This is a genomic window from Sphingomonas sp. PP-CE-1G-424 (assembly GCF_004341085.1).
Taxonomy (GTDB): domain Bacteria; phylum Pseudomonadota; class Alphaproteobacteria; order Sphingomonadales; family Sphingomonadaceae; genus Sphingomonas.
The window spans coordinates 911468-969138 of sequence record NZ_SLXW01000002.1 but is presented as its reverse complement, the minus strand read 5'-3'; the positions used below and the strand labels follow the sequence as shown (position 1 = coordinate 969138).

At 65.7% G+C, this 57671-nt stretch carries 51 protein-coding genes and 1 tRNA gene (2 of these 52 running past the window's edge); 29 read left to right on the top strand and 23 right to left on the bottom strand.

What is annotated here, in order from left to right:
- Positions 1–545: the 5' portion of a sulfur carrier protein ThiS gene (thiS, locus tag C8J43_RS09585; RefSeq protein ID WP_133030648.1), read on the bottom strand. Its footprint begins 463 nt before the window's first position; only the first 545 of its 1008 coding nucleotides appear in the window; its start codon is at positions 543–545; the stop codon falls past the left edge of the window.
- Between the two features lie 164 nt (positions 546–709).
- Here thiS and aroQ point away from each other — a divergent pair, with 164 nt between their 5' ends.
- The 10 genes from aroQ to C8J43_RS09535 all read left to right on the top strand — a co-directional run bounded on the left by aroQ (position 710) and on the right by C8J43_RS09535 (position 12017).
- Positions 710–1162 (top strand): type II 3-dehydroquinate dehydratase, encoded by a 453-nt coding sequence (aroQ, locus tag C8J43_RS09580; RefSeq protein WP_207893365.1) that lies wholly within the window; start codon positions 710–712, stop codon positions 1160–1162.
- 14 nt (positions 1163–1176) lie between these two features.
- Positions 1177–1665, top strand: coding sequence for an acetyl-CoA carboxylase biotin carboxyl carrier protein (gene accB, locus C8J43_RS09575; protein WP_133030647.1), 489 nt, complete (start codon positions 1177–1179; stop codon positions 1663–1665).
- Positions 1665–3017, top strand: a complete 1353-nt coding sequence (gene accC, locus C8J43_RS09570) for an acetyl-CoA carboxylase biotin carboxylase subunit (protein ID WP_133030646.1) — start codon at positions 1665–1667, stop codon at positions 3015–3017. Before accB ends, accC begins: the two co-directional genes overlap by 1 nt.
- Positions 3018–3034: 17 nt before the next feature.
- The gene (locus C8J43_RS09565; protein WP_133030645.1) at positions 3035–3538 is read left to right on the top strand and encodes a hypothetical protein; all 504 of its coding nucleotides are present in this window, start codon (positions 3035–3037) and stop codon (positions 3536–3538) included.
- Positions 3535–3870, top strand: coding sequence for an arsenate reductase family protein (locus C8J43_RS09560; protein WP_133030835.1), 336 nt, complete (start codon positions 3535–3537; stop codon positions 3868–3870). Before C8J43_RS09565 ends, C8J43_RS09560 begins: the two co-directional genes overlap by 4 nt.
- Before the next feature lie 181 nt (positions 3871–4051).
- On the top strand, positions 4052–4390 hold the full coding sequence (locus C8J43_RS09555; protein ID WP_055875939.1) for a P-II family nitrogen regulator: 339 nt from the start codon (positions 4052–4054) through the stop codon (positions 4388–4390).
- 144 nt (positions 4391–4534) lie between these two features.
- Positions 4535–5947 carry a type I glutamate--ammonia ligase gene (gene glnA / locus C8J43_RS09550; protein ID WP_056490605.1) on the top strand — a complete coding sequence of 471 codons (1413 nt, stop codon included), beginning with the start codon at positions 4535–4537 and terminating at the stop codon, positions 5945–5947.
- Positions 5948–6473: 526 nt separating this feature from the next.
- Complete coding sequence (locus C8J43_RS09545; RefSeq protein WP_133030644.1) at positions 6474–7811, top strand: AarF/ABC1/UbiB kinase family protein; 1338 nt, start codon at positions 6474–6476, stop codon at positions 7809–7811.
- A 30-nt stretch (positions 7812–7841) separates the two neighbouring features.
- Positions 7842–9332 (top strand): tryptophan halogenase family protein, encoded by a 1491-nt coding sequence (locus tag C8J43_RS09540; protein WP_133030643.1) that lies wholly within the window; start codon positions 7842–7844, stop codon positions 9330–9332.
- Positions 9333–9476: 144 nt separating this feature from the next.
- Positions 9477–12017 (top strand): TonB-dependent receptor, encoded by a 2541-nt coding sequence (locus tag C8J43_RS09535; RefSeq protein WP_133030642.1) that lies wholly within the window; start codon positions 9477–9479, stop codon positions 12015–12017.
- Between the two features lie 69 nt (positions 12018–12086).
- Here the strand turns inward: C8J43_RS09535 and C8J43_RS09530 are convergent, their stop codons facing one another.
- The 3 genes from C8J43_RS09530 to C8J43_RS09520 form a co-directional block, all read right to left on the bottom strand.
- Positions 12087–13421: an ATP-binding protein gene (locus C8J43_RS09530; protein WP_347812503.1), complete on the bottom strand. Its 1335-nt coding sequence runs from the start codon at positions 13419–13421 to the stop codon at positions 12087–12089.
- The gene (locus tag C8J43_RS09525) at positions 13418–14098 is read right to left on the bottom strand and encodes a response regulator transcription factor (RefSeq protein ID WP_200912577.1); all 681 of its coding nucleotides are present in this window, start codon (positions 14096–14098) and stop codon (positions 13418–13420) included. The genes C8J43_RS09530 and C8J43_RS09525 overlap by 4 nt, the downstream gene beginning before the upstream one ends.
- A gap of 63 nt (positions 14099–14161) precedes the next feature.
- The gene (locus C8J43_RS09520) at positions 14162–15139 is read right to left on the bottom strand and encodes a quinone oxidoreductase (protein ID WP_133030641.1); all 978 of its coding nucleotides are present in this window, start codon (positions 15137–15139) and stop codon (positions 14162–14164) included.
- Between the two features lie 106 nt (positions 15140–15245).
- On the opposite strand from C8J43_RS09520, the gene C8J43_RS09515 reads away from it, so the two are divergent.
- Complete coding sequence (locus C8J43_RS09515) at positions 15246–16706, top strand: aldehyde dehydrogenase family protein (protein WP_133030640.1); 1461 nt, start codon at positions 15246–15248, stop codon at positions 16704–16706.
- 152 nt (positions 16707–16858) lie between these two features.
- Here the strand turns inward: C8J43_RS09515 and metH are convergent, their stop codons facing one another.
- The 4 genes from metH to C8J43_RS09495 form a co-directional block, all read right to left on the bottom strand.
- The gene (gene metH / locus C8J43_RS09510; RefSeq protein WP_133030639.1) at positions 16859–19576 is read right to left on the bottom strand and encodes a methionine synthase; all 2718 of its coding nucleotides are present in this window, start codon (positions 19574–19576) and stop codon (positions 16859–16861) included.
- A gap of 143 nt (positions 19577–19719) precedes the next feature.
- A complete protein-coding gene (locus C8J43_RS09505) occupies positions 19720–20778 on the bottom strand; it encodes a homocysteine S-methyltransferase family protein (protein WP_133030638.1) in 1059 nt (352 codons plus the stop codon).
- A gap of 115 nt (positions 20779–20893) precedes the next feature.
- Positions 20894–21838 carry a methylenetetrahydrofolate reductase gene (metF, locus tag C8J43_RS09500; protein WP_056050763.1) on the bottom strand — a complete coding sequence of 315 codons (945 nt, stop codon included), beginning with the start codon at positions 21836–21838 and terminating at the stop codon, positions 20894–20896.
- Positions 21835–22788: a metalloregulator ArsR/SmtB family transcription factor gene (locus C8J43_RS09495; RefSeq protein ID WP_133030637.1), complete on the bottom strand. Its 954-nt coding sequence runs from the start codon at positions 22786–22788 to the stop codon at positions 21835–21837. The genes metF and C8J43_RS09495 overlap by 4 nt, the downstream gene beginning before the upstream one ends.
- Positions 22789–22981: 193 nt before the next feature.
- On the opposite strand from C8J43_RS09495, the gene C8J43_RS09490 reads away from it, so the two are divergent.
- From C8J43_RS09490 to C8J43_RS09480, 3 genes are all read left to right on the top strand, one after another.
- Positions 22982–23353: a hypothetical protein gene (locus tag C8J43_RS09490; RefSeq protein ID WP_107955214.1), complete on the top strand. Its 372-nt coding sequence runs from the start codon at positions 22982–22984 to the stop codon at positions 23351–23353.
- A 121-nt stretch (positions 23354–23474) separates the two neighbouring features.
- Complete coding sequence (locus C8J43_RS09485) at positions 23475–23672, top strand: hypothetical protein (RefSeq protein WP_133030636.1); 198 nt, start codon at positions 23475–23477, stop codon at positions 23670–23672.
- Entirely contained in the window at positions 23669–24616 is a 948-nt protein-coding gene (locus C8J43_RS09480; RefSeq protein WP_133030635.1) for an aldo/keto reductase, read from the top strand. The genes C8J43_RS09485 and C8J43_RS09480 overlap by 4 nt, the downstream gene beginning before the upstream one ends.
- Positions 24617–24765: 149 nt before the next feature.
- Here the strand turns inward: C8J43_RS09480 and C8J43_RS09475 are convergent, their stop codons facing one another.
- Positions 24766–26148 (bottom strand): short-chain fatty acyl-CoA regulator family protein, encoded by a 1383-nt coding sequence (locus C8J43_RS09475; protein WP_107963643.1) that lies wholly within the window; start codon positions 26146–26148, stop codon positions 24766–24768.
- A 191-nt stretch (positions 26149–26339) separates the two neighbouring features.
- On the opposite strand from C8J43_RS09475, the gene C8J43_RS21890 reads away from it, so the two are divergent.
- Together C8J43_RS21890 and C8J43_RS09470 are read left to right on the top strand one after the other, a co-directional pair.
- Positions 26340–26504 (top strand): hypothetical protein, encoded by a 165-nt coding sequence (locus C8J43_RS21890; RefSeq protein ID WP_164913371.1) that lies wholly within the window; start codon positions 26340–26342, stop codon positions 26502–26504.
- A gap of 296 nt (positions 26505–26800) precedes the next feature.
- Positions 26801–27769, top strand: coding sequence for a cation diffusion facilitator family transporter (locus C8J43_RS09470; RefSeq protein ID WP_133030634.1), 969 nt, complete (start codon positions 26801–26803; stop codon positions 27767–27769).
- Positions 27770–27825: 56 nt separating this feature from the next.
- Here C8J43_RS09470 and C8J43_RS09465 read toward each other — a convergent pair whose 3' ends face one another.
- Positions 27826–28482, bottom strand: a complete 657-nt coding sequence (locus C8J43_RS09465) for a DUF4893 domain-containing protein (protein WP_133030633.1) — start codon at positions 28480–28482, stop codon at positions 27826–27828.
- 86 nt (positions 28483–28568) lie between these two features.
- Positions 28569–29354, bottom strand: a complete 786-nt coding sequence (locus tag C8J43_RS09460) for a 3-hydroxybutyrate dehydrogenase (protein WP_133030833.1) — start codon at positions 29352–29354, stop codon at positions 28569–28571.
- A 102-nt stretch (positions 29355–29456) separates the two neighbouring features.
- Between C8J43_RS09460 and C8J43_RS09455 the strand changes: the two genes are divergently transcribed.
- Positions 29457–30371 carry a neutral zinc metallopeptidase gene (locus tag C8J43_RS09455; protein ID WP_133030632.1) on the top strand — a complete coding sequence of 305 codons (915 nt, stop codon included), beginning with the start codon at positions 29457–29459 and terminating at the stop codon, positions 30369–30371.
- Between the two features lie 128 nt (positions 30372–30499).
- Here C8J43_RS09455 and C8J43_RS09450 read toward each other — a convergent pair whose 3' ends face one another.
- The 5 genes from C8J43_RS09450 to C8J43_RS09430 form a co-directional block, all read right to left on the bottom strand.
- The gene (locus C8J43_RS09450) at positions 30500–30781 is read right to left on the bottom strand and encodes a DUF427 domain-containing protein (RefSeq protein ID WP_133030631.1); all 282 of its coding nucleotides are present in this window, start codon (positions 30779–30781) and stop codon (positions 30500–30502) included.
- Between the two features lie 11 nt (positions 30782–30792).
- Positions 30793–31149 carry an ArsC family reductase gene (locus tag C8J43_RS09445; protein WP_133030630.1) on the bottom strand — a complete coding sequence of 119 codons (357 nt, stop codon included), beginning with the start codon at positions 31147–31149 and terminating at the stop codon, positions 30793–30795.
- Positions 31150–31178: 29 nt separating this feature from the next.
- Positions 31179–32684 (bottom strand): peptidase S10, encoded by a 1506-nt coding sequence (locus C8J43_RS09440; protein ID WP_165899583.1) that lies wholly within the window; start codon positions 32682–32684, stop codon positions 31179–31181.
- Complete coding sequence (locus C8J43_RS09435) at positions 32681–34507, bottom strand: DUF885 domain-containing protein (protein WP_243645487.1); 1827 nt, start codon at positions 34505–34507, stop codon at positions 32681–32683. The genes C8J43_RS09440 and C8J43_RS09435 overlap by 4 nt, the downstream gene beginning before the upstream one ends.
- Before the next feature lie 110 nt (positions 34508–34617).
- Positions 34618–35640: an alpha/beta hydrolase gene (locus C8J43_RS09430; RefSeq protein ID WP_243645486.1), complete on the bottom strand. Its 1023-nt coding sequence runs from the start codon at positions 35638–35640 to the stop codon at positions 34618–34620.
- A gap of 74 nt (positions 35641–35714) precedes the next feature.
- Here C8J43_RS09430 and C8J43_RS09425 point away from each other — a divergent pair, with 74 nt between their 5' ends.
- From C8J43_RS09425 to C8J43_RS09410, 4 genes are read left to right on the top strand one after another with little or no spacing between them, the layout of a single operon-like run.
- Positions 35715–37760, top strand: coding sequence for an NAD(+) synthase (locus C8J43_RS09425; RefSeq protein WP_133030628.1), 2046 nt, complete (start codon positions 35715–35717; stop codon positions 37758–37760).
- Between the two features lie 54 nt (positions 37761–37814).
- On the top strand, positions 37815–38675 hold the full coding sequence (locus tag C8J43_RS09420; protein WP_133030627.1) for a CDP-alcohol phosphatidyltransferase family protein: 861 nt from the start codon (positions 37815–37817) through the stop codon (positions 38673–38675).
- Between the two features lie 15 nt (positions 38676–38690).
- Positions 38691–39782 (top strand): inositol-3-phosphate synthase, encoded by a 1092-nt coding sequence (locus C8J43_RS09415; protein ID WP_056050788.1) that lies wholly within the window; start codon positions 38691–38693, stop codon positions 39780–39782.
- 1 nt (position 39783) lies between these two features.
- On the top strand, positions 39784–40500 hold the full coding sequence (locus tag C8J43_RS09410; protein WP_133030626.1) for an NTP transferase domain-containing protein: 717 nt from the start codon (positions 39784–39786) through the stop codon (positions 40498–40500).
- 182 nt (positions 40501–40682) lie between these two features.
- Here the strand turns inward: C8J43_RS09410 and C8J43_RS09405 are convergent, their stop codons facing one another.
- Positions 40683–41882 carry a histidine kinase dimerization/phosphoacceptor domain -containing protein gene (locus C8J43_RS09405; protein WP_243645485.1) on the bottom strand — a complete coding sequence of 400 codons (1200 nt, stop codon included), beginning with the start codon at positions 41880–41882 and terminating at the stop codon, positions 40683–40685.
- 62 nt (positions 41883–41944) lie between these two features.
- Here C8J43_RS09405 and C8J43_RS09400 point away from each other — a divergent pair, with 62 nt between their 5' ends.
- Positions 41945–42517 (top strand): Uma2 family endonuclease, encoded by a 573-nt coding sequence (locus tag C8J43_RS09400; protein ID WP_133030625.1) that lies wholly within the window; start codon positions 41945–41947, stop codon positions 42515–42517.
- On the opposite strand, the gene C8J43_RS09395 is transcribed toward C8J43_RS09400, so the two are convergent.
- Both C8J43_RS09395 and ettA read right to left on the bottom strand, forming a co-directional pair.
- Positions 42518–42904, bottom strand: coding sequence for a hypothetical protein (locus C8J43_RS09395; protein WP_243645484.1), 387 nt, complete (start codon positions 42902–42904; stop codon positions 42518–42520).
- Between the two features lie 172 nt (positions 42905–43076).
- The gene (gene ettA, locus C8J43_RS09390) at positions 43077–44756 is read right to left on the bottom strand and encodes an energy-dependent translational throttle protein EttA (protein WP_056050793.1); all 1680 of its coding nucleotides are present in this window, start codon (positions 44754–44756) and stop codon (positions 43077–43079) included.
- Positions 44757–44877: 121 nt separating this feature from the next.
- On the opposite strand from ettA, the gene C8J43_RS09385 reads away from it, so the two are divergent.
- The 3 genes from C8J43_RS09385 to C8J43_RS09375 all read left to right on the top strand — a co-directional run bounded on the left by C8J43_RS09385 (position 44878) and on the right by C8J43_RS09375 (position 46914).
- The gene (locus C8J43_RS09385; protein WP_133030623.1) at positions 44878–46281 is read left to right on the top strand and encodes a M20/M25/M40 family metallo-hydrolase; all 1404 of its coding nucleotides are present in this window, start codon (positions 44878–44880) and stop codon (positions 46279–46281) included.
- 154 nt (positions 46282–46435) lie between these two features.
- A complete protein-coding gene (locus C8J43_RS09380) occupies positions 46436–46702 on the top strand; it encodes a hypothetical protein (protein ID WP_056050797.1) in 267 nt (88 codons plus the stop codon).
- A gap of 136 nt (positions 46703–46838) precedes the next feature.
- Positions 46839–46914, top strand: a tRNA-Ile gene (locus tag C8J43_RS09375).
- Between the two features lie 540 nt (positions 46915–47454).
- On the opposite strand, the gene C8J43_RS09370 is transcribed toward C8J43_RS09375, so the two are convergent.
- From C8J43_RS09370 to C8J43_RS09360, 3 genes are all read right to left on the bottom strand, one after another.
- Entirely contained in the window at positions 47455–48519 is a 1065-nt protein-coding gene (locus C8J43_RS09370; RefSeq protein WP_207893350.1) for a class I SAM-dependent methyltransferase, read from the bottom strand.
- 427 nt (positions 48520–48946) lie between these two features.
- Complete coding sequence (gene araD1 / locus C8J43_RS09365; protein ID WP_133030622.1) at positions 48947–49939, bottom strand: AraD1 family protein; 993 nt, start codon at positions 49937–49939, stop codon at positions 48947–48949.
- A gap of 191 nt (positions 49940–50130) precedes the next feature.
- Positions 50131–51474 carry a sugar MFS transporter gene (locus C8J43_RS09360; protein ID WP_133030621.1) on the bottom strand — a complete coding sequence of 448 codons (1344 nt, stop codon included), beginning with the start codon at positions 51472–51474 and terminating at the stop codon, positions 50131–50133.
- A gap of 137 nt (positions 51475–51611) precedes the next feature.
- On the opposite strand from C8J43_RS09360, the gene C8J43_RS09355 reads away from it, so the two are divergent.
- From C8J43_RS09355 to C8J43_RS09340, 4 genes are all read left to right on the top strand, one after another.
- Positions 51612–52757: an aldose epimerase family protein gene (locus C8J43_RS09355; protein ID WP_133030828.1), complete on the top strand. Its 1146-nt coding sequence runs from the start codon at positions 51612–51614 to the stop codon at positions 52755–52757.
- Between the two features lie 24 nt (positions 52758–52781).
- Positions 52782–54584 (top strand): IlvD/Edd family dehydratase, encoded by a 1803-nt coding sequence (locus C8J43_RS09350; RefSeq protein WP_133030620.1) that lies wholly within the window; start codon positions 52782–52784, stop codon positions 54582–54584.
- Between the two features lie 298 nt (positions 54585–54882).
- Positions 54883–55872 carry a LacI family DNA-binding transcriptional regulator gene (locus C8J43_RS09345; protein WP_133030619.1) on the top strand — a complete coding sequence of 330 codons (990 nt, stop codon included), beginning with the start codon at positions 54883–54885 and terminating at the stop codon, positions 55870–55872.
- Positions 55873–56015: 143 nt separating this feature from the next.
- Positions 56016–57248 carry an MFS transporter gene (locus C8J43_RS09340; protein ID WP_133030618.1) on the top strand — a complete coding sequence of 411 codons (1233 nt, stop codon included), beginning with the start codon at positions 56016–56018 and terminating at the stop codon, positions 57246–57248.
- Between the two features lie 15 nt (positions 57249–57263).
- On the opposite strand, the gene C8J43_RS09335 is transcribed toward C8J43_RS09340, so the two are convergent.
- Positions 57264–57671, bottom strand: partial view of a TonB-dependent receptor gene (locus C8J43_RS09335; protein ID WP_133030617.1) — the final stretch only. It continues 2007 nt past the right edge of the window; only the last 408 of its 2415 coding nucleotides appear in the window; its start codon lies off the right edge, out of view — the gene reads right to left on this strand; the stop codon is at positions 57264–57266.

The following is a 57671-nucleotide window of genomic DNA, read 5'->3' as shown; positions in this document are numbered from 1 at the left end:
AGCACTTCGAGCTTCACCAGCTCCCAGCCGCCCGCCTCGCGTGCCAGTCGCAGCGTGCGAATCGCCGATTCGGCGTCGAAGCAGCCGGCGGTGTTAGGGAGGTAGGTGATCTTCTTGGGGTCGATGAAGTCGGTCAGCATCGGCGCGTTGCGATCCGACACGTTGACGCGGCGGACGGCGACCGTGACGATCTCCGCGCCCGATGCCTCGACCGCGGCGGCGTTCTGCGCGAAGTCCTTGTACTTGCCGGTGCCGACGATCAGCCGCGACTTGAAGGTCTGGCCCGCGACGGTCCAGCTATCCTCATGCCCGCTATCCTCATGGTCGCCACCGCCGACGAAATGCACGATCTCGAGGTCGTCGCCGTCCTCGACCATCACGTCCGCCAAGGTCGAGCGCGGCACGACCTCCATGTTCCGCTCGACCGCGATCTTCTCCGGCACGAGGCCGAGTTCGGTCGCGAGTCCCGCGAGGCTCAACCCGGCAGTGACGCGCTTGTGTTCGCCGTTGACGGTAATGGAGACGGTACCATCGGAGTGGGGCATGCAAAACTTTCCGTTCGTTTCGAGCCCCTCGACATGGCTCGGGACAGGCTGATCGAGAAACCACCCGTCCGCTGCCGGTCTCATGTCTCGACTTCGCTCGACACGAACGGGTAAGGGTGGAACGACGCATATAGGGGGTCGTTCGCAGCCCCCGCAACCAGGAGCTGCCCTTGCCCGATACCGTCACTGCGACAGTGTTCGTCCTGAACGGCCCCAACCTCAACCTGCTGGGAACGCGCGAGCCGGAAATCTATGGCGACGAGACGCTCGACGATATCGCCGGGATGCTGGAGGACCGCGCTCGCGAGCTCGACCTGGAGATCGACATGCGCCAGTCGAATCACGAGGGCCACCTCGTCGACTGGATCCAGGAGGCACAGGCGCGCGGCGCGAAGGCCGTGATCCTCAACGCCGGTGCGTTCACGCATACCTCGGTCGCGGTGCACGACGCGATCAAGGGCGTGAAGACGCCAGTGATCGAAGTGCATCTTTCCAATCCCCATACGCGTGAATCGTTCAGGCATGTGAGCCTGGTCGGTCAGGCGGCGAAGGGTACGATAGCGGGTTTCGGCGCGCTTTCGTATCTGCTCGCGCTTGAAGCCGTCGCACGGTTCTGACAGGAGGCCCCGCCATGAACGATACAACCGAAAACACCAGTGCGATGCAGGTCGACGTGACCCTGGTGCGCCAGCTCGCCGAACTGCTCGACACCACGCAGCTGACCGAGATCGAGGTCGAGGACGGCTCGCGCCGCATCCGCGTCGCGCGCAAGGCCGCCCAAGCAGCACCCGTCGCGCATTACGCGCCGGCGCCCGCTCCGGCCCCCGTCTCGGCGCCGCTGTCGATGCCGCAGGCCGAGGTCGGCGCGTCCGCCCCCGCGATCAGCGCGAGCGCGGTCAAGTCGCCGATGGTCGGCACCGTCTATCTCGCCGCCAACCCCGAGGCGAAGCCGTTCTCGACGGTCGGTCAGAAGGTCAATGCGGGCGACACGCTGCTTATCATCGAGGCGATGAAGGTCATGAACACGATCGTCGCGCCGTCGGCCGGCACGGTGACCGCGATCCTGGTCGAGAACGGCCAGCCGGTCGAGTTCGACCAGCCGCTGGTCGTGGTGGAATAATGCCGCAAATCAAGAAGCTGCTCATTGCGAATCGCGGCGAGATCGCGCTGCGGATTCACCGTGCCTGCCACGAGATGGGCATCAAGACGGTGGCGGTGCACTCGACTGCCGACGCCGACGCGATGCACGTCCGGCTCGCGGACGAGGCGATCTGCATCGGACCGCCGTCCGCCGCGGACAGCTATCTGAACATCCCGAACATCATCTCGGCCGCCGAAATCTCGGGCGCGGATGCGATCCATCCCGGCTACGGCTTCCTCAGCGAGAACGCGCAGTTCGCCGAGATCGTCGAACTCCACAACATCCTGTTCGTCGGGCCCAAGCCCGAGCACATCCGCACGATGGGCGACAAGGTCCAGGCAAAGCGCACCGCGGGCGCGCTCGGGCTGCCGCTCGTCCCCGGGTCTGACGGCGCGATCAGCGACATCGCCGAAGCGAAGCGGATCGCCGACTCGATCGGCTATCCGGTGATCATCAAGGCGGCGTCGGGCGGCGGTGGTCGCGGGATGAAGGTCGTCAACGATCCCGACGATCTCGAAACGCAGATGCAGCAGGCCGGCAGCGAGGCGAAGGCCGCGTTCGGCGACGCCACCGTCTACATGGAAAAATACCTCGGCAATCCGCGGCATATCGAATTCCAGATCTTCGGTGACGGCAACGGCAACGCGATCCACCTGGGCGAGCGCGACTGCTCGTTGCAGCGCCGCCACCAGAAGGTGCTCGAGGAAGCGCCCTCGCCGATCATCACCGCCGAAGAGCGCGAGCGGATGGGCGGGATCGTCGCCAAGGCGATGGCCGACATGGGCTATCGCGGCGCGGGGACGATCGAGTTCCTGTGGGAAGCGGGCGAATTCTACTTCATCGAGATGAACACCCGGCTCCAGGTCGAGCATCCGGTGACCGAGATGATCACCGGGCTGGACCTGGTGCGCGAGCAGATCCGTGTGGCCGAGGGTCATCCGCTGACGCTCCGTCAGGAAGACGTCCAGTTCCGCGGTCACGCGATCGAATGCCGCATCAACGCCGAGGATCCGCGCACGTTCGCGCCGTCGCCGGGGCTGGTGAAGGTGTATCACGCGCCGGGCGGGATGCATGTCCGCGTCGATAGCGGGCTGTATGCGGGCTATCGCGTGCCGCCTTACTACGACTCGATGATCGCCAAGCTGATCGTCTACGGGACGACCCGGCAGGGTGCGCTGCGCCGGTTGCGGCGTGCGCTCGAGGAAATGGTGATCGAGGGTGTGACGACGACGATCCCGCTGCACCGCGCGCTGCTCGACGATCCCGAGTTCCAGGAAGGCGCGTACACGATCAAGTGGCTGGAAGAGTGGTTGGCCAAGCAGGGGGCGTAGGTTCGATGTCGCGGTGGATGTTGCTTGCCGTTCCGGTCCTGCTGGCTGCGGGACCGGCATCCCCCGATCCGGTCGAGGGATTGGCCGGGCGCTATTACGCTCAGTTTGCCAACGGCACGGTGACCGGCGAAAAATACACCGGCGAGAATGTCGTCGAGATCGTGCCCGTAGCTGCGAACGCAGCCTATGTCCGCGCGCATCTCGATTTCTTCAACGGTCATCAGTGCGACATCGCTGGCATCGCGACTTCCCGCGGGGCGACACTCGTCTATCGCGACCTCGACACGCCGTTACCCGGAGAACCGGCGTGCGTGCTTACCGTCTCGCAAGCTGGGTCTTCGCTCAAGCTCGACGACGGCAATCGGGGATGCAGTACCTATTGCGGCGCACGGGGCAGCCTGACGAACATGAGCGTGCCGTTCGCGAGCCGCCGCCCGATCCGGTACATGCCGCGTCTCAAGGCATCCGAGCAATATCGGCGTGCTATGACGGAATGGCGGACGGGGAAGCCGACATCGTGAAGGCGACGATCTACCACAACCCGCGTTGCTCCAAGTCCCGCGAGGCGCTCGCGCTACTGCAAGAAGCCGGAGCGGACGTCACGATCGTCGAATATCTTAAGAACCCGCCCTCCCGCGCGGAGCTCGTCCGCCTCTACGACCGCGCCAGCATGACGCCGCGCCAGGGCCTGCGCATGGCCGAGGATGGCGCCAAGGCGGTCAAGCATGGCGACGCCGAGGCGATCCTCGACGCGATGATGATCGATCCGCTACTGATCGAGCGCCCGCTGGTCGAGACCGACAAGGGCGTCCGGCTCGGCCGCCCGATCGCGCGGCTGCACGAGATCCTGTGATTGGCTCCCCTGCCCTTGGATTGCGCACGCACCGCCCAGGTGCCGCAATTTCGGGCAGTGAAATCAACGATATTCCGCGGTTGCCCGAGGGCGCTGCGGCTGGCACGCTTGGTGCAATGCGCCCTTCAGGGCGTACAGCTCGCTCGCAAGGGCGAGGGTTTCAACAATCGGGGGCGTACCTGTGAAAAAGATCGAAGCCATCATCAAGCCGTTCAAGCTGGATGAGGTGAAGGAAGCGCTGCACGAGATCGGCGTGAGCGGCATCACCGTGACCGAGGCCAAGGGCTTCGGCCGCCAGAAGGGCCACACCGAGCTGTATCGCGGCGCGGAATATGTCGTCGACTTCCTGCCCAAGGTGAAGCTCGAGGTCGTCGTCGAGGACGGGCTCGCGCAACGAGTCGTCGAGGCGATCGCGGCAGCCGCGCAGACCGGCCGGATCGGCGACGGCAAGATCTTCGTCATCCCGGTCGAGAGCGCGCTTCGCATCCGCACCGGCGAGCGCGACGACGACGCAATCTAGTTTCGAACCACGCATATTGCGTTGACGACGAGTGACGACATCGTCATTTGACGCGACGCAACATTGTGTGGAAATTCTGTTCCATACCGCAATTAGATTCCCCGCATGATGCGGCGGAAATCTCAAAAACGAAGGGCAAGCATCATGGCGAATTCGGCCTCCGACGTTCTCAATATGATCAAGGACCAGGAGATCGAGTGGGTCGATCTGCGGTTCACCGATCCCAAGGGCAAGTGGCAGCATCTGACGATGGTCGCCAGCCTGATCGGCGAAGACGAGCTGACCGACGGCCTGATGTTCGACGGCTCGTCGATCGAGGGCTGGAAGGCGATCAACGAGAGCGACATGACGCTCAAGCCCGATCTCGACGCGGTCTATGTCGATCCGTTCTCGGCGACGCCGATGATGATCCTGATCTGCGACATTGCCGATCCGTCGACCGGGGAACTGTATTCGCGCGATCCGCGCTCGACCGCCAAGCGCGCCGAGGCGTATCTGCTGACCACCGGCGTCGGCGACACCGTCTATGTCGGCCCCGAAGCCGAATTCTTCATGTTCGACGACGTCCGCTTCGAGAACAGCTATTCGACCAGCTACTACAAGATCGACGACATCGAGCTGCCGGGCAATTCGGGTCGCGAATATGAGGGCGGCAATCTCGGCCACCGTCCCCGCGCCAAGGGGGGGTACTTCCCGGTCGCACCGGTCGACAGCGCCGTCGACATCCGCGGCGAGATGGTCTCGACGATGATCGAGATGGGCCTGCCCTGCGACAAGCATCACCACGAAGTCGCGGCCGCACAGCATGAGCTGGGCCTGACCTTCGGTACGCTGACGCAGACCGCGGATCGCATGCAGATCTATAAGTACGTCGTCCATCAGGTCGCGCATGCGTACGGCAAGACCGCGACGTTCATGCCGAAGCCGATCAAGGAGGACAACGGTTCGGGGATGCACACGCATTTCTCGATCTGGGAAGGCAAGACCCCGCTGTTCGCCGGCAACGGCTATGCGGGCCTCAGCGACATGTGCCTGTATTTCATCGGCGGCATCATCAAGCACGCCAAGGCGGTCAACGCGTTCACCAACCCGTCGACCAACAGCTACAAGCGCCTCGTCCCCGGCTACGAAGCGCCGGTGCTGCTCGCCTATTCGGCACGCAACCGCTCGGCATCGTGCCGCATTCCGTACGGCACCGGCCCCAAGGCGAAGCGCGTCGAAGTGCGCTTCCCGGACGCGCTGGCCAACCCGTACCTTGCGTATGCGGCGCTGATGATGGCCGGCATGGACGGCATCCTCAACAAGATCCATCCGGGCGAAGCGATGGACAAGAACCTGTACGACCTGCCGCCGGCAGAGCTCGCGCAGGTCCCGACCGTCGCGGGTTCGCTCCGCGAGGCGCTCGAATGCCTGCTCGCGGATCACGACTTCCTGCTAAAGGGCGACGTGTTCTCGAAGGATCAGATCGAGAGCTATGTCGAGATCAAGTACGCCGAGGTCGCGCGCTGGGAGATGACGCCTAGCCCGGTTGAATATGATATGTACTACAGCGGATAAGGCGCACGGCGCACGCGGCCAGCGCAAGCTGACCGAGAGACGCCGAAGCCCGGCCGGCGTCGCGAACCGCGACGACCGACGGCGTGGCTTTGCCACGTCGCTGAATTGGAAGAGGGCGTCCGGAGCAATCCGGGCGCCCTTTTTCTGTCAGGCCAAACGAGATCCCTTCTCTTCGTCCTGGCAAGTTCAGACGGGAGGGAGATCAGAACAATGCCCCCTTCGTCATTCCCGCGGAGGCGGGAACCCATACTGGCTGACGGCGCGATCGAAGCGCGAGTGGTCGAGTTTATGGATCCCCGCCTGCGCGGGGATGACGATGCGGTGTAGGCCGAAGTGCGGCCGCGCGGAGCTCGTTTCCCCGCGAAGGCGGGGACCCAGTCTGGGCTCCCGCCTTCGCGGGAGAACAAACTTTGCGGGAGCAACATGGGTAGCCTTGGTTAACTTCGAGGGTGGGCTCGGATTGATCGACCGTGACCGCCACCCATATCTTTCCCGAGAGCTCTCCCGAAGAAACCAAGGAACATCTGTGACCGAAGACAGCGGCAACAGCGCCGGACGCGCGATCCCCAGCGGCCGCCTCGCCCGCCTCGGCGTCTTCGGCAAACTCGCAGGCGGTGTCGCCGGGGGAGTCGTCGCGGAAGGCGCACGCCGCCTCGCAAACGGCGAACGCCCCAAGATCGGCGACCTACTCCTGACCCCCGCCAACGCCACCCGCGTCGCCGACCAACTCTCGCACCTCCGCGGCGCCGCGATGAAGCTGGGGCAGATGATCTCGATGGACGCGGGCGACATGCTCCCGCCCGAACTCGCGACCATCCTCGCCCGCCTGCGCAACAACGCGAACCACATGCCGCCGCAGCAGCTCGATCGCGTGCTTGCCGCCGAATGGGGCAAGGATTGGCGTCGCAAATTTGCACATTTCCAGGCGCACCCGGTCGCCGCCGCCTCGATCGGTCAGGTCCACCGTGCGCGCCTGCCAGACGGAACCGAACTGGCGATCAAGGTCCAGTATCCCGGCGTGATGGAGAGCATCGACGCCGACGTCGACAACGTCGCGACGCTGCTGCGCGTGTCGGGCATGCTCCCCAAGTCGCTCGACATCGCGCCGTTGCTCGACGAGGCGAAGAAGCAGCTCCACGAGGAGGCCGATTACCTTCGCGAGGCGCAAATGCTGGCGCGTTACGGCGATCTGCTCGCCGACCAGTCGCAGTTCGTCGTGCCCGCGCTCTATTCCGAGCTCACCACGCCACGCGTCCTCGCGATGAGCTTCGTCACCGGCGTCCCCGTCGAGACGCTGGAGACCGCGTCGCAGGATGTCCGCGACCGCGTGATGCACGACCTGATCTCGCTCGTGCTGCGCGAGTTGTTCGACTGGCGGCTGATGCAGACCGATCCAAACTTCGCCAACTATCGCTGGCAGTCCGAGACGGAAAAGCTGGTCCTGCTCGATTTCGGCGCCGCCCGCCCCCTTCCCGCCGAGACCGGTGAAGGGTATCGCCGCCTGCTTACCGCAGCACTGGCGGGCGACCGCGACGCGGTACGCGAGGCCGCTATCGCCGCCGGTTTCCTCGGCGAAGCCGCCGTGCTCCAGCACCGCGCACTCGTCGACCGGATGATCGACGTGATCCTCGTCGAACTCGCCAAGCCCGGCCCGTTCGACTTCGGCGACCGTGCGTTCGTCGGCGTGCTCCGCGAACAGGGCACCGAGATCGCGCGCGACCGCGATACCTGGCACCTGCCGCCGATCGACACGCTGTTCGTCCAGCGCAAGATCAGCGGCACCGCGCTGCTCGCCGCCCGCCTCAAGGCCCGAGTCGACGTCCGCGCGTTGATCCAGCATTCCTTCGGCGAAGCAACGCTCTAGGCCGCCACCGATCCTCCCGTATAAGGCGGCATGACCAGTCCGACCGCGCCCGTGTCACTCAAGACCATCGTCATAGTCGGCGGCGGCACCGCGGGCTGGATCGCCGCCGCAATGCTCGCGCGGTTCGTGCCCCGCACGACGAAGATCCGGCTGATCGAATCCGACGCGATCGGCACGGTCGGCGTCGGCGAGGCGACGATCCCGCAGATCCGCCTGCTCACCGCCGCACTCGGCATCGACGAGAATGCGATGCTCGCCGCCACGCAGGGCACGTTCAAGCTCGGCATCGAGTTCGTCGACTGGACCGGTCCCGGCAGCCGCTACATGCACGCGTTCGGCGCGGTCGGGCGCGGCCTGGGCGTCGTACCGTTCCACCACCACTGGTTGCGCGCGCGGGCATCCGGGACTGCAGCACCGCTCGGCGAGTATATCGCGAGTGCGCAGGCGGCGGCGGATGCGCGGTTCGATCGCCATCCCGATCTCGCCTACGCCTATCACTTCGACGCCACGATGCTGGCCCGCTGGCTGCGCGGCCTAGCCGAAGCCAGCGGCGTCGAACGAATCGAAGGGCGGATCGTCACCGCACAGCGCGATGGCGAGACCGGGGACCTGACCGGCGTCACGCTGGACGACGGCCGCGCAGTCGAAGGCGACTTCTTCCTCGACTGCTCGGGGTTCCGCTCGCTCCTGCTCGGCGAGGCGCAGGGCGTCGCGTTCGAGGACTGGTCGCACTGGCTACCCTGCGACCGCGCGATGGCGGTGGCCTGCGAGACGACCGCGCCGCTGCTCCCCTACACGCGAGCGACCGCACGGCCGGTCGGCTGGCAGTGGCGGATCCCGCTCCAGCATCGCACCGGCAACGGCCTGGTCTACGCCGCCGCACACCTGTCCGACGACGAAGCGACGGCGCGCCTGCTGGCCAACCTCGACGGCGCGGCGATCGGCGATCCCCGCCCGTTGCGCTTTGCCACCGGCAAACGCGCGACCTTCTGGAAGCGAAACGTCGTCGCGCTGGGCCTCGCCTCCGGGTTCATGGAGCCGCTCGAATCGACCAGCATCCACATGGTGCAATCAGCGGTGGCGCGGCTGTTGTCGCTGTTCCCGTCGGCCGGCGACAATGCCGCCGCGCGGACCGCGTACAACCATCAGACGCATGTCGAATATGACACCGTCCGCGACTTCCTGATCCTCCACTATCACGCCAATCGCCGCCCGGAGCCGTTCTGGCAGCGGTGCCGCGACATGCCGCTGCCCGATCGGCTGGCCGAAAAGATCGCGCAGTTCCGCGCCGCCGCGATCCTGACGCAGGACGTCGCGGATTTGTTTACCGAACCGGCCTGGCTCCAGGTTATGATCGGTCAGGGCATAAATCCCGTCACGTGGTCGCCACTTGCCGAGGCGCTGTCGCCGGATCAGCTCGCCGGGTTCCTCGCCGACATCCGTGACCGGCATGCCGCTACGGCCCGCGCGCTTCCAGCGCATGCCGACACCGTCGCGCGTCACTGCATGGCGAGACGCTAGCACGCGACTTCCTGCTCGCCGCATCGCAACATTAAGCCAGCATTAAAAGCGCCCTACACGCGATTCTTAAATCCGTAACCGGCGCGCCACGACTGCCCCTTATCGCGCCCATCAAGGCAAAGGTGTCTGAAAAGGGAAATCTCGATGTTGAATGCAGCAAGCCTGCGCGTGCGGTTGCTGGCCGGCGCCGCGCTGACCGCCGGGCTGACGATGGCGATCGCCTCGCCAGCTCTCGCGCATGCCGACCCGGCAATCGCCAAGGACGCCGCCGCGACCGCGCCTGCCGCCACGCCGACCGATCCAGCCGATCCGGCAGCTGCGCCCGCCGCCGATCCCGCCGACCAGACCGGTCTGGGCGAGATCGTCGTCACCGCGACCAAGCGCGAGACGAACCTGCAGAAGACGCCGATCGCGATCAACGTGCTCAACAGCCAGGCGCTGACCGACCGTCACGTCCAGAGCCTGTACGACCTCGCCGACGGCGCGGTGCCGTCGTTGCGCGTCGCGACGTTCGAGGCGCGCCAGTCCGCGCTGACGATCGGCATCCGCGGCATCGTACCGCTCGACGCCAACCAGCCCGCGCGCGAGCAGGGCGTCGGTATCTATATCGACGGCGTATATCTGGGTCGCCAGCACGGCCTGAACGCCGCGCTGTTCGACGTCGACCGGATCGAAGTCCTCAAGGGCCCGCAGGGAACGCTGTTCGGTCGCAACACCGAAGGCGGCGCGCTAAGCATCGTCACCAAGGGCCCGAGCGGCAAATGGGGCGGCAGCGCAACCGCGGGCATCGCCAACTATGGCGGCTATAACGGCGCATTGCGACTCGACCTTCCCGAAGTCTACGGCGTGTCGCTGAAGCTCGACGGCGTCGTCCAGTATCAGGGTGCGACCACCAAGAACCCGCTCGTCGGCCAGACCGGCTTCAATTATTATGATCGCCGCGGCTTCAAGGCGACCGCGCGAGTCCATCCGATCTCGGGCATGACCGCCGATTTCAGCTATGACAACGGCTACGACTCGAACAGCCCGTTCTACAGCCAGCTGCTGAACTTCAACCCGAATGCGTGCAAAGCCGGCGCGCAGGCGGCGTCTCCCGCTTGTGCCCTGCCCGGCACCAACTACGCGACGCTCACCGGCAGCGTGAAGCCGTTGCCAAGCCAGGTCGTCATCAACGGCAACAGCCGCGCGAAGGTCGCCGACATCGGCGTCCCGCAGCAGCCGAGCATCGACAAGACGCACGGCTTCACGTCGAACATCCGCTGGGATGTCGCGCCCGAGATCGAACTCCGGTCGATCACCGCATGGCGCGGCGTGAACGCGACGCAGTACGATAACAGCGGCGGCTATCACCGCGTCCCCGTCGTCGCCGCGGGCTGCACCGGCACCGCGTGCAACTTCAGCCGCTACAGCCTCGCCGATCTCCACCAGAACCAGTTCAGCCAGGAATTCCAGGCTGTCGGCACGGTCGGCCAGTTCGACTACGTCGCCGGGCTGTACTATTTCAACGAACACATCAGCGACGACGCCGCCACGCCGAATTCGCTGGCGTTCAATTCGACGCTGTCGACGATTTCGGTTCTCGATCCCTGCACCGGTTCGGGCGGTTTCGGATCGCAGCCGGGCTGCCGCTCGATCGATCGTGCGTCGGAAGTCTTCTCCAAGAGCTATGCAGGCTATGGCCAGGTGACGTGGAACGCGACCGACGCGATCCATCTGACCGCCGGCGGCCGCTACACGCGCGACGAAAAACAGGGTGTGCTGCATTATTCGCGCAACCTGAACTATGACACGGCGACCGCGGCCCAGCTGACCGCGGCGGGCTACAAGCCGCTCGACGCCAGCTGGAACCGGTTCAATCCGATGGCGACGCTCGCCTATGACGCCAGCGACTCGGTGCACCTCTACGCCAAATACGCGACCGGCTACCGTGCCGGCGGTGCCAGCTCGCGCACGTCGAACTACCAGACGTTCAACCCGGAGGACGTGAAGTCGTACGAGATCGGCGCGAAGACCGATTTCTGGAACCACCGCGCGCGCCTGAACCTTGCCGGCTACATCATGGACCGCAAGAACAGCCAGGTCGACATCAGCTCGATCCAGACGACCGCGTCGGGCAGCTTCAACAACCTCGTGACGATCAATGCGCCCGGCATCACCAAGATCCGCGGGATCGAGGCGGACCTCACCGTGCAGCCGGTCACCGGGCTGACGCTGACCGCGGGGTATGCGTACACCTACACCAAGATCCCGCCCGTGCTGATCGCGTCGACCGGCGTGTACCAGAACTTCTACATCGTGTTCACGCCGCGCAACGCCGCCAACGGCTCGATCGACTACACGATGCCGGTTGGCGACATGGACCTGAAGTTCCACCTCGACGGCAACTATTCGCAGGCGACGCAGACCTTCGATCAGTTCGCGACCAAGAACGATCCGGCGTTCATCGCCAACGCCCGCCTCGCCCTGGCGAACATCCAGGTCGGCGGCAGCAACGCGGTGACCATCTCGGCCTGGGTCCGCAACCTGTTCGACAAGCAGTATGTTTTCCGCCGCGATCCGTCGAACAGCCTGCCGGGTGCCCCGACGACGAGCACCGCCTCGGGCAGCATCAGCAACGTCCTCGGCGACTACGGCAACTTCAACGCGCCGCGCACCTACGGCATGGAGGCTTCGGTCAAGTTCTGATCGGGCTTACCGCGTAGAAATGGAAACTCGGGCAGGCGCTCAGCCTGTCCGGGTTTCGTCGTTTCAGCCCTAGGGCAGCGCAATGACGACGCGCAGTCCGGGGGCCGCATCTTCGAGTACGATCGTGCCACGATGAAGCCGGACGATCGCCTGGATCAGCGGCAGGCCGAGGCCGTGACCTTCGTCGTGGCGGCTGGCGTCGAGCCGTCCGAACCGCCGCAACGCCAGCTTGCGCTGATCCACCGGGATACCGGGGCCGGTATCGGTCACCGTAAGCATGGCGGTCCTGCCGGTGGTCGTGACGCCGATCTCGATGCGCGTCCCGGGCGGCGTATGGCGAAGCGCGTTCTCGATGAGGTTCACGAGCATCTGGCCGAGCAGGTGCCGATCCCCGAGGATTTCTGCCGGCGCCGCGGCATCGAGAACCAGCGTTCGATCGCCATCGGCGACCACCGGCTGCATCATCGTCGCGACCTCGTCGGCCAGCGCCGCCAGATCGAGCGCTGCGAACGCCGCACGACGATCGCCACCCTCGACCTCCGCGATCCGCAGCATCGCCGCGAACATCTCGAGCAGTTCGTCGCTCATCGCGATCGCCGCTTCGAGATCGTCGCGCTGCGCGTCCGTCTCGGCGCGATGCAACGCCAGCGCCAACTGGCTCTTCAGCCGGGCGAGCGGCGTGCGCAGGTCGTGCGCGATGTCGTTGGAGACGTTGCTGATGCTCGCCATCAGCTCGGATATCCGGTCGAGCATCCGGTTGAACGCCATTGCCTGCTGCGCGAACTCGCCGCCCGACGGGTGGATCGGCACGCGGCGTGCCATGTCGCCGTCGATGATCGCCTCCACCGTCCGCCGCATCTCGCCGATGCGTCGCCGGATCGTGACGACGAAGACCAGCATGCCGGCGATCACGATCAGCACGATCGAGCCGAACCCGAGGAGGTAGATTCGCACGCGCGCCGCATTATAGTCGTCGAACGGCTCGGTTTCGGCGATCGTCGTAAGCGTCATGCCGCGGCCGACATCACGGACCAACGCGCGCCCCGCCGAGAGACCCGCGATCCGATCCTTCACCGCGACCGTCGAGAAACCGAGCGGAAGGCGGCGCAGCTTGGCGATGTTGCCACCCAGCCGCCGGCCGTCCATGTCGAGCAGCAGGAAGCCGATATCGCCGGTATCGCGTTCCTGCGTCGCCGCGTTGATCCGGCGGACGAGTTCCTCGGGGCTGCGATCGCCGAACGTGCCGGCGACCTCGTCGCTCACGGCTTCGATCCGACGATCGACCAGCCGTTCGATCGTTTGCTGCGTTACCGTGTGGATCGCGAACCCGGTACCGATCGTCGCAACGAGGAACGCCAGCACGAACGCCAGCGTCAGTGCGCGCAGCGACCGGAACCGCATCATCCGCGCAGCATATATCCGACGCCGCGTACCGTGAGGATCGGGTCGCGGCCCCCCGCCGCGGTCAGCTTGACGCGCAGGTGACGAACATAGACGTCGACGATGTTGGTGGTCGGCGCGAAGTCGTATCCCCAGACCCGCTCGACCAGCATCGCCCGGGTCAATACCGCATCGGCATTGGCGACGAACTCGCTGAGCAGCTTGAACTCGAGCTTGCCTAGATCGAGCGCGATCCCGTCGCGCCATGCACGGAACTTGGTCGGGCTGACGACGATATCGCCCGCTCTGATCGTATCGGCACTGCCCCCGGTCCAGCCGCGCCCTCGGACGACCGCGGCAAGACGTGCGCTGAGTTCGGCCGCGGCGACCGGCTTCACCACGTAATCGTCGGCGCCCGCCTCGAGACCCTCGACCTTCTCCACCGAGCGGCCGAGTGCGGTGAGCATGATCACCGGCAGCGTCATGTTGCCGCCACGCAACCGCTCGAGCACCGCCATGCCGTCGACCTTGGGCAGCATCCGATCGAGCACCACCGCATCGAACGGCGCGCTGTCGACCGCCGCCAGCGCCTCGCGGCCATCGACCGCGACCGTCACGCAGTGATCGAGCCCACGCAATTCCTCCGCCAAGGTCTGCGCGAACACCGCATCGTCCTCGACCAGCAACAGATTCAAGCTCATCGTCATCTCGCCGAAAGGGGGCGTTCGCCGTACCGCGATTCGCCCCCGAGGCAAACCACCGGCTTATTCGGGGAGCAGGAGCGTGCTGCCCCAAGTCTTGCCGCTCTCGACCGCGCGGTGCGCGTCGGCGGCGTCTTCGAGCGCGAAGGTCTGGCCGATCTCCGGGGTGACCGCGCCGCTGTCGAGCATCGCGAACAGGCGCGCGATGCCGGCCTGCTTCTCCTCGGGCGTGGCGTAGTAATCGAACAGCGTCGGGCGGGTGACGAACAGCGATCCCTTCCGTGCGAGCACACCGATGTTGACGCCGTCGACCACGCCGCCGGCATTGCCGTAGCTGACGATCAGCCCGCGCCTGGCCGCGCTGTCGAGCGAGGCGTTCCACGTCGCACCGCCGACGCCGTCGAGCACGACGGGCACGCCCTCACCGTCGGTGATCTCGCGAACGCGCGCGGCGATGTCCTCGGACTTGTGGAGGATGACGTGATCGGCGCCGGCTTTCCGCGTCCGCGCCGCCTTGTCCTCGCTGCCGACGCTGGCGATGACGGTCGCGCCGATCGCCTTCAGCCAGCCGACCAGGATATGGCCAACACCGCCCGCCGCCGCATGGACGAGCACGGTCTGGCCCGCCTGCACCTTGGCGCAACGCTCGACCAGGAACTCGGCGGTGGTGCCCTTGAGCAGGATCGCCGCGGCGGTCCGGTCGTCGAGCGTGTCGGGGAGCTTGAACAGCTGGTTCGCAGGTACGTTGCGCTCCGTCGCATAGGCGCCGCGCGAGGGGCCGAACGTCCCGACCCGGTCGCCGGGCGCGAACTCGGTCACGCCCTCGCCGACCGCCATCACTACGCCCACCGCCTCGCTGCCAAGCCCTGACGGCAGGTCGACCGGGTACACGCCACTGCGGTGATACGTGTCGATATAGTTCAGCCCGACCGCGGTGTTGCGCATCCAGACCTCACCCCTGGCCGGTGGCGGCAGTTGGATATCGTGCCACTGGATGACCTCGGGGCCGCCGGTCTTCTCGATGAATGCCACTCTCGCCATGCCGGCCTCCTGATACGTCTGGCGGTCACCCTAGCCGACGCGTTTCGGGTTGCAACCGATCTCCGCAGAGCCCATTCCTTGGCGAGACAAGATGCGGAGAGGCACGATGAAAAGCTATTTGAAGCAGTATATTGACGGCGCATGGGTCGAGAGCGAGGGCGGCATTGTCTATCAGGTGATCGATCCGTCGACCGAGCAAGCCTGCACCGAGATTACGCTGGGCACCGCCGCCGACGTCGACAAGGCCGTAGCCGCAGCGCGCAACGCGTTCGAAAGCTGGAGCCAGACGAGCGTACAGGAGCGGCTCGACGTGCTCGGCCGGATCATGACCGAATACAAGGCGCGGATGCCCGATCTCGCCAAGGCGATGTCGCAGGAGATGGGCGCCCCGATGGCGCTCGCCTCGATGGCGCAGGCGCCGACCGGCCTCGCGCATTTCTCGGCGACCGCGAAGGCGCTGGCGGCGTTCGAGTTCTCCGAGACGATCGGCAAGGCGACCGTCGTGCACGAGCCGCTCGGCGTCGTCGCGATGATCACGCCGTGGAACTGGCCGCTGAACCAGATCTGCGCGAAGGTCGCGCCTGCGCTGGCCGCCGGTGACACGATGATCCTGAAGCCGTCCGAGGAAGCGCCCTCGTGCGCGGTGATCCTGGCCGAAATCATGGATGCGGCGGGCGTGCCGGCGGGCGTGTTTAATCTCGTCAACGGTGACGGTCCAGGCGTTGGCGCGGCGCTGTGCACGCACCGCGACATCGACATGGTCAGCTTTACCGGCTCGACGCGGGCCGGCGTCGCGGTCGCCTTGGCGGCCGCGCCGACCGTGAAGCGCGTGCATCAGGAGCTTGGCGGCAAGGCGGCCAACCTCGTGCTGGAGGGCTCCGATCTCGCGGCCGTCCTGCCGCCGACGGTCGCGGGGGTGCTCGCCAATTCGGGCCAGAGCTGCATCGCGCCGACCCGTTTGCTGGTGCATGCGAGCCAGGTCGCGGAGGCGACCGCGATCGTGAAGTCGATGATGGAGCAGACCAAGGTCGGCGATCCCGCCGAGATGGGCCAGCACATCGGCCCGGTCGTCAACAAGGCGCAGTTCAACAAGATCCAGGGGCTGATCCAGTCGGCGATCGACGAAGGTGCGACGCTGGTCACCGGCGGCGTGGGTCGGCCGGACGGGCGCAATGCGGGGTATTACATCCAGCCGACACTGTTTACCGACGTGCGGCCGGACATGCGGATCGCGCAGGAGGAGACGTTCGGTCCGGTCGCGACGATCACGTCGTACGCCGATCAGGACGAGGGCATCCGCATCGCCAACGCGACCGAATACGGCCTGTCGGCGACGATCTCGGGTGACCCAGCGGCGGCGGCGAAGGTCGCACCGAAGTTACGTGCGGGGCTGGTGACGATCAACTCGTGGAGCCCGGACATCGGCGCGCCGTTCGGCGGGTACAAGCAGTCGGGCAATGGTCGTGAGAACGGGCGCTATGGGCTGACCGACTTCATGGAGGTGAAGACGATCACCGGCCTGCCCGGTGACGTGCGTCAGGGCAAACCAGCCGAAGCGGGCGCTTAAGGGTTACGCTCGCTTCTTGTGGGGAGCTCGTCAGGCACGAGCCCCCCCGTCATCCTGACGAAAGTCAGGATCCAGAGCCATGAAAGCTGCCTGTCGTAACCCTGGATCCTGACTTTCGTCAGGATGACGGACGGGGTGACGAACGTTTCAGCCTAGTCGAGGTTTGGACGAAGCCAGCGTTCCGCAGTTTTCAGGTCGGCGCCACGGCGTTTGGCATAGTCCTCGAGCTGGTCGCGGCCGACGCGGGCTACCCCGAAATACTCCGCCTGCGGGTGGCCAAAATAGAAGCCCGAGACGGCGGCGGTCGGGAACATCGCGAAGCTCTCGGTCAGTTCCAGCCCGGTCGCGGTCTCCGCGTCGAGCAGGTCGAACAGGATCGGCTTGAGGCTGTGGTCGGGGCACGCAGGGTAGCCCGGCGCCGGGCGAATGCCGCGATATTGTTCCTTGATCATCGCTTCGTTGGTGAGCTGTTCGTCCGGCGCATAGCCCCACAGGTCGGTGCGGACGTGCTTGTGGAGGCGTTCGGCGAAGGCTTCGGCGAAGCGGTCGGCGAGCGCCTTCAGCAGGATGTCGTTATAGTCGTCGTTGTCCGCCTTGAAGCGGGCGATGTGGTCGTCGATGCCGTGGATGCCGACCGCGAAACCGCCGAACCAGTCGTCCTGGGTGTCGACGAAATCGGCGAGACACATGTTGGCGCGGCCTTCGCGCTTGGCGATCTGCTGGCGAAGCATGGGCAATCTATATTCCTCCCTGGCACGGGGAGGGGGACCATCCGCAGGATGGTGGAGGGGAGCCTCCGCGAGCGGGACGCTGTGTGGCACGCCCCCTCCACCGCTGCGCGGTCCCCCTCCCCGTGCCGGGGAGGATACAAGTATGTCATCCCCTTCACGCCGTGCCGGCCACAGCCCCGCGACTCCACGCGGGGTCAGCCACTTCTCCGCAACGATCGTATCGAGCATCGCCTGCGCATCCGCATACAGCGAAGTCGCGCTCTCGCCGACCACTTCATCAGTCAGGATCGCCGGGAAATTCCCCGCCAGTTCCCACGCGCGGAAGAACGGCGTCCAGTCGATATAGTCGCGCAGGTCCGACAGATCCCAGTCCGCGAACACATGCACGCCCGGCTTCACCGGCGCAGGCGGCTTCATCGCAAAGTCCGCCACGAACCCGCGCGCGCGAGCCGTCTCCAACGGCAAAAGCTCGCTCTGCCCCTTGTTAACGCGCGAGATCCGTACCGCCTCATACTCGTCCGCGGTCTTCGTCACGAACTCGTCGCGGATCGTGTCCGACACCAACGTCGACGCGACACCCACCGCCCGGCTGGCATCGAGCACATGCACCACCGGGCCATCATAGGCCGGCGCGATCCGCAGCGCGGTGTGCACCTTCGAGGTCGTCGCGCCGCCGATCAGCAGCGGCATCGTCATGCCGGCGCGCTTCATCTCCTCGGCGACCGTCACCATCTCGTCGAGCGACGGCGTGATCAGCCCCGAGAGCCCGATCATGTCCGCATCGTTCTCGTTCGCCGACTCCAGGATCTTCGACCAAGGCACCATTACGCCGAGATCGACCACGTCGAAGCCGTTGCACTGCAGCACCACGCCGACGATGTTCTTGCCGATATCGTGCACGTCGCCCTTGACGGTCGCCATGATGATCTTGCCCTTGCCGCGCGCGCCGGGCTCCTTGGCCGCCTCGATATATGGCAGCAGATGCGCGACCGCCTTCTTCATCACGCGCGCCGACTTCACGACCTGCGGCAGGAACATCTTGCCCGATCCGAACAGGTCGCCGACGACGTTCATGCCGTCCATCAGCGGGCCTTCGATGACCTCGATCGGCCGTCCGCCATTGCCGGCGATGATCAACCGTGCCTCTTCCGTATCCTCGACGACGTGGAGGTCGATACCCTTGACCAGCGCATATTCGAGCCGCTTGTTGACGCCGAGCGAGCGCCATTCCGCCGCCGCCTTCTCCGCGACCACGTCGGTGCCGCGATAGCGTTCGGCGAGCGCGACGAGCCGGTCGCCAGCCTCGGGATCGGTGTTGAGCACGACGTCCTCGACCGCCTGGCGCAGCTCGGGATCGATGTCATCATAGATGTCGAGCTGGCCGGCGTTGACGATCGCCATGTCCATGCCCGCCGGGATCGCGTAATACAGGAAGACGCTGTGCATCGCGCGGCGCACCGGCTCGTTGCCGCGGAACGAGAAGCTGAAGTTCGAGAGCCCGCCCGAGATGTGGCAATGCGGGCAGCGCGCCTTGATCTCCCTGCACGCCTCGATGAAGTCGACGCCGTAGTTGTTGTGCTCCTCGATTCCCGTGGCGACCGCGAACACGTTGGGATCGAAGATGATGTCCTCGGGCGGGAAGCCGATCCCGACGAGCAGCTTGTACGCGCGCTCGCAGATCTCGACCTTGCGCTCCTTGGTGTCCGCCTGACCGACCTCGTCGAACGCCATCACGACGACGGCCGCGCCGTACGCCATGCATTTCCGCGCCTGGGCGAGGAACTGCTCCTCGCCTTCCTTCATGCTGATCGAATTGACGATCGGCTTGCCGCTGACGCACTTCAGCCCGGCCTCGATCACGCTCCATTTCGAGCTGTCGACCATGAACGGGATCCGCGCGATGTCGGGCTCGGCGGCGATCAGCTTCAGGAACGTCGTCATCGCGTGATGCGCGTCGAGCAGCCCCTCGTCCATGTTGACGTCGAGCACCTGCGCGCCGCTCTCGACCTGCTGGCGCGCGACCTCGACCGCTGCCGGGTAATCGCCCGCCATGATCAGCTTCTTGAAGCGCGCCGAGCCGGTGACGTTGGTACGCTCGCCGATGTTGACGAAGGAGGTGGAGGAGGTTGTCGTGGTCATCGGTTTTCCAATTCCTCCCCGGTACGGGGAGGGGGACCGCTCGCAGAGCGGTGGAGGGGGCTCTCCACGAACGTTACGCCTGGTGGAGAGCCCCCTCCACCACGCCTTTCAGGCGCGGTCCCCCTCCCCGTGCCGGGGAGGATTTACGCCGCCATCGTGAACGGTTCGAGGCCGGCGAGCTTGGTCCGCACCTCGGGCCGAGCCACAGCCCGTGGCTCGAGCCCGCGGACGACATCCGCCATCGCCTTGATATGCGCCGGCGTCGAGCCGCAGCAGCCGCCGAGCACGTTGACCTGCTTGGCCATCGCCCACTCGCCGACCAGCCCCGCCGTTGTCTCGGGCTGCTCGTCATACTCGCCGAGTTCGTTCGGAAGCCCCGCGTTCGGATAGACCATGATCAGCGTATCGGCGATCGCCGACAGCGTCTTCACGTGCGGCCGCAACTGCTCCGCGCCGAACGAGCAGTTCAGCCCGATCGTGATCGGCTTGGCGTGCCGCACCGCGTGCCAGAACGCCTCGACCGTATGCCCCGAGAGGTTGCGCCCGCTAAGATCGGTCAGCGTCATCGACATCATGATCGGCACGTCGCGTCCGAGCGCGTCGCCCGCCTCGATCGCCGCCATGATCCCGGCCTTGGCATTGAGCGTATCGAACACCGTCTCGATCAGGATGAAGTCGACGCCGACCCCCTCGCCGCCTTCGAGCAGCGCGTCGATCTGCTCACGGTACACGCCCTTCAGATAATCGAAGTCGATCTCGCGGAAGCCGGGATCGTTGACGTCGGGCGACAGCGACAGCGTCTTGTTGGTCGGCCCGATCGCGCCAGCGACGAAGCGCGGACGGCCGTCCTTCGCCTCGTATTCGTTCGCAAGCCGGCGGGCGATCCGCGCGGACTCGACGTTGATCTCGCGCACCAGATGTTCGGCGCCGTAGTCCGCCTGCGAGATGACGTTCGCGCTGAACGTGTTGGTCGAGACGATGTCCGAGCCGGCTTCGAGATATTCGCGCGTGATCGTCTCGGGGACGTCCGGCTTGGTGATCGCCAGGATGTCGTTGTTGCCCTTCTGGTCGTGCGACAAGCCGAGAGTGCCCGCATAGGCCGCCTCGTCGAGCTTCCAGTTCTGGATCTCGGTACCGAACGCGCCGTCGGTGATCAGGATGCGCTTGGCGGCTTCCGCGTTGAAACGTTCACGTGGTGTCATCGTCGATCTCCTCCCCTCCCGCTGGCGGGAGGGGTCGGGGGAGGGAAGTGCCGCAAGCGAGACGGTCGGGTTGGGCCAGCCCCTCCCCTAACCCCTCCCGCAGGCGGGAGGGGAATTATGCCGCGGCGACCTTGTCGACCGGCTTCGCGCGCACGCCGAGCATGTGGCAGATCGCATAGGCCAGCTCCGCGCGGTTGAGCGTGTAGAAGTGGAAATCCTTCACGCCGCCCGCGTAGAGCCGCCGGCACATCTCGGCCGCGATCGTCGCCGCGACGAGTTGCCGAGCCGAGGGATGATCGTCGAGCCCCTCGAACAGCCGGTCCATCCACGCCGGGATCTCAGCGCCACACAGCCCCGCGAATTTCCGCGTCTGCGCGACGTTCGAGACCGGCAGGATTCCCGGCAAGATCTGCGCGGTGATCCCCGCCGCCGCAACCCGGTCGCGAAACCGGAAATACGCTTCGGGCGAGAAGAAGAACTGTGTGATCGCGCGGGTCGCACCGGCATCGATCTTGCGCTTCAGATTGTCGATGTCGGCGTCGTGACCGCCCGATTCCGGATGGCATTCAGGATACGCTGCGACCGAGATCTCGAACGGGTGCAGCTTCCGCAGACCGGCGACCAAAGCCGCGGCGTTTTCATACCCGCCCGGATGCGCCTGATACGGCTGGCCCAAAGTGGGCATGTCGCCGCGCAGCGCGACGATATGGCGCACGCCCGCTGCCCAATATTCCTCGGCCACCTGGTCGATCTCGGCCTTGGTCGCCTCGACGCAGGTCAGATGCGCGGCGGCGTTCATCGACGTCTCGCGCTGGATCCGCGCCACCGTCGCATGCGTCCGCTCGCGCGTGGACCCGCCCGCGCCATACGTCACCGACACGAAATCCGGGCCGAGCGGCTCTAGCGTGCGGATTGCCTCCCAGAGCTGCGTCTCCATTTTCTCGCTCTTCGGAGGGAAGAACTCGAAGCTTAAGCCGACATCACCCGCAAGATCCGCGAACAGCGGTTCTTCGAGCGCGCGGCGCGCTTCGGCCAGTTGGGGGATCGAAATGTTCGTCATGCCGCCTTCACCTCACGCAAGCTCGCGCCGATCTTCCGACCGAGCCATAATTTCACCGTCAACTCACCGCCCTCGAGCGTCTCGACGCGCGCCGTCTGCAGGCCCGCCGCCTCGAACCACGCCGCCATCTGCTCGTCCGCGAACCCGAGACGCGTATGCGCATCGCGCAACCGCAGTTCCTCGCGGTCGTGGCTGGCAAAGTCGGCGATCAGCAACCGTCCGCCAGGAGCCAGCACTCGCGCCGCTTCACTCACCGCCGCACCCGGCTGCTGCGCGAAGTGCAACACGTGATGCAGGATCGCGACGTCCGCTGCGGCATCCGCCATCGGCAGCGCGTACAGGTCCGCCTGGCGCAGTTCGGCATGCGTCATGTCGTGCAGCTTGGCGCGCGCGAGCCGCAGCATCTCCGAACTGCGATCGATCCCGAGCGCGACCGCCGCCCGTCCGCCGAACAGTTCGAGCATCCGCCCCGTGCCCGTGCCGATATCGATCAATGTCCCGACCGGCGCATCGCCAAGCACGGCGGCCATAGCCGCCTCGACCTCGCTGTCGGCAACATGCAGCGACCGGATCGCGTCCCACTCGTCGGCGTGCCCCTCGAACCACGCCGCTGCCGACGCCGCCCGATCCGCGCGCACCGCCGCAAGCCGCGCTGCGTCAGCCACCGCCCAGTGATCCGGCTCGGCCTTCGCCCAGACGTCGAGTGCTCCCGCGACCGGCTCGACCACGTCCGCAGACCCCAGCGCGACGAACACCCAGCTGCCTTCCTTGCGGCGTTCCGCAAGCCCGGCATCGCACAGGATCTTCACATGGCGCGACACGCGTGGCTGGCTCTGACCGAGCACCTGCGCCAGCTCGCCGACCGACAGCTCCATCCGCCGCAACAGCGCGAGAATCCGCAACCGGGTCGCGTCCGCCAAAGCACGGAAGATTTCGAGCGCCATCGTCATGCACAGACATATAAAGAATTCTTTATATGAGGTCAACGCAGGCGTGCGCGTCTTCGACATTGGCCATATCCGCCCGCGACTTATCGCATCGCGGCCGATCGTGACGGATCGGAAACGCTTTATCCGCGTTCGATTGCGCTATGGGCTGGGCATTACCCGGTCCACAAGACGACATCCACGGGAGTAGATACCTATGAAGAAGTTCCTGATCCCCGCCCTGGCGCTCACCGCCGGCCTCGCAGCCTGCAGCAACAACGCGCAGGACCAGACCGCACAGGCGGCCAACGCGATCGCCGCCGATGCCAGCGCAACCACCGCCAATGCCGTCGACGACGTCAGCGCCGCCAGCGATCGCGCGCTGGGTTCGGCCGAGCGTTCGCTCGACAACGCCGGTGCCAAGATCGACAACTCCACCGATCATCTCGACGCCAAGGCCGACCGCGCCGGTGACCGGATCGAGGCCGGTGCAGACCGTGCGGGTGCTGCGATCAGCAACGGTGCAGACCGCGCCGCCGACGCCACCGGCAACGCGCTGACCCGCGCCGGCAACGCGATCAAGGACTGATCTCTGCATGGACCGCCGCCCACCCACTCCCGTCATCCCAGCGAAAGCTGGGATCTCCTTGTTCGGGTCCCAGCGACCCAAACGGAAAGATGCCAGCGTTCGCTGGCATGACGGGCTAGGTTTGGCGGCGGCCCTTTTCCCCGCTTTGCTCGCGGCCTGCTCGCCTGCGAGCGAACCCGGCGCGGTCACCGCCGACGAAGCACACCAGTTGAACGAAGCCGCCGCGATGCTCGATGCGAACAGCGTCGATCTGAACGCGGTCGCCGCCGCTCCTGAAGATACTGAACTCCCCTCGAATCAAAGCGATCAGACCCGATGACTCTCCGCCGCCTCGGCTCGACCGATCTGAAGATCGCCCCGCTTGTCCTCGGCGGCAACGTGTTCGGCTGGACTGCCGACCGCGCCGCCAGCTTCGCCGTGCTCGATGCGTTCGTCGCGGGCGGCGGCACGATGATCGATACCGCCGACGTTTATTCTGCCTGGGTCGACGGCCACACGGGCGGCGAGTCCGAGAGCATGATCGGCGAATGGCTGAAGGCGAGCGGCAAGCGCGACGACGTCCTGATCGCGACCAAGGTCGGCATGCTCCCCGGCGACGGCGGCGAGAAGCTTGCCCCTGCGCGCATCGCCGCAGCTGCCGAAGCCTCGCTGAAGCGCCTCGGTACCGATCGCATCGACCTGTATTATGCGCACCAGGACGACGATTCACAGACGCAGGAGGCTGTCCTCGAAGCGTTCGGCAAGCTCGTCGATGCGGGGAAAGTCCGCGTGATCGGTGCGTCGAACTTCCACGCCGCGCGCCTGAAGTCCGCGGTCGAGGCTGCCAAGACGTCGGACCTGCCGCGCTATCACGTGCTCCAGCCCGAATATAACCTCGTCAGCCGCACCAAGTTCGAGGGCGAATTGCAGGATTACTGCGTCACCGAGAACATCGGCGTGCTGCCCTATTACGGGCTCGCCTCGGGCTTCCTCACCGGCAAGTACCGGACGAAGGACGATCTGGGCCAGAGCGTTCGCGGCGGTCGGATGGGCGAGTTGCTCGAAGGTACCGGCAAGGCTGTACTCGATGCGATGGACTCGGTCGTCGAAGCTACTGGCGCGACCCACGCGCAGGTAGCGCTGGCGTGGCTGATCGCGCAGCCGGGCGTCACCGCGCCGATTGCGAGCGCCACCAGCGTGAAGCAGGTCGAGGACCTGCTGCCAGCGATGACGCTGGAATTGTCAAAGGACCAGTTGGACGCGCTGATGGTCGCTGGCGCCTGACCCTTAATCCTCCCCCGCCAGGGGGAGGTGGCTGGCACTTGCCAGACGGAGGGGGCGGCATGCGCAAACTTCTGTGCTGTGTCCTCCCCCTCCGTCACCTTCGGCGACACCTCCCCCTGGCGGGGGAGGATCGAGAGGGCGCCCCCCCCTCAGTCCCCCGCAAACGTCAGCGCGGACGTCCGCCGCTCTCGTTCGTTGATCAGCAGCGCACGGCCGGCCGGCGCGACCGAACGCTGCGGGCAATCGTTGCGGAAACAGGCGCGGCAACCGAGCCCGATCGGCATCGCCCTCCCCGCCAGATCGAAGCCGCTCGCCGCCGCTAGCACACCCGCCTGCGCCGCCGCGACGCCGAGACCGATGGCGAACTCGGCGTGCACTGCGCCAAATCGGCTGCCCTGCGGCGTCACGGTGCGCGCCATCGTCAGCCAGCGCGCGCCGTCCTCCAGTTCGACTAGCTGGACCATCAGGCTGCCCGGTCGGTCGAACGCATGATGCAGCCGCCACAACGGACAGCGCCCGTCGGCCTCGACGAGTGCCGCGCCGCTGGCGCCGGGATAGCGCTTCGATGCCTGCCCCGCGCGGTCGATCCGGATCATGAAGAAGGGCAAGCCGCGTGCGCCGACCCGTTGCAACGTCGTCAGCCGGTGCGCCACCTGTTCGAAGCCAGCGCCGAACCGGCGCTGCAGCAGTTCGATGTCATACCCCGTCGTCTCGCATCCACGGAGGAACCGGGCGTAGGGCATCATCAGCGCGGCGGCGAAATAGCCGAGAAGGTGGCGGCGATAGAGCCGTTCCGCGGCACGATCGGTGAACCCGGCGCCTTTCGCCAGCGCATCGATCTCCGCCTTCGCCTCGATCTGGCCGAGCTGGAACGCGACTGCGAACGTGCGCGAGGCGGGGTCGAGCATCTCGCTTAACTGCAACTGGCGCGCGTGCAGGTCGAGGCGGCGGAGCGTGTCCGGCAGCACGTCGGCGGGCAGAACGCGGATCGTCAGGCCGTGCTTGGCGCGCAACCGCTCGGCGATCGCGCCGTAGAGATCGCCTGCGCCGAGCCGCAATTCGTCGGCCAGCGCTTCGGCCGCGGCGTCGAGGTCGGCGAAGTGATTGCGCCAACGCTCGATCTCGCGGCGGACGAGCGTGACCGGATCGTCGCCCGCTTCGACCACTGCGCCGCCGCCGATCCGGTCGAACACGCGGGCGAATGCCGCCGCACCGCCGGGGGCGCTAGCAAGCCATTCCTCGACTTCGTTGCGGTCGATCTCGAGGTCGGCGAACATCGGGTCGGCCAGCCGTCGCCGGATCGCATCCGCACCGCCTCCCGGTTCGCCCGCCGCGAGCGATCGCGGATCGAAGTCGAAGCTCTCGGCGAGCTTGATCAGCAGCGTCGCGGAGATCGGTCGCTGGTTGCGCTCGACGAGGTTGAGATAGCTCGGGCTGATCGCGAGCATGTCGGCCATCGCCGCCTGTGTGAGCCCCGCCCCGCGCCGCAAGCGACGGATCGCATGCCCCGCCAGCAATTTCCGTTCCGCCATCGCAAACCCTCCTGTCACGATGTTTACAGAACGACACGTGTCCCACAAGCTGGGCGGACACCGCGACGTTGCGGCGGCGCGGGACCGTCTTCCAACGTACCGACCTCGAACGCTATTGCCTGTGCATCGCCTCTCTCGGCACACGATCGGTGTAAAGAGAGAGACAAGACGATCATCGAAGGAGGCAAGCCATGCAGACGACTACCGAACAACCCCGCGCCCGCGCCGTCTTCTCGACCAACGATTTCGCGCTGATGAAGGAAGTGCTCGGCGAGATGATCAGTAAGACCTCGATCGACGACGAACGGCTGACGCGGATGAGTGCGCTGTACCACCGCCTCGGCCGGCTCGGCTAAACCGGCTTCACACAGTTTCCTGGGGAGGAAAGGATCCCGCCGATGGCTCGTCCATCGGCGGGTATTCCTGTTTAGAAGGACGGTGCGCTCCCGAAGCCCGTCATCCTGACGAAAGTCAGGATCCAGGGTAACGGGCGCTGGAGCTTGAGGCTCTGGATCCTGACCTTCGTCAGGATGACGGAGTGGGGATGCCGGGTACGTCCGCCTACCAGAGCACTGTCGATCTCACGCTCGACTACGCATCCCGTTGCGAAGGCCGCCCTTTCCAACCCCGCCCCCTCGTGTAGGACGGCGGGATGGCCAAGACACTGACCGCTCGCATCAAGGACGACATCGTCCTCTACGGCGCCCTCGCCGCCAATCTCGGGATCGGCGTGGCGAAATTCGTCGCCGCCGGGATGACCGGATCGTCGTCGATGTTGACCGAGGGCTTCCACTCGGTGGTCGACAGCGGCAACCAGGTCTTGCTGCTCTACGGTCAGAAAAAAGCCAAGCGCCCCGCCGACGAAGCGCACCCGTTCGGCTATGGCCGCGAGCTGTATTTCTGGGCGTTCGTCGTCGCGATCCTGATCTTTGCGATCGGCGCGGGCGTGTCGATCTTCGAGGGCTGGCGGCATATCCGGCAGCCCGAACCGCTTACCAGCCCGACCATCAACTACGTCGTCCTCGCGATCTCGTTCGCGCTCGAGGGCAGTAGCTGGACGATTGCGGTGCGCGAATTCTCCAAGTCGAAGGGCGACATGGGCTGGTGGCAGACGATCCACCGCTCGAAGGACCCGGCCGGCTTCATCGTGCTGTTCGAGGATTCCGCGGCACTGGCGGGACTCGTCATCGCCGGGATCGGTATCTGGGCGAGCCATGCATTCAACGATCCGCGGATCGACGGCGCCGCCTCGATCGCGATCGGGGTGATCCTCGCGCTGGTCGCGGTACTGCTCGCGCGCGAATCGAAGGGCTTGCTGATCGGCGAGCGTGCCGACCCGGCGGTGATCGCGACGATCCGCAAGATCGTGTCCGCGCATCCGGCGATCGTCTCGGTCAACCACGTTCGCACGATCCACACCGCGCCCGAGAGCATCTTCGCGGCGATCAGCGCCGACTTCGACGATTCGGTGACGATGGGCGACGGCGAGACGCTGATCGAGGCGATCGAAACCGAATTACGTGCGGCGGTGCCGACGCTCTCCTCGATCTATATCCGGCCGGAAAAGCGCGAGAACGCGACACTCGCGCCGGTATCGACCGCTACCCCAAACTCTGCCTGAACTGCGACGCGTCGCTAGCGGACGTCAGACCGAACCACGGGGCCGGCGGCCCCGCGCTAGCTGGCGGGCACCAGTTCGACGACGTCGAGCACCGATTCAAACCGGGGATAGGGCAGCACCACGCGCCAGCGCTCCGTGCCGATCCGTTCGATCAGCCCAGCCATGTCGCGGTTGGCGTCGCGACCATAGCGCATCGGGCGCTTTTCATCGCCAAGTTCCATAGTCCCGAGAAAGACGGCGCGAAAATCGGTGTCGGCGAAGACCGTGCCGACCGGGCGCTGCGATCCGTCGAGCTTGACGAGGCTGACCACGCTCTCGCCATCGTCGTCGGAGTCGTCGCCATCATCATCGCTGGCGCCGAACCGGCAGGCGAACCAGCCTGACCGCGTAAAGGTCGGACCAATCCCCGCGCGCGCGCCGAGCTTGTAGGTCCGGCACCGATACGCGCCCGAGGGTGGCAACGGGTCGACCAACGAACGATCGGGATCGAACAGGACGGGATCGCCCGTCACTTCGCGGGGATCGACCTGCGCGAGCGCGTTGACCCATGCTTCGCGCCAGCTCCGCAGCCGCGCGCGGTCCGCGGTGGTGGCGACCCGGCGCCAGTCGAGGCTCGGGCGGGACGGAGAGGCCCCCGCCGTTCCCACGCCGATACCGGTCGACCCGCAGACCGCGATCATCACGCACGAGGCAGTTCCGAACCAAGTCCGCATCGTCTGGTGTCCCCATGGCTTAACCGAGGCTACCCGCGCATCCCCTTGAACGGCAATGGTTTTTCGAACGCCCCCGCGACTAACGTTCACGCCGCGGTCCAGCCGCCATCCATCGACAGGTTCGCGCCGGTGATCGCCTTCGCCTCGTCGCGACACAGGAACAGTGCGAATGCCGCGACCTGTTCGGGCGTGACGAACTCCTTGGTCGGTTGCGCCGCCAACAGCACGTCGTTCATCACCTGATCGCGCGTCAGCCCGCGTGCCGCCATCGTGTCGGGGATCTGGTTCTCGACCAGCGGCGTCCAGACATAGCCCGGCGAGATGCAGTTGACGGTGATGCCATCGGTCGCGGTCTCCAGCGCGATCGTCTTGGTGAGCCCGGCGATCGCGTGCTTGGCCATGACGTAGGCCGACTTGTTCGGGCTCGCGACCAGGGAATGCGCGGACGCGGTCGAGATGATCCGCCCCCAGCCCTTCGCGCGCATCAACGGGACCGCGGCGCGCATCATGTGCCACGCCGAGGACAGGTTGATCGCGATGATTGCGTCGAACTTGTCGACCGGGAAGTCGGCAATCCCCGCGACATGCTGGATACCGGCGTTGTTGACGACGATATCGACGCTGCCCGTTTCCGCCGCAGCACGCGCGACCATCGCTGCGATCTCGTCGGGTCTGGTCATGTCCGCCGCATCGTACAGCGCCGGGGCACCGCTGGTCTGCGCCAACGCCGCGCGCTCGCGCTCGATCGCATCCGCATCGCCGAAGCCGTTGAGAACGATCGCGGCGCCCTCGGCTGCAAACGCCTTGGCGTAGGCGAGCCCGATACCCGAGGTCGATCCGGTGATGACCGCGGTCTTGCCCTTCAGGAACATACGCACTCCTCGCTTCTCGCATTCGGCCGATACGATGGCCGTGCAACCCTAGCGCCACCTTGCGCATTTCGGTCCCAAGCAGAAACGAAAAGGGGCATATTCATGCGGCTCGACGATTACGATCCGAACATCAACGTCGAGGACCAGCGCGGCTCGGGCGGCGGCGGTGGCGGTTTTGGCGGCGGTGGCGGCGGCCTGCTGATGGGGCTGTTGCCGATGATCGGCAGCCGTTTCGGCTGCGGCGGGATCGTCGTCGTGCTGATCCTGATGGCGGTGTTCGGCGGCATGGGCGGGCTTGGCGGCCTGCTCGGCGGCGGGCAGTCGTCGGCGCCGACCACCCAGAGCGGACCACGCGCGGGGACCAGCACGGCGTCAAGCTGCAACCTGACCCCCGAGAGCAAGGCGGCATGCAACGCGTTCAGTTCGGCCGACAACACCTGGGAGGCGATCTTCCAGAAGAACGGCCAGAAATTCGAAGCGCCCAAGCTCGTCTTCTATTCGGGTAACGGTCGCTCGGGTTGCGGCGCGGCGCAGTCGGCGATGGGGCCGTTCTATTGCCCGACCGACCAAGGCATCTATCTGGACACGAGCTTCTTTTCCGAACTCGCCAACCGCTTCCACGCGCAGGGCGACTTCGCGCAGGATTACGTGATCGCGCATGAGTTCGGTCACCACATCCAGAAGCTGCTCGGCACCAACGCGCAGGTCCAGCAGGCGCAGCGTCAGGCGAGCGAGACCGAAGGCAATGCGCTGTCGGTGCGGCTCGAGCTTCAGGCGGACTGCTATGCAGGGGTATGGGCAGCGGCGAACAAGTCGCGGCTCGAAGCGGGCGATATCCAGGAGGGCATGACCGCGGCGCAGGCGATCGGCGACGATACGCTGCAGAAGGAGACGCAGGGTCGCGTGGTACCCGACAGCTTCACGCACGGCACGTCGGCACAGCGCCAGTCGTGGCTGAAGCGCGGGCTCGATAGCGGCGATCCGCAGCAGTGCGATACGTTCTCGGGCGCGATCTGACGCCGGATCGGTCCGACCCACTCCCGTTCCCCCGCGAAAGCGGGGGTCCAGGAGCCGCCAACGCCGTCCTGCTTGACCCTGGACTCCCGCCTTCGCGGGAGAACAAAGCGCGGGGCGGCAGCTGCGAATCAGCCGACCGTCACGCCCTTCCAGAACGCATACCGGTCCTTGATTTCCGCCGCCGCCGACTTCGGTTCGGGATAATACCAGACCGCATCGACGTTGCGTTTCCCGTCGATGACAAGCGTCTTGTAGCTCGCCACGCCCTTCCACGGGCAGTTCGAGTGCGTCGTGCTGTCCTCCAGCAAGGCCGGATCGACGCTGTCCGCGGGGAAGTAATGATTGCCCTCGACGACGACGGTATCGTCCGATCGTGCGATCTCGTGGCCGTTCCATGTAGCGACAGGCATTCTCGTCTCCTTCAAGCGCGCCCCAGCCCCGCCCCCTCATACGCCTCGGGCTTGAACCCGACCAGCAGCGTCTCGCCGGTATCCAACACGGGTCGCTTGATCATCGACGGTTGCGCCAGCATCAGCCCAGTGGCCTTCGCCGCATCAAGACCCGTCCGGTCGGCTTCGGAAAGCTTCCGAAACGTCGTCCCCGCACGGTTGAGCAACACTTCCCAACCGACCCGGTCGATCCAGTCGTGCAGATGCGCAGCGTCGATTCCCGCCGTCTTATAGTCGTGAAACGCGTAGGGAACTTGGTGCTCGTCGAGCCAGGTCCGCGCCTTCTTGATCGTGTCGCAGTTCTTGATCCCGAACATCGTGATCGTCAAAATCGTATCCTCCGTGATCGCGACCGATTCTACTCGGCCTTGCCCGCGTAGATCGCGCGCGCGTCGCGCTTGAATGCGGCGCCGCTGTCCTCGCGGCTGTAGAACATGTGCCCGCCCGGATAGACGTTGAGCTTCACGCGCTCGGTCGCGCCGAAGCTCGGCATCTGGTCGACGATCAGCCGCGAGGCGAAGAACGGGCAGGACAGGTCGTCCCAGCCATGCACGATCATCACCGCCATCTTGGGATCGTTGGCGATCGCTTTCCGCAAATCGGTGACCGGCGTGTCGTCGGGCTTGCCGCGATCCCACGCCGAATTCACCGCGTAGGACAGCGCGTGGTAGCGCGCGTCGGTCTTCCAGCCGACGACGCGGGTGACGAAGTCGACCATCGCGCTGGTCGTCGGCGCGATCAGCGCGTCGAGGATCGGGTCGTTCGACTGGCGCTGCGCGGACCACGGAAACGGATCGAACGCGGTGACGTTCGAATCGTACACGCTGCCGATCGTCCCGTCGGCGCGGTGAATCTCTCGGAGGAACGTCGCGGAATCGACACGGCCGCCCATCTTCTGCACCAGCGCCGGATCGAGCCCCGTCAGCCGGCTGACGTTGGTGACGAGCCGCGAGACCGCCTGCGGATCGGTCCGTCCGCGCAGCAGATCGGTCGCGAAGGCCCCTCGCGTGTACGCTTCGACGTCGACCATCGCCGCGGGGGTGAGTTGATGCTGTTGCTCGAGATGCGCCGCCGCCATCGACGGCAGGTCGATCATCCACGGCAGCGGCGACAACGCCGTCGCGCCGTCGCCCGAGGCGGGATCGAGATACGGCGAGACCATGACGATCCCGTTGACCCCGACGCCGATCTGCGACTGGAGTTCGTAGGCGATGCGCGGCGCGCGGTAGCCGCCATAGCTTTCGCCCATCACGTATTTCGGCGAGCGCAAACGGCCGGCTTTTACCAGCCAGTCGTAGACGACCTTCGACAGGTATTTGATGTCGGGATCGTTGGCGTAGAACGCCTTCTTGGTCTTCTCCTCGTCGACCAGGCTGCGGCTGAACCCCGTGCCGACCGGATCGATGAAGACGAGATCGGTGAAGTCGAGCCAGCTGTTCGGGTTGTCGGTCGTGACCGGCGCGTCGGACGGGGCATTGCCCTGTGCGCCGAACTGGACGCGCTTGGGTCCGACCGCGCCGAGGTTGAGATAGACCGACGATGCACCGGGGCCGCCGTTGAACGCGAACGTCACCGGGCGGTTGGCGGCTCCACCGGTCGCGACATAGGACGTGTAGACGACCTGACCGATCTTCTTACCCTTGTCGTCGCGCACCGAGATCGTGCCGATCGTCGCGTCGTACGCAATCGACCGGCCGCCGATCGAAGCGGACTGGCGCACCGTCTTGTCGGCGGGGAGCGCCGGGAACTTGACCTCGTCGTCGACCTTCTTCTCGACGGTCGAGGTCTCCTTCTTGTCCTGCGCCGCAATCGGCGCGGCGAGCAGGCTGGTTGCGGCCAGCGCGATGGCGAGGCGCGCGATCACTTCGCCGCCCCGCCGCCAGCAGCGATCCAGGCGTCGATCTTGCGTTCGAGCACCGGCATCGGCAGCGATCCGGTATCGAGCACCTGCGCGTGGAAATCGCGCGGATCGAACTTCACGCCGAGCGCAGCCTGCGCCTTCGCCTTGGTCCGCGCGATCGTCAGCTGGCCGATCTTGTAGGCTAGCGCCTGGCCCGGAATAGCGATGTAGCGCTCGACCTCGGCAGTCGCATCGGTCCGCGCCATCGGTGAGTTGGCGAGCATGTACGCGATCGCCTGGTCACGCGTCCAACCCTTGGCATGGATGCCGCTGTCGACCACCAGCCGCATCGCGCGCAGCATCTCGTCGTTCAGCCCGCCCATCCGCTGGTACGGATCGGTCTCCATGCCAAGCTCCTTCCACAGGCTCTCGGCGTACAGCGCCCAGCCCTCGACATACGCGGTGTTGCCGCCGAACCGCATGAAGGCGGGGAGAGCGGTGTTCTCCTGCGCGAGACTGATCTGGAAATGATGCCCCGGCACGCCCTCGTGGAGGAACAGCGTCTCCATCTCCCACATGTAGCGCGAGGGCAGGTCGTAGCTGTTGTAGTAGAACACGCCCGGCCGCGATCCGTCGGGCGTACCGCCTTCGTACGAGCCACCCGCCGCGGTCTTCTCCTTGAACGCGGGCACCGGCCGGATTTCGAGCGCGGTCTTCGGCGTCAGCGAGAATTGCTCGGGAATCCGCTGATAGATGCGCTTCTCGATCGCCTGATAGCCGTCGCGAAGCTGCGCGACCGAACTCGGCTGGAACTGCTTGTCGGTGCGCAGGAAGGTGAAGAACGCGGGCAGATCGCCCTTGAACCCGACCGCCTGCTTCTGCGCCTCCATCCCCTTCAGGATCCGCGTGACCTCGGACAGCCCGAGCTGGTGGACCTGCTCGGCGGTCATCGGCAACGTGGTGCGCTGCTGGATCAGATAGGCATAATAGGCATCGCCACCGGGCAGCGCGGATAGCCCGACCGTATCGCGCGCGACCGGCAGATACGTCTTGGCGAGGAAGTCGCGCATCCGCTGGTGCGCGGGCGTGATGACGTCGCGGATCTGCTTCGCATAGGCTGCCTTCAACCGCGTCTGGTCGGCGGCAGAGATCGTCGCGGGGAACGTCTTTACCGGGCCGTAGAAGGTCGAGCCCTCGACGCCTTCCGCGATCAGATTGTCGAACTCCTGGATCATGTTGGTGACGACCAGCTTGGGCTGGACGATCTTGTCCTTCATGCCCTGGCGGAACAGTCCGATCGCACGGTCGAGCACCACCGCATATTGTGCGTTGCGCTTCAGGTTGTTGTCATAGTCCGCAAGCGTCTTGAACGGCGCCGCGCCCTTGCCCGACGCGAAGTCCGGATAGAAGGTCTGGAAGCCGCCGAAATGGTCGATCGGCAGGTCGCGCTGGACCTTGAGGATGGCGGGCGCGTAGCCGGCGAGATCGGTCTCGTTACGCGTCTTGAACACGTCGTAGGCGATCTGGTCGGTCGGCGTCAGCTTGGTCCGGTCGATCGCCTTCAACGAGGCGAGATCATGCTCGATCGCCGCGCGTTCGGCGGCGAGATACGCGTCGGTCAGATAGTCGCCGAGCCGGTCGGCGTAGCGCAGGTCGCCGCGGAAAATCGCCTCGATCGGGTTGCGCTTCAGGCTCGCCTCGTCGCTGTCGTAGAACAGCCGCTTGAGCCGCGCATCGTCCGCGCTCTCGCCGGCTTGCGCGGTGGGCGGGGGCAACGCCTGCGCCGTCGCAGCGGCAACGGTGAGCGTGGTGGACAACAGCGCGGCAATCACCAATTTGACGGTCAACAGGCGTTCCTTCGAATACGACGACACGGGGGTAGATTGCGACCGATGTCCCCGCAAGCGCCTGCGAGCGGCCGGGGCCGTCGAGATCGGAATCTCCAGTATCGCGCCCGTCACAGCATGCCGAGATCCTGCAACCATTGCCATACCTGCCCCGGCCATTCGCGGGTGACCGGGTCCGTCGTCGGCCGCATGCCGAAAGCGTGGCGTCCCTTCGCATAGAGGCGCAGATCGACCGGTACGCCGGCCTCGTTCAACGCGAGCGCATACGCCATCGCATGCCGGACATTGTCGGTCGGATCGTTCATCGCATGGATCAGCAGCGTCGGTGGCGCCTTCGCGCTGATCGTCACCCACGGCGCCAACCCGAGATCGGTCTTGGCGTTGCTCCGATCCCAGAGTCGCCCGGTATAGGCCAGCACGGCGAAGTCGGGGCGCGACGGCTCGCGGTCGGCTGCATCGACCGTCGGATAGGTCCGTCGCTCGGCATTGCTCAGCGAGGCCGCCACGTACGCGCCTGCGGAAAACCCCATGACGCCGATCTTGTGCGGATCGATGCCGTAGCCGGCCGCCCCATAGCGCAGCAGCCCGATCGCGCGCTGGGCATCCTGCAAGGCCAGCAGAATTTCGGGCCGTCGACCGAAGCCCGTCTTCTTGTCGACGATCCATTCCTGGGGTGCGCGATATTTCAGGATCACGCAGGTCATGCCCTGCCGGACGACCCAGTCGCAGATTTCGGTGCCTTCGAGATCGATCGCCACCGCTGAAAACCCGCCGCCCGGCGGGACCAGGATCGTCGCTCCGCCAGTCTTCCGTTTCGGTCGATAGACCGACATGGTCGGTCGCGAGACGTAGCTTGCCCAATGCCACGCCCGCCCCCCGACGAGCGGCGAGCCGTTGCCGGTTTCCTCAGGGTGATCGCCAGTGTCGGGCTTCAGGATCGCAAGATCCTTCGGCCACAGCGGCACCTGCGTACCGCCCAGTCCCGGTTGCCACACCCCTACCCTCGCGACCTTCGGGATCTCTGTCGGCGGATCGGCGGTCGGTTTGGTCTGGGCTGACGCGATCGCGACCGCGCCGATCGTTAGCAGCGATGCCGAGACCGATGCGGAGACCAGGGCTACGATATTGTTCACACCTGCAACTCCTTTTGCGCGCCGACGACGCAAGCCGGTGGCGTGACGCGGGCTTGGCGTTTATCGGTACGGGTATGACGCATCCGTTCTTCGCGATCCATCGCCACGGCCTGATCCGGGTTGCCGCCGCCACGCCGCGCGCGTCGGTGGGGGATACCGCCGCCAACGCAGACGCGACGATCGCGTTGGCGAAGGAGGCCGACGCGCGGGGCGTCGACCTCGTGGTGTTCCCCGAACTGAACCTCACGTCCTATGCGATCGACGACCTGCATCTCCAGACCGCGCAGCAACGCGCGACGCTGGCGGCGATCGCGACCGTGGTGGCGGCCAGCACCGAGATGCGGCCGGTGCTGCTGGTCGGCGCGGCGCTGGTGCGGAACGGGCGGCTGTATAACTGCGCGCTGGCGATCGCGCGCGGGCGCGTGCTCGGCGTGGTCCCGAAGACGTTCCTGCCGAATTACCGCGAGTTCTACGAAAAGCGCTGGTTCGCGAGTGGCGCCGGGATGACCGGACTGACGATCGACCTCAATGGCGAAGAGGTGCCGTTCGGGACCGACCTGATCTTCGCCGCGCGCGACCTGCCCGGCTTCGTCTTCCATACCGAGATCTGCGAGGATTACTGGGCCCCTACCCCGCCCTCGACCGCGGGCGCGCTGGCCGGGGCACTGATATGCTGCAACCTGTCCGCCTCCAACATCGTCATCGGCAAGGCACGCGATCGGGCAATGCTGGCGGCGGCGCAATCGGCCCGCGCGGTCTGTGCGTATGTCTACTCCGCCGCGGGACCAGGCGAGAGCACCACCGAAGTCGCCTGGGATGGTCAGGGCTTGATCCACGAACTCGGCGAACAGCTGGCGGAGTCGGCGCGGTTCTCGACGGAGCCCGAACTGGTCGTTGCCGACGTCGACTGCGAACGGATCACGCAGGAGCGCCTGCGGACCGGCACCTTCAACGATGCGGCCGTGTTCGCCGGTAACCCGGAAACGCGCTTCCGGCGGATCGCGTTCGATCACGCGCCGGTGCTCGCCGACAGCGGCCTCGAACGCGCGATCCGCCGGTTCCCGTTCGTCCCGAACGATCCGGCACGTCGAGACGACGATTGCTACGAGGCGTTCAACATCCAGGTGGAGGCGCTGTCGAAGCGCCTCGTCTCCGCGCATGCCGAGACGATCGTGATCGGCGTATCGGGCGGCCTCGACTCGACGCACGCGCTGATCGTTGCGGCCAAGGCGATGGATCGGCTTGGACGCCCGCGGACTAACATTCTTGGATTCACCATGCCCGGCTTCGCGACCGGCGAAGGCACCAAGGCAAACGCGTGGGCGCTGATGCGCGCGCTCGGCATCACCGCGGAAGAGATCGACATCCGCCCCGCCGCCACGCGAATGTTGCAGGACATCGGCCACCCGTTCAGCGAAGGCGAGCCCGTCTACGACATCACCTTCGAGAACGTGCAGGCTGGCCTGCGGACAGACTATCTCTTCCGCCTCGCCAACCAGCGCCGCGGGATCGTGCTCGGCACCGGCGATCTCAGCGAGATGGCGCTCGGCTGGTGCACCTACGGCGTCGGCGACCAGATGAGCCATTACGCGGTGAACAGCGGCGTGCCGAAGACGCTGATCCAGTTCCTGATCCGCTGGTGTATCCGCACCGACCAGTATGACGCGGCGACCGATGCGATCCTGTCGACGATCCTCGCGCAGGAGATTTCACCGGAGCTCGTTCCGGCGGGGGCGGACGGTGCGTTGCAGAGCACCGAGTCGATGATCGGGCCCTATGCGCTGAACGATTTCTTCGCGCATTACGTGATCCGCTACGGACTCGCGCCGTCGAAGATCGCGTTTCTCGCCTGGCACGCGTGGCGCGATGCGAGCGTCGGCGCGTGGCCGGAGGACCTGCCGGCGGACGCTCACGTCGCCTACGACCTGCCGACGATCCGGCATTGGCTGGAGAAATTCCTGGCCCGGTTCTTCACGACGAGCCAGTTCAAACGATCGGCGATGCCCAACGGACCGAAGGTCTCGGCGGGCGGCGCATTGTCGCCGCGCGGCGATTGGCGCGCGCCCTCGGACGGGATCGCAACCACTTGGATCGAAGAATTGCGGTCAAGCGTTCCGTAAGGTTCGTTGCACTACCTTGCATAAATCGCCCGCGCGGCGCATTATGAAAATCCTATGACAGTGGCTCCACCGGATGGATCGCGCGATCGCCGGATCGAGATCCCATCTAACCTTTGGCTGATTCATCCGGCGGGCCGCGCGCTGCTTCCGGTCGCGCTTGCGCGTGGTATTTCGGCGAATGCGGTGTCGGTGGCGGGGCTTTGCCTCGGCGGCGCTGCGGCTTTTGCCTATGCACAGTGGCATAGCTGGGCGCTCGCGCTGGTCGGTTTGGTGCTGTCGATCGGCTGGCTGATCGCCGACGGACTCGACGGCATGGTCGCGCGCGCGACCAAGACCGCGAGCCCGCTCGGGCGGATGCTCGACGGGCTGTGCGATCACGGCGTCTTCGCGCTGATCTACACCGCGCTGGCACTGACGATTAACACCCCCGAGGGCTGGGTCCTGGCGTTCGCCGCGGGCGGTGCGCATGCGGTGCAGTCGAACATGTACGAAGGCGAGCGGTCGCGCTTCCATCGTCGCATCAAGGGCGTCGCGCTCGAAGCCCCTCCCGTGCCGACCGGTAACGCGCTTGTCCGCTTCTATGACGGGGTCGCCGGCAGCATCGACCGGATCGCCATGCCCTTCGAACGCACGCTCGGCCAGTCGAGCGATCCGGTCGCGCTTGGCACGCTCTACGGTGCCCGTGCCGTCGCGCCGTTGCGCTTCATGGCCTTGCTTACCGCGAATGTCCGGGTATGGGCGATCTTCGTCGCCTGCTTCGCGGGCAACCCACGCATCTTCTGGTGGTTCGAGATCGTCCCTTTGACGCTCGTCGCCATCGTCGGGCTCGTCTGGCACCGTCGTGTCGAACGCGCCTTCGTTCGTCGTACTTCCGCAACGCGACCAAAGACCGCGTCGCGCATGCATCTTTCGTAAGGAACAGGGTCAGTAATGAATAGCATTCGGATCGCCGTGGTCGGCATCGGCAACTGCGCGAGCTCGCTCGTCCAGGGCCTCGAGCATTATCGCGAGGGGGCAAACGACCAGGTTGGCCTGATGCATTTCGACATGGGCGGCTACAAGCCGAGCGACATCAAGGTCGTTGCGGCCTGGGACGTCGATCGCCGCAAGGTCGGCAAGGACGTCGCCGAGGCGATCTTCGCCAAGCCGAATTGCACCGCGGTGTTCGCACCGAACGTCGGCAATACCGGCACGATCGTGAAGATGGGGAAGAAGCTGGACGGCGTCGCCGACCACATGGCCGACTTCAAGGACGACCGCACGTTCCTCGTCTCCGACGCAGCCGAGCCGACGCGTGAAGAGGTCATCGCCGAGCTGAAGGCATCGGGCGCCGACGTGCTGATGAACTATTTGCCGGTCGGTTCGCAGGAAGCCACCGAATTCTACGCCGAATGCGCGATCGAAGCCGGCGTTGCGTTCGTCAACAACATCCCCGTCTTCATCGCCTCGAACCCGGTCTGGGCGAAGAAGTTCGAGGACGCCGGCGTCGCGATCATCGGCGACGACATAAAGGCGCAGCTCGGCGCGACGATCGTCCACCGCGTGCTGACCGACCTGTTCGCCAAGCGCGGCGTGAAGCTGGATCGTACGTACCAGCTCAACACCGGCGGCAACACCGACTTCCTCAACATGTCGAACCATCGCCGTCTCGAGTCGAAGAAGATCTCGAAGACCGAAGCCGTCCAGTCGGTCGCGGCCGAGCGGATGGACGACGACAACGTCCATATCGGTCCGTCGGATTACGTGCCCTGGCAGAACGACAACAAGGTCTGCTTCCTGCGCATGGAAGGCCAGCTGTTCGGCGGCGTGCCGATGAACATCGAGCTGCGTCTCTCGGTCGAGGACAGCCCCAACTCGGCGGGTGTCGCGATCGACATGATCCGCTGCGCCAAGATCGCCAAGGATCGCGGCATCGCCGGCGTGATCGACCCAGCCTCGGCCTATTTCTGCAAGCACCCGCGCACGCAGATGACCGACGATCTCGCGCAGATCGAAGTCGAGCGGTTCATCAAGGCCGCCTGACATGATCGAGACGGCTGTCATCCTCGCCGCCGGGGAAGGCAGCCGCCTTCGTTCGTCCGCCCCGTACAAGCCGCTCTGCTCGGTTGCGGGGCGGCCGTTGATTGCTCACGCGCTCGAAGGACTGGCCGAGGCTGGCTTTGCGCGGGCGATCGTGACGGTGAGCTACGGGCGTGAGGCGATCGAAGCGTATCTCGCGAGCCGTCGCTGGCCGCTGGCCGTCGAGACGGTTCTGGCGGATCACCGCGAACCCAACGGCGTCTCGGTATTGGCAGCGCGCGATGCGCTGGCCGGTAGCGAAGCAATCCTCGCGATGTGCGACCACCTCGTCAGTCCCGAACTTTATGCGCGCATGGCGAAGGCCGGCGCTGGCGGCGGGCTCCGGCTCGGCATCGACCGGCGCCTCGGGCATGACTGGGTCGACCCCGACGACGTCACCTGCGTCGCGACCGAAGGCGACCGCATCGTCGCGATCGGCAAGGGCCTCGAACCACACGACTGCTACGACACCGGCGTGTTCGCGATCGGCCCTGCGCTGTCGGACGCGCTCTCCACCTTGGCAAGCCCGTCTTTGACGGAGGGCGTCCGCCTGCTGGCCGCACAGGGCCTCGCCCGGATCGTGGATTGCAGCGACATCGACTGGATCGACGTCGACGACGCCCCCGCGCTGGCCAAGGCCGAAGCTTGGATGGCGACCAAGGCGGATGCCGTAGCGGCTTAAGCCGCCGTTCTCCTGCGCAAGCAGGAGCCCAGGGTTGCGATCGTCACGCTTCATTACCCTGGACTCCTGCGTTCGCAGGAGAACGATAAAACCCGTCATCCTGACGAAAGTCAGGATCCAGAGTTACGAGTGGTGCCCTTTGAGCTCTGGATCCCGACTTTCGTAAGGATGACGGGATGTCGTCAGGACGCCGAGGCTTCCTCGACCCGAGGGTCGGGCAAGTCCAGTGTCGCGCACGTCCCGACCGCAGCGTTCTCGATCGTCACCGCCCCACGCAACTGCCGCGCGAGACTGCCGATCATCCGCATCCCGAGACTCTTGCGCGACGCCGTCTTCAGGTCGAAGTCCGCCGGCAACCCATCGCCCTCGTCCGACACGGTCAGCACGATCCGCCCCTCGGCGCTCCGCACCGTGACCAGGATCACGCCGCCGTCGTCGCCATAGGCATATTTGATCGCGTTGGTGACCAGTTCGGTGACGAGCAACCCCATTGGGATCGCCACGTCCGCACTGATCAGGATCGCCTCGATATCGCACTCGATCTGGTGGTTGGGCGACTGCTCGCCCAGCCCGGTCGCGATCCCGCAAACCAGATCGTTGAGCGCGACGATCCCCACCTGATCGCCTCGCCACAACTGGTCGTGCGTCTGCGCGATCGCGGTGATCCTCGCCTGCGCGTCACCCAGCAGCCGCCGGATTCGCGGATCGTCGTCCTCCTGCATCTGGAGATTGAGCATCGCCGAGACCAAAGCGAGGCTGTTCTTGACCCGGTGGCTAGCCTCCCGCGTGAGAAGCTCCTGATGCTCCATCGCCTCGCTCAGCCGCTGCTCCGCCTGCTGCCGCTCGATCGCGACGCCGATGAGGTTGGCGAAGCCCTGCATGAACGCAAAGTCCGCCGGCTCGAACTGCCCTTCATCGGGGCTGTCGACCTCGAGCACGCCGAAGCGCTTGCCCGACGTCTCCACCAGCACGTTGATCGCGCGCCGGATATTGTGCCGTGCCATGAACTCGGGCGTCCGGAACCGCTGCTCGTTCTCGAGGTGGTTCGAAATCACCGGCAGACCCGTCTCCAGCGCAAACCCCGCGGGCGAGCCGAGATCGGTGCGCATCTCGGTAGACCCGACCACGCCCGGCTCCCAACCGATGCCGGCACGCACCAGCAGCGTATCCTGCTCGGGGCGATATTCGAGAAACTTGCAGTATTTCGAGCGCATCCCCTCGCCGCACAACTCGGTCGCACGCTGCAACATCGGCTGCAGATCCCGCGCGCGCAGAGCCTCGATCCCGAAATCGGCCAGGATCGATTGCTGACGCAGGCGATACTCAAGCTCGCCCGCACCCGGAGGACTATCCCCGCCGGGAGAAGGTTCGACGATAGGCAATGTATACTCCGCTCTGTTTCACGCGTCTTGGGGACGCTTGCCGATCATGCTAGGCTCGCGCGATGACCGAGATGGTGCCTCTTACCACCGTGCCGCTCCCCGTAAAGCTTCGGGTCGAGGACTATCTGATGCTCGACGCCGCCGGCGCGTTCGAGGCGTATGGCAAGACCGAGTTGCTGGACGGGGAAATCGTCTACATGAATTCGCAGCACCGGCCGCACGCGCGGATCAAGTCGCGGCTGTACCTCCTTGTTGCAGCAGCGTTGCGCGACCTCGGTGGAAGTCTGGAGGCGCTGGTCGAGGGGTCGGTTTCGATGCCGCCGTACAACGTGCCGGAACCGGATATCGCCGTGACCGCAGAGCCGGAGGGCGAAGGCCTGATCCCGCTCGCATCGCTAGCAATAGTGATCGAGGTTGCCGACACGACACTGCGCAACGACCTTGGCCGAAAGCGCAAGATCTATGCGCGCGAAGGCATCGCCGAATATTGGGTCGTCAACGTCCGTGCCCGCGTGATCCATGAGATGTGGGCGCCGGTCGGCGATCGCTTCACCCAATCGCGCGACGCGCCCTTCGATGCGGGCATAGAGTCGACGACCATCCCGAACCTGACAGTCGACACCGCGACGCTTTAATCAGCTCATCGCTTGGTGGACGAATAGCTGTGCGCTTGATCGATCGAGCAACGCCAACGTGCCGCCCTTAAAGTCAGGATGATACGCAACCTCGGACCGAGCCCATTCGGGTGGCTGCACGGCCGCTAGCGACGCAGCGTCCGGCTGCTCTATCTCGGCTAGCTCAAGCCCGGCGAGCGCCCCTTCGAACAAATCGATCCCGAACTCGCCCGAAGCGCTCGAAACCGCATGCCGCTGCTTGCGGAGCCAGTGCCCAGGCAGCGCCGCAAACAGCGCGTCTTCCTCCGGCGTCAGATACGTCGTCACCAGCGGCCGCGTGAGCGGATCGGGGACATCGTATTTCTTCGACAGCTTGAGCACCACGCGCCCGCCGACACTGTCGGTCATCCGCCGCAGCCGGCACCGCGTATCCGTGATGTAGAGATCCTCGATCAGGATCGACCGGCAACCGTACAGCGATGGCCGCTTCAGAGGATCGACGAGGAACCGCCGCTCACGCTCGACATGCGAGTATTTGTGAGCCGCCAGTTCCTCGTCGAGACCTCTCAGCCCGCCATGATCAGCGAGTCAGCTTCTTGTAGGACAGCGCGGTCGGACGATCCGCCGCATCGCCCAGACGGCGGCGCTTGTCCTCTTCGTAGGATTCGAAATTGCCTTCGAACCATTCGACATGGCTGTTGCCCTCGAACGCCAGGATGTGCGTGGCGAGACGATCCAGGAAGAAGCGGTCGTGGCTGATCACCACCGCGCACCCGGCGAAGTTCTCGATCGCTTCCTCGAGCGCGCCCAGGGTCTCGACATCGAGATCGTTGGTCGGTTCGTCGAGTAGCAGCACGTTGCCGCCGCGCTTCAACATCTTGGCGATGTTGACGCGGTTGCGCTCGCCGCCCGACAGCTTGCCGACGTTCTTCTGCTGGTCCTGGCCCTTGAAGTTGAACGCGCCGACATAGGCGCGCGTCGACTGGTCGAACCCGTTGACCTTCATCGAGTCGAGGCCGTCGGAAATCTCCTCCCAGACGTTCTTCTTGTCGTCGAGATGATCGCGGCTCTGGTCGACATAGCCGAGCCGCACGGTCGAACCCTTGTCGATCGTGCCGCTGTCCGGCGTCTCCTGCCCAGTGATCAGCTTGAACAGCGTCGACTTGCCGGCGCCGTTGGGACCGATGACGCCAACGATACCTCCCGCGGGCAGCGTGAACGAGAGGTTCTCGAACAGCAGCTTGTCGCCGTAAGCCTTGGAAACGTTCTCGAGCTCGATGACCTTGCCGCCGAGACGCTCGGGCACCTGGATGACGATCTGCGCCTTGCCCGGCGAGCGGTTCTCCTGTGCGGAGACGAGGCGTTCGAAGTTGGCGATACGCGCCTTGGACTTGGTCTGGCGCGCCTTGGCACCCTGACGAATCCATTCGAGCTCGTTCTTGATCGCGGTCTGACGACCGGACTCCTCACGATCCTCCTGCTCAAGGCGCTTGGCCTTCTTCTCGAGATACGTCGAGTAATTGCCCTCATACGGGAAATACTTGCCGCGATCGAGTTCGAGCACCCAGCCAACGACGTTGTCGAGGAAATAGCGGTCATGGGTGATCATCAGCACCGCGCCCGCGTAATCCTTCAGATGATTCTCCAGCCACTGGACGCTCTCCGCATCGAGATGGTTGGTGGGCTCGTCAAGCAGAAGGATACCCGGCTTCTGGATCAGCAGGCGGGTCAGCGCGACGCGGCGCTTCTCACCACCCGACAGCTTGTCGACCGGCCAGTCGCCCGGCGGGCAGCGAAGCGCTTCCATCGCGACCTCGAGCTGGTTGTCGAGCGTCCAGCCGTCGACCGCGTCGATCTTTTCCTGGAGCGTGCCCATCTCTTCGAGCAGCGCGTCGAAGTCGGTGTCGTCCTGGGGATCGCCCATCTCGGCCGAAATCGCGTTGAAACGGTCGACCATGTCCGCAACGCCGCGCGCGCCGTCCTTGACGTTCTCCAGCACGGTCTTCGAGGCGTCGAGCTGCGGCTCCTGCTCCAGATAGCCGACCGTGACGTTCTCGCCCGGCCATGCCTCGCCGGTATAATCCTTGTCGATGCCGGCCATGATCTTGATCAGCGTCGACTTGCCCGCACCGTTGGGGCCGACGATGCCGATCTTGGCGCCATGATAGAATTGCAGGTTGATGTTCGACAGCACCGGCTTGGGCGCGCCGGGGAAGGTCTTCGTCATGTCCTTCATGACATAGGCATATTGGCCGGCCACGGGGGTCTCCGTTCGGGTGTTCGTGAGGGCGGGATTGATCTGCGCATGTAAGGGCAGGCGCGAAGGTTGGCAACGCGCGCGCTCGGACCTAACGGTGGGTCGACACCAAGGGGAATAGCCGATGACGCGTATCGCACCATTTCTGGCGGCCTGTGCCGTCATCACCGCCGTTCCCGTCGTGGCGCAGCGCGCCGCTGCGCCTGCGACCGCGGTCGACGCGAAGGTCGCCGCGCTGCGCGACCAGGCGCTGACCGACGACACCGCGTACAAGATCGTCGAGGGGATCACGACCGAGGTTGGCCCGCGGATGACCGGCACCGAGGCGGAAGCGCGTGCGCGCGTCTGGTCGGTCGCCAAGCTGAAGGCGCTCGGGTTCAAGAACGTGCGGATCGAGACCTACCAGCTGCCAATCTGGCAGCGTGGCGCCGAAAGTGCCGAGATCGTCTCGCCCTACCCGCAGAAGCTGCGGCTGGTCGGGCTCGGCAATTCGGGCGCGACGCCGCCCGCCGGGCTGACGCTGCCGGTGACGTATTTCGCGAGCTACAACGATCTTGCGCTGGCGCCAGAGGGTAGCCTGAAGGGCCGGATCGCCTTCGTCTCGAATTCGATGCAGCCGACTCAGGACGGGTCGAGCTACGGCAGCCAGGGCACCGCGCGGTTCATCGGTCCCAATGTCGCGGCCAAGAAGGGCGCGGCGGCGATCGTGATCCGCTCGATCGGCACCGACCAGGGCCGCGGGCCGCATGCCGGCACGACCAATTTCGAACCCGGCGTCACCCCGATCCCGGCGGCGGCGCTGTCGGTCTCCGACGCGGCGAACCTCGAACGGATGATCAAGCTCGGCAAGCCGGTGACGATGCGGCTGATCCTCGACGATCACCAGGTCGGCATGCGCGAGTCGGGCAACGTCGTCGCCGAAGTTCCCGGCACCGATTCCAAGGCAGGGATCGTCCTCGTCGGGGGCCATCTCGACAGCTGGGATCTCGGCACCGGTGCGATCGACGACGGCGCGGGCATCGCGATCACCGCGGCGGCCGCCAAGATCGTGATGGACGGCGGCGAGCGCCCACGTCGGACGATCCGCGTCGTCTGGTTCGGCGACGAGGAGAGCGGCGGCTTCGGCGGGCTCGCCTACGCCAAGGCACATGCGGGCGAGCGCCATGCGACCGCCGCCGAATCGGATTTCGGCGCCGATCGCGTCTGGCGGTTCGAAAGCAGCCTGCCGCCCGCCGCCAAGCCCATCGAGGATCGCCTGGCCGTCGCACTCGCCCCGCTCGGGATCATCCGCGGGGCCGATGCTCCGCATGGCGGCACCGATGTCGGCCCGACGATCGCGACCGGGGTGGCCGGGATCGACCTCAACCAGTCGGGTCAGCGCTATTTCGATTACCACCACACGCCCGAAGATACGCTGGAGCGGATCGACCCCGAACAGCTTCGCCAGAACGTCGCGGCGTGGACCGCGATGATCGCGACGGTGGCCAATGCGCCCGAGGAAATCGGCCCGATCGTGCCCGGAAAGTGATCAGTCGCTGCAACCGAAACGTCATCGTTCTGCCGCAAACCTTGCGGAGAGATGAATTTAGCGGATTGACCCCCCGCCGGGGTCCGCTATTTGACGTGACTTCGCGACGGCAATCGGGTCGGCCGCGAGTGAAACTATGCTTGGGAGCATTCGAATGAAGAAGATCGTTCTGATCGCTGCTGCCGCCGGCCTGATGTCCGTCGCAGCCTGCAGCAAGTCGCCAGAAGCCGCCGCCGTTGAGAACAACGCGGACATGCTGGCTGACAACATGGAAATGCAGGCTGACAACATGGACGCCATGGCGGACAACACCTCGAACGGCGTCGCAACCGACGTTCTCGAGAACGCAGCCGACAACATGAACGCTGCGGCCGACAACGTGCGTGACGCTGCCGACGCAAAGACCGACAACATGAACTAAGACCCTGTCGGGCGTTCGCGCTCGATAGAGTTTTGGTGTCGGAAAGGGCGTTCCTTCGGGAGCGCCCTTTTTCTTTGTGTCTGTTGCTTTGCGCTCTTTTGCGGGCTGGACGCTTGCGCTAACGCAGGCACCGGTGGGGCCTGTAGCTCAACGGTTAGAGCTGGCCGCTCATAACGGCTAGGTTGCGGGTTCGATTCCTGCCGGGCCCACCAACTCCAATCCCGCGCTGCACACGCTATGATATAGGCGCTCGTGTCGCCTCCTTGCGGCTGCTGTCTTTGTCTCACGCCGGAACCAGCAAGCTTGCCATAGATGGGGTAACCTTTGGGGGTATTCTCATCAACAGCGGCGGCAATACCCCCACGTAAGGGGTACGGTAATGGTTAGGGCACGGTAATGCGGCGATGCTCACCCGAACCGGCGGCGAAAAATCTGCGTTTACCAAAGCGGCTGACCGGGGCAGGCAAACGGAATTCCCGCACGTCCTGATCGGCGCAGTTTCGTCAGCGCTTCCCGCTGGGGCTAATTGGATCGATGATGTAGTCGGCGGGCTTACCAATTTTCCTGCGGATGCCGTGCACCTCCAGCCGAAACGTACAGTTAGACGTCCCTCGTCGCGCCCCGATCCTCTGGGCGGCGGCAAGAGCGCTCTTGCCGCCGCCCTACGCACCCATGACGAGCATGCGTAATGAGTTCGCGGATACGACGACACGGTCGGCGAGAATAATCGTCCATGCTCACGACGGCGCTAGTCACACGTGCTTCTTGGTACCGATCGCTACCCAGTACGGCACGCCGTCACGGAACCGTACATCTTCCAGGCCGGCGGCCTCCATCATCGCCTGGATCTGGGCCTTGGAGAATCGCTGCTCCAGTCGCGTTCCGAAGCGATCGAGCGCGTCGGTCCGCATGGTATAGAAGCTGTATTTTCGATAGGAACTCAGCGGAATCGCATCGACGTTCCCGCCCAGACGGTCGACGACGGTCGCGACTTTTGCGGCAGGCCAATACACGGTGGCGGCGATCATCGAGGTGATGGCTTTGCGCGGACCGATCGGAAGCTTCGATATGCCGCGCCGGACCGTATCCGACGCTTTCCAGGTCGCGCGGAACCATGCGGGTCGCTGATCGAACGCGTAGTATAAATAGGTGAGGAAAGGCGCTCCGGGCTTCAGCTTGGTAACCGCGTCCCTCAGGGCCTGTGCCGTATCGGGAATATGGTGAAGCACGCCCAGCGAGTACCCGAAATCCTGGCTCCCGTCGGCGAGCGGTATGGCTGCAGCATCCGCGAGATGGAACTGGAAGTTCGTGCTGTCTTTCAGGCGGCGCCGGGCGACGTCGAGCGCGGCGGCGGCGGGGTCGATGCAGTGCAGCTTACCGACTTTGGGCACGACTCCGGCCGCCCATCGGCCCGAGCCGCACCCGAGATCGAAGCCCTCGGCCTTCGCAGGCAGACGCGAAAAGTCGAGCAGCGAGAAATAGCCATCGAAATGGTGCTGCCATTCCTCGTGCGACATGGCCGTCTGATCGAACGCCGCCCACTCCTCGCCGAATCCCTCGACAGTCGCCTTGTCAATGTTCTGCATGCCCAGCCTCTCTCGTCCTTGGCACGATGGCCTGCCTGTCCTGTGTTCGGCTGCAACCGGGTCTTTTCGATCGCCGCAAAATGTGTTCGAAGCCCGATCCTGACGGAAGGTTCGCACCTGCAGACGACGCGTTCCGCCGACAGCCGAAATCATCACCGATCGCACGATGAAACGCGCCGGATTGTCTCCTGCCGGACGAACCGGCAAAGCATGCCGAACCGTCGCCTCCAATTTTTATGCCAAGTAGTTCTTCGTTTTTAACTGGTCGGCGCAATATTCGCCCAAACCTGATAACGCAAGCCATAACAAGCACATACATGTTGTGCTGTGCCGTTATTACCGGTGATACGAATTTCCAGCCGTCGCTATCGGTCGGGCGAGAGCATGCCTGCGCCGAGCGCGAGGCAATAGGATTCCACGGCCTCGCAATATGCGAAAATACCGGCAATGGTGTATGGCCCACTCGTGTGGCGCAACCGTCTCGAACGCGTCAGGACGCTACGTGCGCGGCGCGTGACGGCCATCCGACGCACTCGTTGTCCCATGACTGTCGATCCGCCAGACAAGACCGATCCACGGGCCACGCAAAGCCACATGCGCGACTGACGCTACGATGCGCGGTCAGCCGGGCACCGTAGCGTGGGTAGTGGGACGCAGCTTAGAGAGTGACGACCGACAGCGACCGTGCGGCGGCCTTGGTCAGCGTGTTGCGCAGCGGCAGCGTGAACGGTGCCGCCTCGATCTCGAAGACGTCGCCCTCGCGCGTCGTCACGCCGTCCGCGAACGACAGCGTCGCGGTGCCGAAGAAATGGACGTGGACGTCGCCGGGACGGCGGAACAGGTCGTATTTGAAATGATGCGCCTCAAGGTTGGCGATCGTGTGCGACATGTTCGCCTCGCCCGACAGGAACGGCTTTTCCCACAGCAGCGCGCCGTCGCGGTGGATGCGGCTCGCGCCCTCGATATGCTCGGGCGGCGTGCCGACCAGCAGTTCGGGCCCGAGCGACGCCTGCCGCAGCTTCGAATGCGCGAGCCACAGATAATTGTGCCGCTCGGTCACATGGTCGCTGAACTCGTTGGCGAGGCACAGCCCGAGCCGGAACGGCGTACCGTCGGGACCGATCAGGTAGATCCCGGCAAGCTCGGGCTCCTCACCGCCATCCTCGGCGAAGTCGGGCATCGTCAGCGCGGCCCCCGGCGCGACCAACCCCGAGCCGTCGCCCTTGTAGAACCATTCGGGCTGCTGGCCACGCTGGCCGGGTGCAGGCTTGCCGCCCTCGACGCCTTCCAGGAACATTCGCATCGAATCGGTCTGCTTGACCGCGTCCGCCGCCGCGCGGTGCATCTTGTCGCGCCCCTCGGCCGAGCCGAGATGCGTCAGGCCGGTGCCGGTCATGATCAGATGCGCCGGATCGACATGGTCGATTGGCGACATGATCCGTCCAGCCGCCAGTTCGGCCACGATGTCGATGGTCGCACCGGTACCGCACGATGCCACGGCCGCCGCGAGGTCGCTGCCGTCGGCGATCGCCTTGGTGGCCAGCGCGCGGACGCTGTCGACGCCCTTCACGATAGCCGCCCCGTCGGCGGTCGCGGCGATTACCGAGCGCGTCCCATCGACGCCGACATGCTGCAGCAAACGTAACGTCATCATTCTCTCCTAACGGACCCGGCGGTTACGGATTGCACCGACCCAGGGCGCGATTTCGTCGTCAGATACACCAACGCCTCGACCAGCCGGAAGCACGATCGAGGCGTATATATCGTATAAGTGCATCCGGCAGAATAGTCCGACATGACGGCGAGCAACGGTACCCCCTGCCCGCGTCGTCATGCGGCCGATTATGCGACGGTCTGATCGGGCAGCGGATCGGTGACCTTGGAGCCCCATACCGCGTAGAACAGCACATAGAGTTCGCACGCCGCGGTCAGTAGGAACGACGACTGCAGGCCGTAAGTGTCCGCCAGCCAGCCCTGCACGATCACCAGCGCACCGCCGGCGATCGCCATGATCAACAGCCCCGAGCCCTCCTCGGTCAGCGGTCCCAGGCCCTTGATGCCGAGCGTGAAGATTGTCGGGAACATGATCGAGTGGAACAGCCCGACCGAGATCAGCGCCCACATCGCGACATGGCCGGTGGTGAAGGTGGCGATCAGCATGACGACGCACGCGCCGATGCTGGCGATCGCGAGCACGCGTTCGGCGGGCACCGTGCGCATGACATAGCTGCCGACGAGTCGGCCGACCATCATTCCGCCCCACAGGATGAACAGGTAATGCGACGCCTGTTCGTGGCTCAGATTGCCGATCTGCGGCTGGCTGACGAAGTTGATGAACAGGTTGGCGACGCCGATCTCGGCGATCAGGTAGATGAAGATCGCCGGGATGCCGAACACCAGGTTGCGGTGCGACCACAGCGACAGGCCCTTGCGCGCCTCCTTGGCGGAGCGCTGCGTCGACGATCCCATCGCCGGCAACGGGAACCGCGCGATCACCACCGCGAGCACGACGAGGAAGCCCGCGACGATCAGATACGGCAACACCACCGACTGCGCATCCGCGAGTCGCTCGGCGGCGGTCAGCGTCGTGGTCGATCCGGCCGCAGCCGTGCCCGATGTGGAACGGCCGAGGATGAGATAGCCGCCGAACAGCGGTGCCAGCGTCGCACCCGCCGAGTTGAACGCCTGCACCAGGTTCAACCGCGACGACGCGGTCTCGGGCGGACCGACGACCGCGACATAGGGGTTGGCGGCGACCTGCAGCAGCGTGATCCCGCTGGCGATGATGAACAAAGCAACGAGGGTAACGCCATAGGACGGGATCCGCGCGGCCGGCACCATCAACAGCGCACCGCCCGCCATCAGCGCGAGGCCGAACACCATCGACTTCTGATAGCCGATCCGCTCGATCAGCTTGGCCGACGGGATCGACGCGAAGAAATAGGCGATGAACCAGACGCTCTCGATCAGCGTGGTCTGCGTATAGCTCAGGTCGAACACGCTGCGCAGGTGCGGCAGCAGCGTGTTGTTGATGACCGTGATGAAGCCCCACATGAAGAACAGGCTGGCGAGCAACGTCAGCGCCGAGCGATAACTCGGCCCCGCGCCCTGCGCCCCCGCTCCCGCGGCCTGCGCGGTAGCCTGCCCGGCAGGTCGTGCGTGTGTCGGTTGTATCGGCATCGCCATGATCGTCCATCCTCCGTGCCATGTCGGCGACCGATCGACAGTCTTTTACCGCATGGCTTGCTCAGAAATATATTGTCGGACTATATACCCCGACAAGGCGCGTCAACGGCGTCGGACGATTAAGGATGGGAACCGAAATGCGCGCATTGGGGACGACGGGGATCATCGTGGCAACGTTACTGGCGATCATGCCGACACAGGCCGCGTTCGCCGCGGAGGCGAAGCGTTCGCCTGCGGGCACGCTGCAGGACGGCACCGCGATCGAGGCGATCACGCTCAGCAACGCGCACGGCGTCTCGGCGCGCGTCCTGTCCTACGGCGCGACGCTGCAATCGCTGATGGGCCCGGACCGCAGCGGCAAGATCGCCGACGTCATGCTGGGCTATGACGACCTGGCCTCCTATGTCGATCATCCCAATTTCTTCGGCGTGACCGTCGGCCGTTTCGCCAACCGCATCGCCGGCGGCCGCTTCACGCTCGACGGCAAAGCCTATCAATTGCCGCTCAACGACAAGGTCAACTCGCTGCACGGGGGCGGCAAGGGGTTCGACAAGGTCGCTTGGAAAGTGCTCTCGTTGAAGAGCGGCCCGACCGCGACCCTCGTGCTCGGCTATCGCAGCCCCGATGGCGACTCCGGCTATCCCGGCAACCTCGATGTCACCGTCACCTACACGCTCGACGAAGCCGGCAATCTCGGCATCGCCTATGACGCGAAGACCGACAAGCCGACGATCGTCAACATGACCAACCACGGGATCTTCGATCTCGGCGGCGAAGGCTCGCGGATCGGCACTTACGGCCACCGCCTGACGATCCCCGCCAAGGCGATCACGCCGGTCGACGACAAGCTGATCCCGACCGGCGTCCTGCAACCCGTCGACGGCACGGTGTTCGACTTCCGCGCCGGCCGCATCGTCGGCGATGGCATCCGCGACGGCCGCGACCAGCAGATCCGCTACGGCCACGGCTACGATCATAATTTCGCGCTGGACAAGGGCCTGACCGCCAAGCCGGAACTGGCCGCGCGGCTCGAGGATCCGGCGTCGGGCCGCGTTCTCGAAGTGCTCACCACGGAGCCCGGCGTGCAGTTCTACACCGGCAATTTCCTTGACGGCACGTTCGTCGGCAAGCACGGCCATCTCTACCGGATGGGTGACGGGATCGCGCTCGAACCGCAGAAATTCCCGGACGCCCCGAACAAACCGAACTTCGTCTCCGCGCGCGTCGATCCGGGCAAGCCGTATCACCACGCGATGATCTACCGCCTTTCCGTCGCCCGCTGACACCCGATCTCCAGAAAGCCCCCGATGACCGACATGCCCAACCCTCTCCAGAAGCTCCGGAGCCGCGCGTGGTTCGACAACCCCGAGAACATCGACATGACCGCGCTCTATCTGGAGCGCTATCTGAACTTCGGGCTTAGCCTCGAGGAACTGCGTTCGGGCAAGCCGATCATCGGTATCGCGCAGACCGGCAGCGACCTGTCGCCGTGCAACCGCCACCATCTCGTGCTCGCCGAACGTCTGCGGGAGGGCATCCGTGAAGCCGGCGGCATCGCGCTCGAATTCCCTGTCCACCCGATCCAAGAAACCGGCAAGCGCCCGACCGCCGGGCTCGACCGCAACCTCGCCTATCTGGCGCTGGTCGAGGTGCTCTACGGCTATCCGCTCGACGGCGTCGTGCTGACGATCGGCTGCGACAAGACCACGCCGGCCTGCCTGATGGCGGCGGCGACCGTGAACATTCCGGCGATCGCGTTGTCGGTCGGGCCGATGCTCAACGGATGGCACAAGGGCGAGCGGACCGGCTCGGGCACGATCGTGTGGAAGGCGCGCGAACTGCTCGCGACCGGCGCGATCGACGATGAGGGCTTCATCAAGCTCGTCGCGTCGTCGGCGCCATCGACCGGCTATTGCAACACGATGGGCACCGCGACGACGATGAACTCGCTCGCCGAGGCGCTCGGCATGCAGTTGCCCGGTTCGGCCGCGATCCCTGCGCCGTACCGTGATCGCCAGGAGGTCGCCTATCGCACCGGCAAGCGCATCGTTGACATGGTCGCCGAGGACCTGAAGCCCAGCGACATCCTGACCAAGGAGGCGTTCCACAACGCGATCGTCGTCAATTCCGCGATCGGCGGTTCGACCAACGCACCGATCCATCTGGCCGCGATCGCGCGCCATATCGGCGTCGACCTGCCGATCGACGACTGGCAGACGCACGGCCACAAGGTGCCGCTGATGGTCAACCTCCAGCCCGCCGGCGAATATCTCGGCGAGGATTATTATCATGCCGGCGGCGTACCCGCGGTGGTGGCCGAGCTGATGAAGCAGGGCTTGATCCACGAAGACGCGATGACCGCCAACGGCAAGACGATGGGCGACAATTGCCGCAACGCGACGATCGAGGACGAGCGCGTCATCCGCCCGTTCGCGACGCCGCTCCTCCAGGACGCTGGCTTCATCGTGCTGCGCGGCAATCTGTTCGACAGCGCAATCATGAAGACCAGCGTGATCTCGCCGGAATTCCGTGCACGCTATCTCAGCAATCCCGATGATCCCGAGGCGTTCGAAGGCCCTGCGGTCGTTTTCGACGGGCCGGAGGATTATCACCACCGGATCGACGATCCCTCGCTCGGGATCACCACCGACACGTTGCTGTTCATGCGCGGCGCGGGCCCAATCGGCTATCCGGGTGCGGCCGAGGTCGTCAACATGCGACCGCCCGCGTATCTGATCCGCGAAGGCGTCCATGCGCTGCCGTGCATCGGCGACGGGCGCCAGTCGGGAACGTCGGGGTCGCCATCGATCCTCAACGCCAGCCCTGAAGCGGCGGCGATGGGCGGCCTCGCGCTGATCCGCACCGGCGACCGCGTCCGCATCGATCTCGGCAAGGGTACCGCCGACGTGCTGATCTCGGCCGACGAACTCGCAGAACGCCGCCGGACACTGACCGCAGCGGGCGGCTATGCGTATCCCGGCTCACAGACCCCGTGGCAGGAAATCCAGCGCGCCACCGTCGGCCAGTTGCAGACCGGCGCGATCCTCGAAGGCGCCGAGAAGTACCAGCGCATCGCGCAGACCATGGGCCTCCCCCGCGACAACCACTGATCGCGGTACGTCGCGCCCACGCCTCTTCCCCCCTCCCTGAAAGGGAGGGGTCGGGGGTGGGTCGGCTTACGCATTATCGAACGTCGGCAGCACAAGCGGGCCTACCCACCCCCAGCCCCTCCCTTCCAGGGAGGGGAGCCTGTACCGCCCGGGGATAGGTCCGCGGGATGTCGTAACGCTACAATTCCCGCGACCCGAGGCTTCTGGCCCCCACACCCAACGCCCCGCCCAATCTAACCGATTGCCCAACGCAGTCGTCGATGCGAAACAATGCCATGACGCACGGACAGCATCGACGGTGAAACGGGTCACGATACGCGACGTCGCGACCGCCAGCGGAACGTCGATCAAGACCGTCAGCCGCGTCCTCAACAAGGAGCGCTATGTCGGCGGCGAAACGCGCGAGAGGGTCGAGCGCGCGGTGGCCGACCTGAACTTCCGCCCCAGTTTCGCTGCGCGGACGCTCGCCGGGCATCGGTCCTTCCAGGTCGCTCTGGTCTGCGACAACCCCAGCCCTGCCTATGTCTATGCGATGCAGCAGGGCATCCGCGACCGGTGCGAAGTCGATGGCGTCCGCGTCCTCACCCAGCCCTACGACCGGGGCTCGCCGCGTCTGCTCGCCGATCTCGACGCGCTGATCGCGACCAGCGGCCCCGACGGGATCATCCTGACGCCGCCGCTGTCGGACAACGACGAAGTACTGGCGCTGCTCGCGGCGCGCGCGATACCCTTCGTCCGCGTGTCGCCCGGAACGCGAGCCGGCCTCGCGCCGGCGACGTTCATCGACAACGTCACCGCCGCGCACGAACTGACCGCGCATTTGCTCGAGCGTGGCCACCGCCGGATCGCGCACATCGCCGGCCCACGCGACTATGCGACGAGTGCGCAACGGCGTGCCGGCTACGAAGCCGCGCTACTGGCGGCCGGCATCGCGCGCGAGACCGAACTGATCGTCGAGGGGCGCTACGACTTCGCCAGCGGTGCGGAGGCCGCGGAAGCATTGCTCGCGCTCCCCTCCCCGCCGACCGCGATCTTCGCGGGCTCGGACGAGATGGCGGCGGGTGCGCTGATGGTCGCGCACCGCCGTGGCCTGCGCATTCCCACCGACATCGCGATCGCCGGGTTCGGCGACGATGCCCTGGCGAGCTATGTCTGGCCTCCGCTAACGACGGTCCGCCAACCGGTCCGCGACCTCGCCTGGCAGGCAGCGGATCTGCTGCTGAGCCGTGCCGCCCCCGACGAACTCCGCGAGGTCGCGCACGCGCTGATAGTCCGCGCCTCGACCTGACCGATCAGCCGCGGGGGCGCTTCGCATGCCGGGCGACGTTGCGGACTGACGCCGGGGGCGGCATGAGGGCGCATGCGACAAGGGTCGAGCGCGATCGAACGCGCTATGCCATCGCTATCGGACTGTCGAAATCAGGAGAGCCTATGTCCACCGATCGTCGGCGCTGGATCATCGTCGCGCTCGTCTTCGTGGCGATCATGCTGAACTATGTCGACCGCCAGATCCTCTCGCTGTTGAAGCCGACGCTGGAGGCCGAATTCCACTGGTCGGACCAGGATTACGCCAACATGCTGTCGGCGTTCCAGGTCGCGGCTGCGGTCGCGTTCCTCGGCACCGGCTGGTTCATCGATCGCGTCGGGCTGAAGCTCGGGTTCGCGCTCGGGGTCGCGGTGTGGAGCCTTGCGGGGATGGCACACGCGGTGGTCAGCAGCGTTGGCGGCTTCATCGCCGCGCGCGTCGTGCTCGGCGGCGCAGAGTCGATCGGCACGCCCGCCGCGGTCAAGTCGGCCGCGACCTATTTCACGCAACGCGAACGCTCGATCGCGCTCGGCATCGGCAACACCGCCCCCAATATCGGCGCGGTCATCACCCCGCTGATCGTCCCAGCGCTCGCCGTCGCCTATGGCTGGCGCGCAGCGTTCCTCGCGGCCGGTGCACTCGGGCTGGTCTGGGTCGTGGTCTGGTTCTCTGTGCGGATTCCCGCGGTCGCAGAAAGCAGCGTGCGGCCCGCGCCGATCCGCTGGTCCGATCTGTTCAAGCGCCGCGAAACCGCCGCGATCGCGATCGCCAAAGTGCTGTCCGACCAGGTCTGGTTCTTCATGCTCGCGTGGCTGCCCGACCTGTTCCATCGGATGTTCGGGCTGCCGCAGGGCACCGTCGGGCTCCCCGTCGCGCTCGCCTATGCGATGGCGGCGGCGGGCGCGTTGACCGGCGGCTGGCTGCCGACCAGGCTGATGGCGCGCGGCTGGAGCGTCGATCGCGCGCGCAAGGGCACGATGCTGCTCTACGCGCTGCTCGTCCTGCCGGTGACGTTGGTGCTGGTGGTCGACGATGCCTGGTCGGCGGCGCTGCTGCTCGGCCTCGGGCTGTTCGCGCATCAGGGGTTTTCGACCAACGTCTTCGCGCTCGCGACCGATATCGTTCCCGCGCGCGCGGTCGGTTCGACGATCGGGATCGCGGCGTTCTGCGGCAACATGTGGTCAATCGTGCTGATCCAGCTGGCCGCGGTGTCGCTCGCAGCGGGCTATGGCTATGGCCCGCTGCTCGGCGTCTGCTCGGTGTCCTATTTGCTCGCGCTGGGGCTGGTGCAGCTCATCATCCCGACCATCGTCGCGGTGCCGGACGATGGGTCGGACGTCGTAGTGATGGCGCACTGACGTCCGACCTCAAGGTCAGAAGTTGATCCGGCCGGTCACCCCGTAATAGCGATCCGCCTCGCGCGGGATGATGTAGCGATAGGCACCGCCCGGCCCGCCGCTCGTGATCGCCGAGGCGAAGCTCGTGTCGAACACGTTCTTGACCGCGAAGGTCAGGCGGAACCGGTCGTCGCGCTCGACGATCCCCGCCGACAGGTCGAGCAGGCCATACCCCTTGATCGTCGTCGCCTCGCGGACCGCGGCGCTCGCGTCGAGCTGCGAGATCTGCTTCGACTGGTAGCTGCTCTGGGCACCCAGCGCGAAGTCGATCCGCCCGCCGGTGCGATAGCGATAGTCCGCGCCCAGCGACCCCTTCCATTTCGGCGCATAGCCGAGCGGTGTGCCAGACGGCACCACGCCCGTCGTCACGCCGTTGGTCGGCAC

Excerpts from the sequence above, each read along its gene's own strand:
- accB (WP_133030647.1), top strand. The coding sequence starts at position 1,177 with ATGAACGATACAACCGAAAACACCAGTGCGATGCAGGTCGACGTGACC.
- accC (WP_133030646.1), top strand. The coding sequence starts at position 1,665 with ATGCCGCAAATCAAGAAGCTGCTCATTGCGAATCGCGGCGAGATCGCG.
- C8J43_RS09565 (WP_133030645.1), top strand. The coding sequence starts at position 3,035 with ATGTTGCTTGCCGTTCCGGTCCTGCTGGCTGCGGGACCGGCATCCCCC.
- glnA (WP_056490605.1), top strand. The coding sequence starts at position 4,535 with ATGGCGAATTCGGCCTCCGACGTTCTCAATATGATCAAGGACCAGGAG.
- C8J43_RS09540 (WP_133030643.1), top strand. The coding sequence starts at position 7,842 with ATGACCAGTCCGACCGCGCCCGTGTCACTCAAGACCATCGTCATAGTC.
- C8J43_RS09535 (WP_133030642.1), top strand. The coding sequence starts at position 9,477 with ATGTTGAATGCAGCAAGCCTGCGCGTGCGGTTGCTGGCCGGCGCCGCG.
- C8J43_RS09530 (WP_347812503.1), bottom strand. The coding sequence starts at position 13,421 with ATGATGCGGTTCCGGTCGCTGCGCGCACTGACGCTGGCGTTCGTGCTG.
- C8J43_RS09525 (WP_200912577.1), bottom strand. The coding sequence starts at position 14,098 with ATGAGCTTGAATCTGTTGCTGGTCGAGGACGATGCGGTGTTCGCGCAG.
- C8J43_RS09520 (WP_133030641.1), bottom strand. The coding sequence starts at position 15,139 with ATGGCGAGAGTGGCATTCATCGAGAAGACCGGCGGCCCCGAGGTCATC.
- C8J43_RS09515 (WP_133030640.1), top strand. The coding sequence starts at position 15,246 with ATGAAAAGCTATTTGAAGCAGTATATTGACGGCGCATGGGTCGAGAGC.
- metH (WP_133030639.1), bottom strand. The coding sequence starts at position 19,576 with ATGACCACGACAACCTCCTCCACCTCCTTCGTCAACATCGGCGAGCGT.
- C8J43_RS09505 (WP_133030638.1), bottom strand. The coding sequence starts at position 20,778 with ATGACACCACGTGAACGTTTCAACGCGGAAGCCGCCAAGCGCATCCTG.
- metF (WP_056050763.1), bottom strand. The coding sequence starts at position 21,838 with ATGACGAACATTTCGATCCCCCAACTGGCCGAAGCGCGCCGCGCGCTC.
- C8J43_RS09495 (WP_133030637.1), bottom strand. The coding sequence starts at position 22,788 with ATGACGATGGCGCTCGAAATCTTCCGTGCTTTGGCGGACGCGACCCGG.
- C8J43_RS09490 (WP_107955214.1), top strand. The coding sequence starts at position 22,982 with ATGAAGAAGTTCCTGATCCCCGCCCTGGCGCTCACCGCCGGCCTCGCA.
- C8J43_RS09480 (WP_133030635.1), top strand. The coding sequence starts at position 23,669 with ATGACTCTCCGCCGCCTCGGCTCGACCGATCTGAAGATCGCCCCGCTT.
- C8J43_RS09475 (WP_107963643.1), bottom strand. The coding sequence starts at position 26,148 with ATGGCGGAACGGAAATTGCTGGCGGGGCATGCGATCCGTCGCTTGCGG.
- C8J43_RS21890 (WP_164913371.1), top strand. The coding sequence starts at position 26,340 with ATGCAGACGACTACCGAACAACCCCGCGCCCGCGCCGTCTTCTCGACC.
- C8J43_RS09470 (WP_133030634.1), top strand. The coding sequence starts at position 26,801 with ATGGCCAAGACACTGACCGCTCGCATCAAGGACGACATCGTCCTCTAC.
- C8J43_RS09465 (WP_133030633.1), bottom strand. The coding sequence starts at position 28,482 with ATGCGGACTTGGTTCGGAACTGCCTCGTGCGTGATGATCGCGGTCTGC.
- C8J43_RS09460 (WP_133030833.1), bottom strand. The coding sequence starts at position 29,354 with ATGTTCCTGAAGGGCAAGACCGCGGTCATCACCGGATCGACCTCGGGT.
- C8J43_RS09455 (WP_133030632.1), top strand. The coding sequence starts at position 29,457 with ATGCGGCTCGACGATTACGATCCGAACATCAACGTCGAGGACCAGCGC.
- C8J43_RS09450 (WP_133030631.1), bottom strand. The coding sequence starts at position 30,781 with ATGCCTGTCGCTACATGGAACGGCCACGAGATCGCACGATCGGACGAT.
- C8J43_RS09425 (WP_133030628.1), top strand. The coding sequence starts at position 35,715 with ATGACGCATCCGTTCTTCGCGATCCATCGCCACGGCCTGATCCGGGTT.
- C8J43_RS09420 (WP_133030627.1), top strand. The coding sequence starts at position 37,815 with ATGACAGTGGCTCCACCGGATGGATCGCGCGATCGCCGGATCGAGATC.
- C8J43_RS09415 (WP_056050788.1), top strand. The coding sequence starts at position 38,691 with ATGAATAGCATTCGGATCGCCGTGGTCGGCATCGGCAACTGCGCGAGC.
- C8J43_RS09410 (WP_133030626.1), top strand. The coding sequence starts at position 39,784 with ATGATCGAGACGGCTGTCATCCTCGCCGCCGGGGAAGGCAGCCGCCTT.
- C8J43_RS09400 (WP_133030625.1), top strand. The coding sequence starts at position 41,945 with ATGACCGAGATGGTGCCTCTTACCACCGTGCCGCTCCCCGTAAAGCTT.
- C8J43_RS09395 (WP_243645484.1), bottom strand. The coding sequence starts at position 42,904 with ATGACCGACAGTGTCGGCGGGCGCGTGGTGCTCAAGCTGTCGAAGAAA.
- C8J43_RS09385 (WP_133030623.1), top strand. The coding sequence starts at position 44,878 with ATGACGCGTATCGCACCATTTCTGGCGGCCTGTGCCGTCATCACCGCC.
- C8J43_RS09380 (WP_056050797.1), top strand. The coding sequence starts at position 46,436 with ATGAAGAAGATCGTTCTGATCGCTGCTGCCGCCGGCCTGATGTCCGTC.
- araD1 (WP_133030622.1), bottom strand. The coding sequence starts at position 49,939 with ATGACGTTACGTTTGCTGCAGCATGTCGGCGTCGATGGGACGCGCTCG.
- C8J43_RS09360 (WP_133030621.1), bottom strand. The coding sequence starts at position 51,474 with ATGGCGATGCCGATACAACCGACACACGCACGACCTGCCGGGCAGGCT.
- C8J43_RS09355 (WP_133030828.1), top strand. The coding sequence starts at position 51,612 with ATGCGCGCATTGGGGACGACGGGGATCATCGTGGCAACGTTACTGGCG.
- C8J43_RS09350 (WP_133030620.1), top strand. The coding sequence starts at position 52,782 with ATGACCGACATGCCCAACCCTCTCCAGAAGCTCCGGAGCCGCGCGTGG.
- C8J43_RS09340 (WP_133030618.1), top strand. The coding sequence starts at position 56,016 with ATGTCCACCGATCGTCGGCGCTGGATCATCGTCGCGCTCGTCTTCGTG.